Raw genomic sequence first — 56,068 nt, 5'->3', positions numbered from 1 at the left:
GCGCCCGCTTCGCCGGCGATCCAGGCGTACAGACCCGGGTCGCTGCTCTCTTCGGGGACTTCCCAGAGGATCTCGTGGTCGACGTCGATGTCGCTGACGTCGACTCCGCGGTGGTGGGCGGTGAGGAAGCGGGTCGCCCAGGTGCGGACGGCGTCGCCGAGCGCTGCGCCGGGGGCCTCTGCCTCCGGGCGGATGATCCACGTCACGCGCATGCCGGCGGGGTGGTGGAGCGGGAGTCGGTCGAGTGCTGTGGGAACTTCGAGGAAAGCGGCTCCGGTGGCGGCGTCGTCGAGGCTCTCGAGGATCGCGGCGATGGCGGGGACGGCTGTCTCGTCTCCGGCCAGTAGGAGGGAGGTGGCGGCACCGGGGTGGAATTCGACTCCACCGCCGGGCAGGTCGGAGCGGCTGTCGGGCGCGATAATAACGATCTGGTCGCCGGCGCGGGCGGATTCCACCCAGGCCGAGGCGGGTCCGGTGTCGCCGTGCGCGGCGAAGTCAACGTCGACCTCGGCGAGGTCGGGGCGGACGGCACGGATCGTGTAGGTGCGGAGTGGGTTCCTGAGCTCGTCGGGGAGGGAACGCCAGCGGCCGTACCAGTCGGGGTCGAGCCTGTCGGGTCCGTCCGGGTCCGAGACGGAGGCGAGGAAGGCGGGGGCGTCGGATGCGGCGGTGGGGACGACAAGCTTGATCCGCTGGTCGGGGCCGGTGCAGCCGACCCGGTCGAGGTCGGCTCCGGTGAGGGTCACTCTGATGAAGTGCGGGGCGATCCGGGTCGCCGCGGCGACGGTCGCGAGGTACGGCCGGTAGGCCGGGCGGGTGGGGGCTGCGGTCGTCGGAGGCACCGCCTCAGTCTCGCACAGAAGGTAAGCCTTGCCTCACCCAGGAACGGACCCGGCGATTGATGATCACTGTCTGGCGTGCTCGGAGGAGGACTGCAGGCGCGCCTCAACGTCGGTCGCGAGCTGGGTGAGGACCGGGCCGTTCCCGCCGATCCAGGCGCAGAAGTCGTGCCGGTCGTCGGCCCAGGGGTAGTCGCCGTCGATGACCGACATCTCGCCGACCCACGCCCGCACCGCGCGGTCGAGTGCGACTCCGCGGCGACAGCGCTCACCCGTGCCGGGGGCGCCCGAGCGCTCGGAGCGGCCGAGCCAGGTCACGCAGACCCGACCGGGGGCCGAGAGCGGTGGCAGCCCGCGTGCATCATCGACCTCCACGAAGACCTGGCCGCGGGCGGTGGCGGGGAGCGTATCGAGAATTCTCTGAATCCACGGCACGACGGTCTCGTCACCCGCGATCAGGAACTGCTTCACGTCGACCGGCGCGGAGCCGTCGCGGTCCTCGAACATGCACATCGCCGTCAAGTATAGGCAAGGCTTACCTCAGCGACCAGAGCTGGATCCTGACCATCCGTCGGGAGCGGGAACTGCCGCGTCACCACTGCGGCGGGTGCCGCCGCTGCCAGCGCGCCTGCCGCTCAAGCTGCGCGCCGATCGCGAGCAGCGTCGACTCGCCGCCCGGCCGCCCGATCAGCTGGATTCCCAGTGGCAGCCCCTCCTCCGTCGCGCTCAGCGGCAGCGTGATCGCAGGGAGACCGCTCACATTCACGAACGACGTGTACGGCGTGTAGAGGCACTGCTGCTCGAAGTTGCGCTTGGGGTCCTCGAGGTCGTACCAGCCGACGGGGCGCGGGGTCATCGCCATCGACGGAGTCAGGACGGCATCGAACCCCGAGAACGCGGCGATCACCGCGCGCTCGTAGCCCGAGAGCCAGGAGGCGGCCTCGACGATGTCACGGGCGGAGCGGCGCCGCCCCTCCTCCACCAGCCAGCGGGTCAACGGCTCCAGGAGATCGAGGTCAGCACCCTCGACAGGCAGGGTCGCGGCTCCGCTCTGCCACAGCATCCGGAAGGCGGCCGGGTACTCGGCGCTCGGAGGCAGCGACGCCTCCTCGAGCCCGTGGCCGAGGGCGGCCAGCGCGGCGATCCCCTCGTCCAGAGCCGCGCGCGCCTCCGGGGCCAGGCGGATCTCGTAGGCGTCGTCCCACGGCGAATCGGTCAGCACGCCGATTTGGAAGCGGCCCTCCCCGCGCACCGCGGCGCCGAGGAAGGAGCCCTCGCCGTCCCCGGGAGCGCTGAGCGACCAGCGCTGCGGGAGGCGGCCGTTCTGCCGCTCCAGCATCCCCTCCAGCAGGAGGCCCGCGTCGGCGACGGAGCGAGTGATCGGCCCGGCGACGCTCAGACCGCCGACCCCGCCGATCCCCGAGAGCGCGGCGACGCGGCCCCGGGAGGGCTTCAGGCCCACGAGGCCGCACGCCGCGGCGGGAATGCGGATCGACCCGCCGCCGTCCGAGGCCGGAGCGAACGGGAGCAGCCCCGCCGCGACGGCGACCGCCGCGCCTCCGCTGGATCCGCCGGCACCCAGCCGCGTGTCCCACGGCGTGACGGCGGGCGGCCCGATCCGCGTCTCGGTGTAGGCAGGCATCCCGAACTCGGGCGCCGCGGTCTTACCGAGGCTGACCGCTCCCGCCGCGTCGAGCACCTCGACGATCTCGTCGGAGACGGTGGGGACGTGGTGCTCACGCAGGCGGGATCCGAAGGCCGTCCGCACTCCCGCGCGCCGCCAGAGGTCCTTATCGCCACTCGGGAGTCCCCAGAGCGGAGCCGTGCCGGGCGATGAGCCGAGCGCCGCGGCTCGCTCCCGGGCCCGGTCGGCGGTCACCGTGGCGAAAGCGCCGAGCTCGCCGTTCCAGCGCTCGATGCGGCCGAGATAGTGTTCGGCAAGCTCGACGGGAGTGATCTCGCCGCGCTGAAGCCAGTCCCACTGCTCCTGGGCGCTGAGGTGGTGGAGTTCGACCATGGAACGACCCTATTCCGCCGCTCCGGGGAGCCAGCGGAAGAGGGTCGTGGGGTCAGGCCGCGCGGCTGCCGCTCTCGCGCGCCTCCTCGAGGCCCTTGCGGGCGCCGTCGGGCACCACGGTGTCGCGATCCACGCGGGCGCCGGTCGCGATCACGGCCGAGCGTCCGATCCGGGAGTAGCTCCCGATCCGCGCCCCGGGTCCGATGATCGCCTCGGGTCCGACGTGCACGTTCGCACCGATGAAGGCGCTGTGCCCGATCATTGCGTCGCGGTCGACCCAGCTGCCTGCACCGATCCAGGCGCGCTCGCCCACGGTCGCACCGGGTTCCACGTAGGCGCCGGTCTCCACGTACGCGGTCGCCGAGACGCGCGAGCCGGGAGCGACCATGCCGCGTCCGTTCGCGTGGCGGCGGTAGACAATCTCCTCGTCGCTGCCGCGCCCCCCTCGACCCTTGTTCATCCCTGTTCCTGCCATCTGCCTTCGGCCCCTCCGAGCTGTTCGGTGGACGGGGCGCCGAGCCCCGTCCCGTCTTCGGGAGATAACAGCTGCGGGCATCGCCGCATTCCCCGTTCGGGGGGGGGCGCTGGCATGCGGAGGAGCGCGGCCGGCGGCCGCAGCACGCTGCTGGCAACGAGACGGGCCGGCCCGAGCGTGCGCGAGGTGTCACTCCACCGCGTCGGCGACCGCCGTGACGACCGCGCGGAACCGCTCCGGCGCCTCCCGGATGCGCCGCCGCAGAAGCACTCCGGTGAGCGCCGACGAGGCCGCCCCCGCGGCCAGCTCGCACTCGACCCGCGACCCCTCCTCGTCGGCGAGCACCCGCCACTGCTCGACCCCGAGCACGGGGAGGCGGCGCTCGAGCCCGCTCCCCCGGCGCTCGTACGCGCCATCGACGGCGAGGACGTCGGCGAGCGCGGCGAGCACCGGCGCTGGCTCGGCATGGAGGACGGAGGCGAGGGCGAGGAGGCTGCGCACGGCGGCAGTCTCGCACGCCCGGGCATCACGACCGGGCGTCGAGGACCCGCCGCAGCCAGTCGAACGACGCCTTCGGGACCCGGTCACGGCTGCGCGCGTCGACGGCGACGAGCCCGTGCGGCCGGCTGTACCCGTGCTGCCACTCGAACGCGTCGACCAGGGTCCACAGCTGCACGGCCTCCACCGGCAGTCCGTCGTGGACCGCCTCGGCCAGCGCCGCGAGGTGCGCACCCAGCCACCGGATCCGCTCCGTGTCGATGATCGCGCCCTCGCGGTCGGGCTCGTCCGGATAGCTCGCTCCCAGCGCGGTGACGACCAGCGGAGGGAGCGCCTCGCCGTGACGCTCGACGAGCGACCGCAGCACCGAGACCACTGCCCACGGCGCGACCGGCGAGCCGTCGCCCGTGCGGTCCAGCTCGGGCCAGGGCGCCGTGTGGAACGGCAGGGCGGGCGCTGCGCCGACTCCGGTCGGCAGTGCCGGATCGCGGCCCGCCACGATCCGCTGCGGCGGCAACGGCGCGACCGCGTAGAAATCGAGGGGAGCCGAGATACGGGCGAGGTCGAGCGGGTCGGCCTGGGCGAGGGCGCCGAGGAACGGCGGCAGCTCCTCCGGCCCGATGGGATAGGCGCCGGTCAGGACGGCGCCGCCGACCAGGCGATTCCGCAGAACGTCCGCGAGAGCCGCGAACGCGCGGTCTCGGTCGTCGTCGGAGGCGGCCTCCACCCGCGCGAGCGCGTCGACGAGGCCGATCCGCCCCGTCACCTCCGCAGCCCGCAGCGCCTCGAGGGCCACGCCGTGCCCGAGCAGCTGGTGGTGCAGCGCAGGGAGGGCGCTGAACAGCCGGCCGGCACCCGGAGCCTGGCGCGTGAGCGCGTAGCCCTCGAGCATCACGGTCGAGGGCTGATCGAGGGTGATCCAGTCGGCGACCCGATCGCCGAACCGTCCGCCCAGCTCGAAGGCCAGGTCGCCGAAGCGGAACGCGGTGTCGCGGTTCATCCAGCCGCCGCTGAGCGCCGAGGGAGTATCGCGGTGGTGCAGGGTGAGTGCGACCCGGATTCCCGCCCCGGCGAGCGCGTCGAGCAGGCGGTCGTAGAAGCCGAGCCCGCCGCGGTCGATGGGACCGCGTCCGTCGGGCTGCAGCCGCGGCCAGGAGACCGAGAGCCGCAGCTCGTCGACGCCGAGATCGACCAGCAGCGCGACATCCTCGCGCCAGCGCAGGAGGAAGTCGGTCGCGATCTCGGGAGTCGCCTCCTCGGCGATCGTCCCGCGCCGCAGGGCGAAGTCATCCCAGACCGAGCGGCCCCGACCACCGGTCTCGAGCGAGCCCTCCGTCTGGAAAGCGCTCTGCGCCACTCCGATCCGCAGACCCGGCGGCAGGAGCCGACCGAGTTCGCGCGGGTCGTCGAAGCGCACCGCCTCGGCGCGGACCTGCCGCCGATCGCGCCCGCGGGCCTCGTCTTCGCGCATTCCACTGTCCTCCGGATCTGGTCGCCGGGTATATTCTCGCGGAAGCGCTCTCCCCCGATTGCCCACACTCCCTCGTCCGGAGGAAAGGCCTCCTCCGAATGATGTACATCAGGGAACAGTGGTGCGGCGAGCTTGACAGCGCCGTCCCGCCCCCGTGCAATGGACGCATCGTGAAATCGGGCGTCGACAGGGCAGTACCGGGGGATTCACCGGTTGTGCCGGTACCCCGAGTCCGCCGATCCCCGTTGCGCACGGCCGCCCTCCTGCTGATCCTGCTCGCCTCCGTCTCCGGCCTCGCCGCGCCCACCGCGCAGGCGGCCGCTCTCGCGATCACGGCGCCCGCCTCGGGCGCAGTGCTGACCACGGGCAGCACCACCGTCACCGGTACGGCGACCGCGGGCAATCAGGTGCAGATCGGCCTCCGGGGCGGCGGCGACCCGCTGTGCATCACCACCGCAGGCTCCGACGGCACATGGAGCTGCACCGTGACCCTGAAGGACGGGCCGGCGACCCTCGTCGCGGTCGAGCTCCTGGCCGGTGGTGGAACCACCTCGGCCTCCGTCCCGATCGCTGTCCTCAGCGCCCCGGTTATCGAGTCGGTCGACGGCTCGGCAACCTCTGCGGGCTCTGTCCGTGGCACGGCGTACCCCGGCGCGAAAGTCGCGGCCGTCTCGAACGGCGGCGCCGCATGCCTGGCCACCGCCGACTCCAGCGGCGCATGGTTCTGCCAGCTCGCCCCCACCCCCGCGCCGGGCAGTTACCGCGTCACCGCGACGCAGACCGCCTCCTTCGCTGGCAGCGCCGCCTCTCCGGCAAGCGCGCCGGTGACCCTCGTCGTCGACACCGCGGCTCCTGTCGCTCCCACTCTGACCTCGCCGTCCAATGGCACCGTCCTGCCGCTCAGCGGTGCCTCCTACTCCGGGACCGGCGTCGACGGTACCCGCGCGTACGTGTACGTCGACCGGGTCAACACCTGCGACGCAGCGGTCAGCGCAGGCGCGTGGAGATGCACCGGAGGCACTATTGCCGCCGGCGCGCACCGCGTCTCGGTCATCGCGGGCGACAAAGCCGGCAACTACAGCCCGCCGAGCCCCTGGATCGACGTGACCTTCGCGGCCACGACGACGACCCCGACCCCGACGCCGACCGCGACGCCACCGGCCACGCCCGGGGCCTCGCCCGCAGCTCCCCCCGCGACCGCCGCTCCCGCGCCTGCTCCCGCTCCCGCGCCCAACAACGCCTCGCCGGACACTGCCCCCACTCCGACACGCCCCGGCGAAGCCGCACCCGCGCCGCAGAGCGAGCCCAGCAACCAGCCCACTCCCGCGCCGGCGCCCGCCCCCGACCAGGGCGACGGGACACCGCCCCGGGCGCCTGCGCCCGAGGTGGAGTCGGCTCCGGGTGGCTGGAGCTCCGCGACCGGGATGACCACCGCGCTGACCGCAGGCTCACCCGTCGTCACGATGGCCGACTGGATGCGCTCGCTTGCCCTCGCGCTGCTCTCGCTCGCGCTGGTCGTCGTGCCGGCCCGGCTCGCCGCCGCCGGACGCGCACCCCGCGCGAGACTCGGCTGGCAGCTCACCGGCCGCAACCGCGCTGCCGTCGAGTACGACGACAAGCCGGACGCCGCTCCGCTCTCGCCACGTCTGAAGGTCGTCGGGATGATCGGCTGCGCGGCCGGGCTCGTCCTGCTCTCGGGCCGGGTCGACGGCCAGCCCGCCTATCTGCGGCTGCTGATCGCCGTCATCGTCGCGGTCGCCGTCGTCAACGCGGTCGCCGGCGCGGTCCCGGCCCTGGTTGGCCGGCGACTCGGGCTGAACGAGGCTGGCGTCGTCGCCGCTCCGCGCTCCCTGCTGCTGGTCGCGGCGGCCGCCCTCGTCTCACGCTTCGCCGGGCTCGACCCCGCGTTCCTCTTCGGAGTGGTGATCGGACTCGTCCTCCCCGAGGGCGCGTCCGCTGTCGACCGGGCGAAGCTCTCCACTGTCCGCATCGTCTCGCTCCTGGGGCTCGCCGGGATCGCGTGGGGCGCCTCGGCCGTCGTCCCGCCCGATGGGTCCTTCGGCTCCGTGTTGGCAGCTGAGATTCTGAGCGCGACCACGCTGCTCTCGGTCGGCTCGGGCGTAGTGCTGCTGTTCCCGGTTGGGCGACCGGCCGGACGCAGCATCCTGCAGTGGTCGCCGCTGCTCTGGCTCGGTCTGACCCTTCTGGCGACGACCGTGCTGTTCGTGCTCCTCACCCCGACGATCGCGTCCTGGTCGACCGACGGCGGTGCTGGCCCGGTGCTCTTCGCCGTGGTCGCGTTCACCGCGGTGTGCACGTCGATCTGGGCCTGGCGGCGCTTCATCGAACCGGAGTAGCCGAGCGGCGCTTCGAGGCGGGCGGCGCGATCAACCGATCGCGACCGGCTGATCCAGATCGTCGTCGGGCAGCACGTCGGCCACGGCGCTGACGGTGATGTCGCGGAGAGTAGCGATGCCGCCGTACACGCCGAGGAACGCGGTATCGGCCGCGTCGCGCCCCGTCGCGATCCGGACCAGACTCGACCGCGGCGCGAGCGTCGTCGCATCCACCGCGCGCCACTGCCCGTCGACCCAGGCCTCGGCGACCGCATGGAAGTCCATCGGCTGCAACCCCGGCGCATACACGGCCGCGAGCCGGGCGGGCACGTCGAGCGCCCGCAGGAGCGCGACGACCAGGTGAGCGAAGTCGCGGCAGACTCCGCGGCGCGCGAGCAGCGTCCGCTCAGCACCGTCGGTCGGGAGGCTGGACCCCGGCACGTAGGCCAGCCGGGTGCCGACCCAGGAGCTCACCGCGTGCAGCAGGCCGGGTCCGGTGAGACCGGCGAACTCCGCTCGCGCCGTCGCCCACAGCACGTCCGACTCCGCGTATCGGCTCGGCCGCAGATAGCGCAGCCGATCCACCTCGTCACCCTCCAGTGGAGGGAGACGACCGCTGATCCGCGCGGAGTAGCCGACGATGAGATGCCCGACGGGAGCCTCGAGCACGTGCAACCGCGTTCCGTGCTGGTCGACGACCTCGCGCGCAGCGAGCGGCCGGCCGTCGACGCTCAGCGCCAGCGACTCCTGGGCGCCGTAGGCCTCGGCTACCGCGATCGAGAGGACGAGAGCGGCGGGCGCCGCGACGTCGAGGGTGAGGTGGGCCGAGACGTCGCGCTGCATGGGGGCTCTTCTCCGAGGGCGGGCGGATGGGGTGTCAGGCGCCCTGAGGCGGCGGGGTGGGCGCGGCGTCCGGCTCCTGCATGAGCTGCAGCCCGCCGGAGGAGTTCGCCGAAACGGTCAGCAGGTCGATCCAGGTGCGGTTGATCGAGGGGACGCGGCCGCCGAAGTACGTGAAGTAGAGGGGCACGGAGGGGTCGAGCCAAATGCTCGAACGGCCCTCACCGACCGCGGGGTCGTCGCGCCAGGAGAAGAAGAAGCTTTCGCGGCGGCGCAGTTTGTTGGCGATGACGATCTGGACGTGCGTGAGCGTACGGTCGTCGAACTCGATCTCGACTCCCGAGGCTCCGTAGAGCAGCTTCCCCATAGAGGCCTCCCGTCCGCCCGTCGCCGGGCGGCGCATAACGGTGCCCGCGGGCACGAGAAGCGGGGCTTTTCCTGGCGCCCGCCGTGGACCGGGCGAATCGTGGTCCGGACCCGCGTCCGAACGTGCAACTGCCTGGCGATGACTCTATGCGACGGGGGCGCGGGCGAACGACACACGGTTTCCGACGGCGTCTTCGGGCCGGCGGACGCGCCGGAACGATCCCGGCGCTGTCGGAGGTCGGACGTACGGTACCCGCATGATCGAATGTCTATTCTGCGGAGCCGACGCCACCGTTCTCGACCGTTCCGGCGGCCACGACATCGAGGAGGCGCTCGTTGTGCTCTGCGCCGACTGCACCCCGGATGAGATCACCGCGTCCCTCGAGGCCGCCCTGCTCGAGCCCGCCCGCCGCAGCACTCACGCCCGCGCCGCATGAAGGGGTCACGCACCCGGAGGCGTCACACAGAGTGCCCCCACTGGGACTCGAACCCAGACTGAGACGATTTTAAGTCGTCTGCCTCTGCCGATTGGGCTATGGGGGCGACCACCGGGAGGAGCGATCCTCCCGGCGGCGGTGTCAGGACTTTGCGGGCTCTCCGCCGACCGGCACCGGAGCGCCGACCTGGCCGGGGATCTGCGCCGGAGCCTGCGCGGCCGACACCTCGGCGGCGGGGGCCGCCGGGCGCGGACGCGACGCGTAGGTCTCGAAGGAGCCGCGAGGGTACTCCCGGGCCTCGATCGAGGCGATGTCGCGGCCCAGCCAGAGGTTGTTCCACCAGCCCCAGACCACGCGGAACTTGCGCTCCCAGGAGGGCATCGCGAGGCCGTGGTAGCCGCGGTGCATGACCCAGGCGGGGAAGCCCTTGATCGCGATCTTGCCGGACTGGAAGACGCCGATCCCGATGCCCAGGCCCGCGACGGCTCCCGCGTTCTTGTGGATGTAGTCGACCGGCTCCTCGCCGCGGAGCACCGCGGTGATGTTCTTCGCCATGAGCTTGCCCTGGCGGACGGCGTGCTGCGCGTTGGGCACGCAGAAGCCGCCGACGCCGCCGCCGGTGAGGTCGGGGACGGCTGTCGCGTCGCCGGCTCCCCAGGCACCCTCGACGAGCACGTCGTCGTGACCGACGCGGAGGTCGGCGCGCACGCGGAGGCGGCCGCGCTCCTCGATCGGCAGGTCGGAGTTCTTGATCGACGGGTTCGCCATCACGCCCGCGGTCCAGATGATCAGGTCCGACTCGAAGCTCTCGCCGGTCGAGAGCTGGATGACGCCGTTCTCGGCCGACTTCAGCTGCGTGTCCAGGTGCACCGTAGCACCGCGCTCGTCGAGGTTCTTCAGCACCCAGTGGCTGGTCTCGAGGGCGACCTCGGGCATGATCCGTCCCATCGCCTCGATGAGGTGGAACTGGGTCTCCTCGAAGTCGATCTCGGGGTAGCGCTTGAGCAGCGCACTCGCGAAGGAGCGCAGCTCGGCGAAGACCTCGATGCCCGCGAAACCTCCGCCGACGACCGTGACGGTCAGCAGGCGCGAGCGCTCCGGGCCGGCCGGCAGCGACGCGGCCTTATCGAAGTTGGTGAGCATACGATCGCGGATCGCTGTCGCCTCCTCGATCGTCTTCAGTCCGATCGCGGTGTCGGCGACGCCCGGAATCGGGAAGGTGCGCGAGACGGAGCCGGCGGTGACGACGATCTGGTCGTACTCGAACTCGTAGGGCTCGCCGACCGTCGGAGTGATGGTCGCGGTGCGGTTCGCGTGGTCGATCTTCGTCACCTTGGCGGCGAGGATCGCGGTCTTCTTGAGGTGACGGCGCAGAGAGACGATCGCGTGTCGGGGCTCGATGGACCCCGCGGCGACCTCGGGGAGGAAGGGCAGGTACGCCATGTACGGCAGCGGGTCGACGATCGTGACCTCTGCCTCGTGCGGGCGGAGCTGCTTCTCGAGCTTCCACGCGGTGTAGAAGCCGGCGTAGCCGCCTCCGACGATCAGGATTTTGGGCACGGTTGACTCTCCAAGAGGGATGGACAATGCGAACACCCTCACGCAACGCGAAGTGCCCGCTCTCGATGCGGTGGGCAGCACTGACCCCGACGGGGGATCAGCTTAGCGAAGAGCGCGCCGGTGGTGCGCCTCCGCGGCTCCGACAGGAGCGGCTACCTGTCGAGCGGTCTGCAGGAGCAGCGCTCGGGAGACCAGTCAGCGCGGGCCAGGGCCAGGTCGCCGATCGGATTGACGCCGGGCCCGGCCGCGAGGGCGTGCGCCGTGAGGGCATGGAGGCACTTCACCCGCGAGGGCATGCCGCCGGAGGAGATGCCCGCGATCTCGGGTACGGAACCCACGCTCTCGCGGTCGGCCAGGAACGCCCGGTGCGCGGCGGCGTAGGCCTCGCGCAGCTCCTCGTCCTCGGCCAGCATCGCGGTGTATTCGACCATCACCTGCGTCGCCTCGAGCTGCGAGATCGCGGCCGTCGCGGCCGGGTGCGTCAGGTAGTAGAAGGTGGGGAACGGGGTGCCGTCGGACAGGCGCGGGCTCGTGGAGACCACCGTCGGGTCGCCGCAGACGCACCGGGCGCTGATCCCGACCACGTCGCGAGCCGGGCGGCCCAGCTGGGCGGAGACGACCGCGATATCGCGCTCGGACGGAGGATCGAAGGGGGGCGTGGTCACGGGGGCTCCAGAGGACGGACGGCCGGGAGGACGCTCCAGTGTACGCGGGGGCGGGCGGCGGCATCGGGGCTGCAAGCCCCGCGCTACGGAGCCGGGGCCAGCTCGTCGGCGGTCGGCTCGCCCAGGCCCGAGACCGCGATCGAGGAGAGCAGGGAGCCCGCCCAGTCGCTCGGCGTCTCCTGCACAGTGTCGCTCGCGGGCTGCTGCGCCTGCTGGGCGAGCGTCACGTCATCCAGCACGAGGTAGCTGACCTCGCCGGGCATAACGAAGTAGAGCCGCTCGCTGGCCTGGGCGCGGATGAAGGCCGGGTCGGACCAGCGGGTGCGCTGCTCGTCGAGGTTCTGCGCCTGCGTCTTGGCTGCGTCGACCGAGCGCTGCAGCTCGGCGATCTCGGCGCGCTGCTCGACGAAGTTCTTGATGCTCGGAGCGAGCACCACCACCGCGAGGATCATGATCCCCATCACCAGCAGGGTGAAGCCGGAGCCGCGGACGCCGGCGATCCACGCCGACGAGGGCGGAGCGGGCGGCTGCTTCGGGCGCGGAGCCCGCGAAGGCCGCGGAGCCCGCGGAGCGGAGGCGGTGCGCGGCTTCCCCGCCGCCGTCGTCCTGCCTGCCGGGCGCGCCGCTGCGGCGGGATCCGTCCGGGCGGCGGGCGCAGGAGCCGGCCGCCGCGGCGCGCTGCCGGGGGCCGAGGGGCGGCGGGGCTGACGGGCCATGTGCAGGTGCCTCCTCGGTCGGGGGGGGGGAAGTGGAGCGGCCCCGGCGTCCGCACCGAGGTGGGAGGCTCCGGGGCCGCTCCGGCGTGCCGAGACTACGCGGAGAAGCGCGGGAACGCGGAGCGACCCGCGTAGGTCGCCGCGCCTCCCAGGATCTCCTCGATGCGCAGCAGCTGGTTGTACTTCGCGACGCGGTCCGAGCGGGCCGGGGCGCCGGTCTTGATCTGGCCGCCGTCCACCGCGACTGCGAGGTCGGCGATGGTGGTGTCCTCGGTCTCACCGGAGCGGTGCGAGAGGATCGCGGTCATGCCGTTGCGCTGCGCGAGGGCCACGGCGTCGAGCGTCTCGGTGAGCGTGCCGATCTGGTTCACCTTGACCAGGATCGAGTTACCCGCCTTCTCGGCGATGCCGCGGGCCAGACGCACCGGGTTAGTGACGTAGAGGTCATCGCCGACGAGCTGCACCTTGTCGCCGATGGACGCGGTGAGGTGGGTCCAGCCGGCCCAGTCGTCCTCGTCCAGCGGGTCCTCGATCGAGACCAGCGGGTAATTGGCGACGAGGTCGGCGTAGTAGGCGGAGAGCTCCTCGGCCGAGAGCTTCTTGCCCTCGAACGTGTAGGCGCCGTCCTCGTAGAACTCCGAGGAGGCGACGTCGAGCGCGAGTCCGATGTCCTTCCCGGGGGTGAACCCGGCGGCCTCGACGGCCTTGAGGATGAAGTCGAGCGCCTCGCGGTTGGTGGGCAGGTCGGGGGCGAAGCCGCCCTCGTCGCCGAGGCCGGTGGCGAAGCCGGCCTTCTTCAGCTGCGCCTTGAGAGCGTGATAGATCTCGACGCCCCAGCGCAGGCCCTCCGAGAAGGACTCGGCGCCCAGCGGGACGGCCATGAACTCCTGGATATCGACGCCGGTGTCGGCGTGTGCGCCTCCGTTGATGATGTTCATCAGCGGCACGGGCAGGGTGTGCGCATTCGGGCCGCCGACGTAGCGGAACAGGTCGAGATCCGATGACTGCGCGGCGGCCTTGGCCACGGCGAGGCTGACGCCGAGGATCGCGTTCGCACCCAGGCGGGACTTGTTCTCGGTGCCGTCGAGCTCGATCAGCTCGGCGTCGACGAGGCGCTGATCCGTGGCGTCGAAGCCCTCGATGGCCGGGCCGATCTCGTCGATCACGGCGTCGACGGCCTTCTGCACGCCCTTGCCGAGGTAGCGGTCGGAGTCGCCGTCGCGCAGCTCGTACGCCTCGAACGCACCGGTGGAGGCGCCGGACGGGACGGCCGCTCGCGAGGACGCGCCGTCCTCGAGCAGGACCTCGACCTCGACCGTGGGATTGCCACGGGAGTCCAGAATTTCTCGGGCGACGACTGCCTCGATAAGGGCCACAACTATCTCCTCTTGACGGGTGGGCTCCCGGAGACGGGAGCGGTCGGAAAGGAGTCTACTGACCGCCTTCGAACCGCAGGAGACCGGTGCCGGTCATAGACTCCCAGGGCCCGATCGCCGGACGGCCCGGGCGCACCCGCCGACCCGGAGGTTCCCTGTGACCACGACCGCCGCCGACCACGTCGACCGTCTCACCGCCGTCGTCCCGGACTTCCCCAGCCCGGGCATCCTGTTCCGCGACCTGACCCCGGTCTTCGGCGACGGAGAGGCTCTGCGGTCCGTGGCCGATGCGCTGATCGCGCCCTACCGGGGCCGGATCGACGCGATCGCCGGAGTGGAGGCGCGCGGCTTCCTCCTCGCCGCGGCGGCCGCCTACTCCGCGGGGCTCGGCGTCGTGACCATCCGCAAGCCCGGCAAGCTGCCGCGTGCGGTGCTGCGGGAGCAGGCGACGCTCGAGTACGGCGAGACGGTGCTCGAAGTGCACGAGGACGCGGCGCCCCGGGGCTCGCGCCTGCTGCTCGTCGATGACGTGCTGGCCACCGGAGGCACGCTCGACGCGAGCCGCCGCCTGATCGAGCGTGCCGGCTGGAGCCTCGAGGGGATCGCGGTGGTGATGGAGCTCGACGGGCTCGGCGGCCGCGAGGTGCTGGCCGGCCACCGCATCGACGCGATCGTCACCGTCTGACCCGACCCCGTCCCTCCGCTCCCCCTCCCCCTCAGTTCAGGGCGAGGGACATCCGGGAGAGGACGAAGCTCTCGAGCACCTGCACGATCATGTAGAGCACGAGCGAGACGCCGGTCACGAGCACGACCGCCGACCAGACGTCCGCGAAGCGGGCCTGCGCCGACCAGGCGTTGATCGCCCCGCCGATGCCCGAGCCGGTCGAGAGCCACTCGGCCAGGAGCGCCCCGGTGATCGCGCCGGGCACCGAGATGCGGATCGCGGCGAAGAGTGAGGGCAGCGAGCCGGGGATCGCGACCTTGCGGATCGCGGTGAGGGTGCTGCCGCCGTAGACCGCGACCACGTCGAGCATCTGCGGTGAGGCGTTGTTCAGGCCGAAGGCGATGGTCACCAGCGCGGGGAACAGCACGACGATGCCACCGATGACGGCCACGGAGGCGAGGGAGCCGGTCCCGAAGACCAGGATGATCAAGGGCGCCATCGCGATCAGCGGCACCGAGCGCAGCAGCATCGCGAACGGCATCAGTGCGTGCTCGATGCCCTTGGACAGGCGGAACAGGATCGCGCCGAGGATCGCCACGACCAGGCCCGCGGTGAAGCCGATCAGCGCGTCTCCCATCGTGACAGCGAAGAGGCCGCCGAGCTCGGCGCGGTGCTCGGCCGCCTTCACGTCGGTGACCACGTGCTTCCAGACGTCCCACGGGCCCTTCACCACATAGGGCGAGACCCCACTGAAGAGGACAACGGCGATCCAGATCGCGAGCACGATCACAAGCGTCGACAGGGCCACCAGCAGGCTTCTGCGCAGGCGCTTCAGCGTCGCGCCGAGGGCGGCCGCGCGCAGCTGCCGCCGCAACTCGTCGACCGCGAGGATCGACGCCGCCGTGGGCTGCTCGGTGCGGTCGGGGACGGTGGTGGTCATGGTCATGCCCGCTTTCCGGAGGACCAGGGCGCGACGAGGCGCCCGATCCCGCCGACGATGCCGTAGCCCAGGAGCGCGACGCCCGCGCAGAGGAGGAAGAGCGCCCAGACGCGCGGCGAGTTCAGCGAGACCTGCGCCGCGACCAGGATCGGGCCCACACCCGTCTCGATCTTGCCGAAGTACTCGCCGAGGATCGCACCGAGGAAGGCCGCAGGCACCGCGATCTGCAGCGCCGACAGAATGGCGGGCAGGGCCGCGATCAGGCGGACCTTGCGCAGCTGGGTGAAGCGCGAGCCTCCGTAGACCGTGACGACGTCCAGCGCCGCCCTGTCGGCCGCCTTGAGACCGAGCAAGCTGCCGACGACCGTGGTGAAGAACACGGAGAGACCGGCCAGGAAGATCGCGGTCGGGCTGGCCTTGCCGGGAGCGTCCGCCCCGCCGAGGATCAGCAGCACGATCGCGCCGATGGCCACGATCGGCACGCAGTAGGTGATGACCGCGAGCTGCGAGACGACCCCCTCCAGCCAGGGCAGGACCAGGACGAGCGCCGAGAGCACGAGCGCGATCAGGTTGCCCCAGACGTAGCCGACGGCGGCCTCGCCGATCGTGACAGAGAAGTTGCGCCAGTAGAAGCCGGCGCCGTCCTCGATCGCGGTCTGCACGACCTGCACAGGAGTGGGCACGGGCGCGTAGGTCGCGGTGCCGGTGGGCGCGGTGACGAGCGCCACGATCCACCAGACGGCGACGATTACAGCCACGCCGATCAGCCCGGTGAGCCACGGAGGGAGGGACAGAGTGCGCCGCGAGGCGGCGGGGAGCATGGTGGCCACGGTGGTCCTACTGGTCGTCCGCGGCCGCGCCGCCGTCGCCGAACAGCAGCTCCGACGCCTGGTCCACGTAGGCGTGGAACTCGGGGGTGCGCTGCATCTCTGGCGTGCGCGGGCGGGGCAGGTCGATGTCGATGATCTCCTTCACCCGGCCGGGGCGAGGGCTCATCACGGCGACGCGGTCGGAGAGGAAGATCGCCTCCGAGATGCCGTGCGTGACGAGGAGCGTCGTCGCCGGCTTCTCGGTCCAGATCCGCAGCAGCTCGAGGTTGAGCTTTTGCCGCGTCATGTCGTCGAGCGCGCCGAACGGCTCGTCGAGCAGCAGGACCTCGGGCTTGAGGATGAGGCAGCGCGCGATCGACACGCGCTGGCGCATGCCTCCCGAGAGCTGCGCAGGCTTGGCCTTCTCGAAGCCGCGCAGACCCACGAGGTCAATGAGTTCGTCGATGTACGCCTGATCGACCGGCTTACCCGCGATCTCGAACGGCAGCCGGATGTTCGCCGTCACGCTGCGCCACGGCAGGAGCGCGTGGTCCTGGAAGGCGATACCCAGCTTGTTGGCGCGGCGCAACTCCTGCGGGGTGCGGCCATCGACCCGGATGGTCCCGGACGTCGGCTCCTCCAAACCCGCCAGGATGCGCAGGATCGTCGACTTGCCACAGCCCGAGGGGCCCAGGAGGGCGAGGAAGCTGCCCTGGTCGGTGTGCAGATCCGTGTCCTGCAGCGCCGCGACGCTGCGCGAGCCCATCCGGAACGTCTTCGACAGGCCGTGGATCTGGATGCCGGTGCCGCCAATACCCTGATCGCGCAGGGTGCCGGTGTCGGTCGTGTCGGTCACGAATGGTGCCCTTCGGGGATCAGGGTCACGCTGCATACTTCAGCAGGTCGGGGTTCGCCTCGTAGACCTCGGCGAGGAGGGTCAGGTCGAAGAGTGCCTCGGCTGTGACGTCGATCCCGGCACCCGCCAGGGACGCGATGGTCTCGGACTGGAGCGTCTCGGAGATGGTGAACAGGCCGTTCGAGGCCGTCTCGTCCGAGACGACCAGCTGCTGTGCCTGAATGGTGGCGCCCTTCTTGGAGGACTCCGCCGTGAGGCCGAGGTCCTTGCCGTAGGTGTCGACGGCGAGCATCGCGCCCGCCTCCGGGTCGTTCACCGCGTCGGTCCACCCTTTGATCTCGGCGACAAGAAACGCCTTGAGAGCATTGCGCTTCTCGGCAATCGCCTGCTCCGACACCGAGAAGGTCTCGGCGACGAAGGGGAGGCCGTTGTCGGCGAAGGGCAGGTTGACGACCTCGTAGCCCTCGGCCGCGACGGTGATCGCTTCGTTGGTCAGGTAGGCGATGAAGCCGTCGACCGTGCCGTTGATGAGGACCGAGGGGTCGTACTCGACGGGGACGACCGTGAGGTCGGACTCGGCGAGGCCGTTCGCGGCGAGCAACGCCTGGAACAGCGAGGTGTTCGAGGCCTGCACGCCGATCTTCTTCCCGGCCAGATCGGCCGGAGTGGCGATGTTGCCGGCAGTCGTGATCGAGAGGACCGTGAAGGGATTCTTCTGATACGTCGCGCCGATGATCTTCAGCGGTGCCTCCTGCTGCGCGATCGCGGTGCCGATCGAGACCGCGTCGCTCAGCGCGACGTCGGCTCGGCCCGAGAGCAGTTCGGCGACGCCGGTCGAGGGACCGGGCGTGAGCGTCACTCCCGAGAGGCCGGCCTCGGTGAAGTAGCCCTTCGAGTCGGCGAAGAATTCGCCCGCGAACTCCTCGTTCTTGATCCAGGACAGCTGGACCTTGAGGGTGCCGAGATCGCCTCCGGTGGCGGCCGAAGCACCGGAAGCGTCGGAAGCGCAGGACGCGAGGACGGACGCACCGCTGATCGCGAGGCCGGCGACGCCCGCCATCCGGAGGACGCTGCGACGGTCGACAGGGCGGTGGGAGCGGAGGGGCGACAGGGTCAAGGGGACTCCTCGGGTGGGGATCGTCAGGGCTGCTGCGGTGCGGTGCGCGGGATCGCTGCGGGGTGCCGGTGCAGGCGCGCCAAGCCGCGCCGATCGGGTGCCTCGACGCTATCCTCGGGAGATTTCTCAGGTGTATCCGCAGATTTCGCGGGTATTAAGGCTCTCACGAATCGGACAACGATCCGACCATTCCGGGCGCACGCGCCAGCAGATCCTCCGAGGCGCGTCCTCGCTCAGCCGAGGTGCTTGAAGGAGAGGTCGGCGGCGGATGCGGCGTCCCGCGGGACGACGGCGAAGCGGGTGAAGCCCGCGGCAGCGGCCCGGTCGAGCAGCGGAGTCAGATTCTTGGCTCGGCGTTCGAGGCGCACACGTGAGCCCTGGGCGATCAGCTCCTGCTTGAGCGCGAGCAGCAGCTCAGGCGCGGCGTCGCGCTCGTGCACCAAGACGACGGCGTCAACGCGCTCGGACTCGGTCCCGCCGATCAGCTCGACGATCCGCTCGAAACCGATCGAGAAGCCGCACGCCGGCACCTCCTGCCCGAGGAAACGGCCGATCATCCCGTCGTATCGCCCGCCGCCGCCCACGGAGGAACCCGAGGACGGGTGCGCGATCTCGAAGATCGTGCCCGTGTAGTAGCCCATCCCGCGCACGAGGGTCGGATCGAAGCGGAGCGAGACGCCGGAGGGCAGCGAACGCAGTGACCGAGCCAGCGTCTCGAGCGCGAGCACCGCCTCCGGATCGATGCCCTCGGGCAGAACGTCGAGGATCGCGGACTGCTCGAGCGCCACTCCCCCGGAGGCGACCGCCTCCTCGATCCGCGCGAGGTAGCCGCCGAGCACTGCGGCGGCGTCGGGGCCGTCGGCCTCGAGCTCGGCGACGACTCCCGAGGCGCCGATCTTGTCGAGCTTGTCGATCGAGATCAACGCCGGACCGAAGCGCTCGGGAGCGAAACCACAGTGCTCCAGGATGCCGGTGAGGATGCGGCGGTCGTTGATCCGGATGGTGCACTCGCGCAGGCCCAGGGCGTCCAGCGCCGCCGCGGTCGCGGTGATCAGTTCGACTTCGGCCAGCTGCCCGGGCTCGCCGATGATGTCGATATCGCACTGGACGAACTGGCGGTAGCGGCCCTTCTGCGGACGCTCGGCCCGCCAGACCGGGGCGATCTGGACCGAGCGGAAGACGGTCGGCAGCTCGGCGCGGTGCGAGGCGTAGAAGCGGGCGAGCGGCACGGTGAGGTCGAAGCGCAGGCCGAGGTCGGCGAGGGCAGAAGCGTCGTCGGCGGCCGCGAGGTCGTCGCGGGTGAGCCCCCGGCGCAGCACGCTGAAGGCGAGCTTCTCGTTGTCGCCGCCGAGTCCGGAGTGCAGGCGGTCGAAGTCCTCGACCACGGGCGTCTCGATCTCATCGAACCCGTGGGCGGCGTACACGCGGCGGATGATGCCGAGCGCGTGCTCGCGCTTCGCTTTGTCTGCCGGGAGGAAGTCGCGCATGCCGCGGGGCGGGGTGATCGGGGAGGCCATGACGGCGATTCTCCCAGATCGGCCGGGGTGGGCCGGGGTGGGCCGACGACACAACGTCAGCTGAGAGTAGGTCTCATCCACCATCGTGGATGAGGTGCCCTCTCAGCTGACGTTGCGTCGCGTCACTCCCCGCGACGCTCCTGCTCGACCGCGCGGATCTCGTCCTGCAGGTCGCGAGTGGCCGTGCGGAGCGCGCGTTCCGCGTCGAGTCCCCGCGCTCGGGCGGAGGCGACAATGGCGAGCAAGAGCGGGCCGAGGTCGTCCTCCGATTCGATGGGCAGCGGGCCCTGGCCGGCGTCCACGACACCGAGGCTGGTCGCCTTGCCGATCACCTTGTCGGCGAGCGCGAGGGCGGGCATCCCCTGCGGGATCCCGTCGAGCACGCTGGTGCGGTGCGGCTTCTCTGTGCGCTTGAGGTCGTCCCAGACGGCGATCACGTCGTCGGCGGTCTCGGCCGTGGCGTCACCGAAGACGTGCGGGTGGCGACCGATCATCTTGGCATTCATCTGCGCCGCGACGTCCTCGATGGTGAAGGGCTCGGCGCTCTCGGCGGCGAGATCGGCGTGAAAGAGCACCTGGTAGAGCACGTCGCCGAGCTCCTCGATCAGATCGGCCCGGTCCCCCGCCTCGATGGCATCGACGAGTTCGTGCGACTCCTCGATCAGGTAGCGCACGAGGGACTCATGGGTCTGCTCGGCGTCCCACGGGCAACCGCCCGGGGCGCGGAGAACATGGACGGTGCGGATGAGCTCATCGAGCCGGGGGTGCGCGGTCACCCGGCCATCCTCGCATCCACTCCGGCCGCTCGGCCTCCGTGGCCGTCTCGTCGGGGGAGCAGTCCGGACGCGAGACCCCTCAGGCGCGCGCCAGGCACCGCCGCGCGACGAGGAGGCAGCCTGCGGCGACGAGCGGCACCGCGCCAAGGAGTGCGGGCGACGCCGCGACGGCCGCCGCGGTCGAGGCGCTGACCAGCGCGCCGGGCAGGTTCCAGAGCACCACCACGGCTCCTGCACCGTCGCCGATCGGGAGCGGCACTGGGCCGAGCAGCGTCGGCGGCAAGCGTGGTCTTCCCGGTGCCGTTGCGGCCGGTGACAGCGACGCGCTCCCCCGCTTCCGCCGTGAGCGAGCAGGGAGCGAAGAGTTCGACACCTGACGCGCGCACCGCGACTGCCCGGACGGCGACCAGCGGGCCGGCGAGCGGCTTCGGCTCTCGGGGGCGGCGGGCAGCGGCATGCCCTCCATCCTGCCAGCGGCCGTTCCCGCCGCGGAGCCGCTCATGACGGCGGAACCGCGAGCGGCGCACATCGGCGGAACGCCGCCCGGGCCCGCTCAGACGGAGACCGGCTCCGGGAACAGCGCGTCCAGGAGCGACGCCACCCACTGGATCAGCGCCCGGTCGCCCAGCGGGACGCCGTCGAGCACGGGCATCGGCACCACGACGGCATCGGCCTGCTGCAGGTACTTCGCACTCGGGTACATCCGGCGCAGGCGCACCTGGATCGAGTCGGGCAGGTGCGCGGGAGCGACGCGCACGTTCGAGCCCATCGCGACCACGTCGCTGAGCCCCGCCCTCTGCGCGCGCATCCGGAGCCGGGATACCAGGATGAGGTTCTCCACTGCCTCCGGCAGCTCGCCGTAGCGGTCGGTCAGCTCCTCGACGACCAGGTCGATGCTGCCCTCCTTCGCGGTCAGCGAGGAGGCGGCCGAGAGCTTCTGGTATGCCTCCAGCCGCAGCCGCTCGCTGTCGACGTACTCCTCCGGGATCCGCGCGTCGACGGGAAGTTCGAGCCGCAGCTCCGTCTGACCCTCGGCGACCTCGCCACGGAAGGTGTCGACGGCCTCGCCGATCATCCGCAGGTACAGGTCGAACCCCACACCCTGGATGTGCCCGGACTGCTCCCCGCCGAGCAGGTTGCCCGCGCCGCGGATCTCGAGATCCTTCAGCGCGATCTGCATGCCGCCGCCGAGGTCGGAGTTGGCAGCGAGCGTCTGCAGTCGGTCGTGCGCCGTCTCGCTCAGCGGCTTCATCTCGTCGTAGAGGAGGTAGGCGTAGGCGCGCTCGCGGCCACGGCCCACCCGTCCGCGCAACTGGTGCAGCTGAGAGAGTCCGTATTTGTCGGCGCGGTCGACGATCAGCGTGTTCGCGTTCGGGATGTCGAGGCCGGTCTCGACAATGGTCGTCGAGACGAGCACGTCGAACTTGCGCTCCCAGAAGTCGACGATGATCCGCTCGAGCTGGGCTTCGCTGAGCTTGCCGTGGGCGACGGCGATGCGCGCCTCCGGCACCAGTTCGGCGATCTGGGAGGCAGCACGGTTGATCGTCGAGACCCGGTTGTGCACGAAGAACACCTGGCCCTCGCGCAGCAGTTCACGGCGGATGGCGGCCGAGATCTGCTTCTCGGAGTAGGGGCCGACGAAAGTCAGAATGGGATGGCGCTCCTCCGGCGGAGTAGCGAGAGTGGACATTTCGCGAATACCGGTCACCGCCATCTCAAGCGTGCGCGGGATGGGCGTGGCGCTCATCGAGAGGATGTCGACGTTCTTCTTCAGCGCCTTCAGCTTGTCCTTGTGCTCCACGCCGAAGCGCTGTTCCTCGTCGATCACGAGCAGGCCCAAGTCCTTGAAGGCGATGCTGTCGCTGAGGAGCCGGTGGGTCGCGATGACCATGTCGACGGTGCCGTCCGCGAGGCCATCGATCGTCTCCTTCGACTCCTTCGCGCTCTGGAACCGGCTGAGCGCCCGCAGGTGCACGGGGAAGCCGGCGAAGCGCTCCTGGAACGTCTCGAGGTGCTGGCGCACGAGCAGCGTGGTCGGCACGAGCATCGCGACCTGCTTGCCGTCCTGGATGGCCTTGAACGCGGCGCGTACAGCGACCTCGGTCTTGCCGAAGCCGACGTCGCCCGAAAGCAGACGGTCCATCGGGATCGGCCGCTCCATGTCGGCCTTGACCTCGTCGATCACCGTGAGTTGATCGGGGGTCTCGGCGAACGGGAACGCCTCCTCCAGCTCGCGCTGCCACGGGGTGTCCGGCGGGAAGGCGTGCCCGCGGGAGGCCATCCGGGCGGAGTAGAGCTTCACCAGCTCGACCGCGATGTCGCGGACCGCTCGCCGTGCCTTGCTCTTGGCCTGCGCCCAGTCGCTCCCGCCCATCTTGCTCAGCGCCGGAGCCTCGCCGCCGACGTAACGGGAGAGCAGGTCGAGCTGGTCAGTGGGGACGAGCAGCTTGTCGCCCGGGAAGCCGCGCTTGCTGGGCGCGTACTCGAGCACCAGGTACTCGCGGCGAGTCTTCACCGCGTTGCGGCCTCCGCTGGAGACCTCGCGCTGCGAGAGCTCGACGAAGCGGCCGATGCCGTGTGTGGCGTGCACCACATGGTCGCCGGGGCTGAGCTGAAGCGGATCGACAACGTTCTTGCGGCGCGACGCGAGCTTCTTGACCGCGCGGGAGTCGTAGCCGACGGAGCGACCGTAGAACTCGGTGTCGGTGAGCAGGGCGAGCTTCGCCTCCGCCACCTCGAAGCCGTGATCGACGGAGGCCTGCACCACGTAGGCGAGGCCGGTCTCGAGCCCGGCGGGCAGGTCGGCGACGATGCGGGCGGCGACCTCGTGCTCGGCGAGGACCTGGTCGGTGCGCTCGACCGTGCCGGTGCCGGGGGCGGTCAGGACGACGGTCCAGCCGTCGGCGAGGCGCGCGCGGACATGCGCGAGGGCACCCTCGACACTCGCACCGAAACCGGGGACCGGCTCGCCCTCGACGCGGACGGCGAGGATCTCGTCAATGCCGAGTTCCTCCGGCAGCACCTCGGCCTCACCCGCGGCGGGGCCCTGGCGGAACGTGCTCATCGTCCACCACGGGTGATCGGGAGCATCGGCGCCCGGAGTGCTCAGTGCGACGGAGTCGCGCAGCGCGCCGAGCGAGATGAATTCGCCGGAGGCGAGGTCGATCGGAGCCTCGGCGCCGGCGGTCGCCGCACTCCACGCCGCCTGCAGGAACTCGCGGTTCGTCTCGGCGAGGCTGATCGCCCGCGTCGCGACGCGCTCGGGGGCGAGAACGGCGACGGCCGCGCCGTCGGGGAGGTAGTGCGAGATCGGGACCAGTCGCTCCAGCAGCGCGGGGGCCAACGACTCCATGCCCTCGACCGGGATGCCCTCGGCGATCTTCGCGAGCATCGCGGACAGGCTGGGGAACTCGTGCAGCATCTCGCGGGCCCGCTGCCGCACCGCCGGCACGAGCAGCAGCTCGCGGCTCGGCGGCAAAAGAACGGAGTCGATCTCGCCCGGGAGCGAGCGCTGATCGGCCACGGAGAAGGCGCGGATGGAGTCGACCTCGTCGCCGAAAAAGTCCACCCGGCTCGGGTGCTCGGCCACCGCCGGGAAGACGTCGAGGATGCCGCCGCGCACCGCGAACTCGCCGCGGCGGGTGACCATGTCGACGCGCGCGTAAGCCAGATCGACCAGCTCGGCCGAGATGCGGCCCAGGTCGTAGCCGCGCGTACCCTTCACGAGCCGGATGGGCTCGATGTCGGCGAGGTTGTCCGCGACCGGCTGCAGCGCCGCACGCACCGAGGCGACGACCACGAGCGGCCGCTCCCCCGACCACTGCTTCATCCGCCGCAGCGCGTCGAGCCGCCGCCCGACGATCTCGGCACTCGGGCTCAGACGTTCGTGCGGCAGCGTCTCCCACGCGGGGAACTCGACGACGTCCGCGTCCGGCAGCACGCAGCCGAGCGAGGCGCGCACGTTCTCGGAGTCGCGCCCCGTGGCCGTGACCACCAGCGCAGCCTGCGGACGCCCCGCCTCCGCCCGCCGCTGGATCAACCCCGCGAGCAGAGGGACCCGAAGGCCGTCCGGCACCGAGAAATCAGCGTCCCGCACCGCGTACGCCAGAGCATCGTCGAACGTGGAGGCGCGCGACAGCGCCGAGATGATCTCGTTGAGGGCCACGATCCCAGTTTACGGCCGCCCCGCCGGCCCGCCCGCCCGCCCGCCGAGGGAACCCCGGACCGTCGAGGGAACCCGGAGTTCCGGGCTCCCTCGACTGTGAAGTCTCGGGACATGGGTGACGGTTCTGTCTCAGGACATCGGTGACGGTTTGGCGGATTTGGTGGTGACGGTTCTTTCGGTCGTGATCGTGGGATGGCTGCTGTCACCCCGATCTCCTCGTCCGTTCGTCTCGCTATCGTTCAGTGGCCACAGGACGCTCCGCGGGGCGCGGTGACAGCGTTCTGCGCGGAGTGCGGGATCAGCCGGAAATCGTTTTACGCGATCCGCGCGCATGCTCGGGACGAGGGCCCGGTCCAGGCGCTCGCCCCGCGCTCGCGTCGACCCCGGACATCGCCCACGAGAACAGGGGAAGCTGTGATCGAGCAAGCGATTCGCGTGCGGGCATCGCTGGAGCAGTCAGGGCTGGACCACGGTCCGATCAGCGTCCACGACCGGATGGTGCAGCTGGGTCTTGCAGCGCCGTCGCGGGCAGCCCTCGCGCGAGCGTTCCAGGCGGCCGGAGTGATCGTGCCCGAGCCGAAGAAGAAGCCCCGATCCGCGTATCGCCGATTCGTGTATCCGGCGCCGAACTGCCTCTGGCAACTCGACGCCACCCAATACGCGCTCACGGGCGGCCGGACGTGTGTGATCTTCCAACTCATCGATGACCACTCTCGCGTCGCTGTCGCCTCCCACGTCGCGTCCGGTGAAACCACGGAAGGCGCGCTGGCCGTGGTCCGCAAAGGGATCGCTGCGCGCGGAGTACCCCGGAAACTCCTCTCCGATAACGGTGCCGCGCTGAACCCGACCCGGCGCGGCGTCCGCGGCCAACTCGTCGACTACGTCACCGCGCTGGGCGTCGAAGCGATCACCGGGAAACCCGGGAAACCAACCACGCAGGGCAAGAACGAACGCTTCCACCAGACCCTGTTCCGTTGGCTCGACAAACAGCCCCTCGCCGCAACCCTCGACCAGCTACAGACGCAGGTCGATGAGTTCGATGACATCTACAACACCCAGCGCGGACACCAAGCCCTTCCCGGCCGGATCACCCCGCAACAGGCATGGAACGCGACCGACCCCATCGAACCGCCCCGACCCGCTCCCGCCCCCGACCTTCCCCAGCCGCTCACGAACACCTCGGGAACCGCGACCAGAACCGTCACCGCGAACGGCGTCATCGGAGTGGCCAGCACCCACGTCAAAATCGGCAAAGCCCACGCCAGAACGACCGTCCACGTCACCTGGAACCTCGACGCCATCACCGTCACCGACGCCCACGGCACCCACCTCGGGACCTTCCCCCGACCCCCCAAAGGCACCCGCTACATCGGCAACGGCAAACCCCGCGGCTTCATGGCCACCCACACACCGTCACCGATGTCCCGAGACACCAACCGTCACCCATGTCCCGAGACACAACCGTCACCCATGTCCTGAGACATCACACCGGGCTCCCTCGACGGTTCAGGGTTCCCTCAGTGGTGGGGTGGGCGCGGGTGGGTCAGGAGAGGGTGTGGTATTTGAGCTGGGCGGCCGTGAGGCCGGAGGTGGCGATGAGTTCGACGGCGTCCGCGGCGTCGGACACCAGGATCGGGAGAGCCTCGCGCTCGGGTGCGGCGAAGTCCCGAAGCACGAAGTCGGCGGCCTGCTGGCGGCCCGGCGGGCGGCCGATGCCGACCCGCACGCGCAAGAACTCGGCTCCCCCGGTCGCGGCGAGGATGTCGCGGATACCGTTGTGCCCCCCGTGTCCGCCGCCCTGCTTCAGCCGCAGGGTGTCGAACGGGATGTCGAGCTCGTCGTGCACGACGATCAGGTTCGACGAGTCGATCGAGAAGAAGTCGAGCAGCTGCGCCGTCGGCCCGCCCGAAAGGTTCATGAAACTGTTGGGCTTACCGAGCACGAGCTTCGGTCCCCCGGGGCGGAGAAAGCCTTCGGCGACGACGGCATTCGCGCGGTTGTGCCGGCGGAACGACCCGCCGATCCGCGTCGCGAGCTCATCGAGCACCATCTGGCCGACATTGTGCCGGTTGCGTGCGTACTGCGCGCCCGGGTTGCCCAGTCCGACGACCAGCCAGGTGTCACCCATGTCGTTCCTCTTTCTCGGGCGGAGGCATCCCCCGCCGGACGCGGAACGGGCCCGCCGCGGCTGCGAGCGGGCCCGTTCCCGGGATAGTGCGGACTACTCCGCGTTCTCGGCGACGACGTCGCCCGAGGCCGGAGTCTCGTCGTCTTCACCCAGGTCCTGCTCGACCTCGGCGGTGACGTTGACGATGAGGATCTCGGCATCGGTGACCAGCGTCGCGCCCTCGGGGAGCGTGACGTCGGCGGCGGTGATCTGCGTGCCGGCCTCGAGGCCCTCGACGGAGACGACGACGCTCTGCGGGATGCGCGTGGCGTCGACCTCGAGCGAGAGGGTGTTCGACTCGATCGAGACGAGGGTGCCGGGGGCGGCGTCGCCCTCGATGTGCACGGGGATGTCGACCTCGACCTTCTCGCCCTTGTTGATGACGACGAGGTCGATGTGCTCGATGATCTGGCGCACCGGGTCGCGCTGGATGTCCTTCACCAGCGTGGTCTGCGCGGCGCCCTCGATGTCGAGCTCGAGGATCGCGTTCGCCTTGCGGGTGAGCAGGAGCACCTGGTGACCCGGGAGGGTGAGGTGCTGGGGCTCGGTGCCGTGGCCGTAGAGGACCGCGGGGATCTTGTCCTGCGCGCGGATCTTCCGGGCGGCGCCCTTGCCGAACGAGGTGCGGACCTCGACGACGACCTTGTTGGTCAGTTCAGCCATGATGTTCTCCTTGGGCGGCGCCCAGCGCCACCGGATCGGGTCGTGACCTGCGGCCACGGACGGTTTGTCGACTCGAACGCAGGTCAGCGTGAGGAGAAGTCCGTGGCGCCCCGTGGGGGCCTCGCCTGCTTCCACCGCGTCGATCACGGATGCGCGTGCATCCCTCGCCGAAGTTCAGCTGCCGATCCTACCCGGCACGGCGCCTGCCCGCCAGCACGGGGGCCCTCGCCGGGCTCGAGACCTGAAGTTCAGGCGGACTGGCTAGCGTGCGGGTATGACGAGCGACGACTTCGGCTCCTACGTCGAGAAGAACGGCTTCCACCGCGACACGAACTACATCCCGACCCGGATTACCGCCGACGGCCGTGACGGGTATCCGGTGGAGGCAGGGCGCTACCGCCTCGTCGTCTCCCGGGCCTGCCCGTGGGCGAACCGCGCCGTGATCGTGCGCCGTCTGCTCCGACTCGAGGACGCTCTCTCGATGGGCATCTGCGGGCCGACGCACGACAAGCGCAGCTGGACCTTCGACCTCGATCCGGGTGGTGTGGACCCCGTGCTGGGCATCCCGCGGCTGCAGGACGCCTTCTTCGCCCGCTTCCCCGACTACCCGCGCGGGATCACCGTGCCGGCCCTCGTGGACATCCCGAGCGGCCAGGTCGTCACGAACGACTACCCGGTGATGACGCTCGATTTCTCGACCGAGTGGACGGCGTTCCACCGCGACGGCGCCCCCGATCTCTATCCGGCGGAGCACCGTGACGAGATCGATGAGGTCGCGGAGCTGGTTTTCCACGACGTCAACAACGGCGTCTACAAGTGCGGCTTCGCGGGTTCGCAACGCTCCTACGAGCGGGCCTACGACCGCCTCTGGGCGCGCCTCGACTGGCTGGAGGAGCGGCTGAGCACCCGGCGCTACCTCGTCGGGGACACGATCACGGAGGCCGACGTCCGCCTTTTCACGACCCTCGCCCGCTTCGACGCCGTCTACTACAGCCACTTCAAGGCGAACCGGAACCTCCTCTCGGCGATGCCTGCGCTCTGGGGGTACGCCCGCGACCTGTTCGCGACTCCGGGCTTCGGCGACACGATCGACTTCGTGCACATCAAATCGCACTACTACGAGGTGCAGCGCGACATCAATCCGACCGGCGTCGTGCCCAAGGGGCCTGACCTGTCCGGCTGGCTGGTCCCCTCCGGCCGCGAGGAGTTGGGCGGGCGTCCGTTCGGCGACGGCACTCCCCCGCCCCCGCCGATCCCGAGCGAGCGCGTGCCGAGGGGGCACGGAGCTTGACCGGTCCGAATCCTCGAACGCCGTCCCCGGAATCCCGCGGGCGCGCAAGAGCGTGCGCGCGCGTGACGACCGATGTGCAGACGAGGGACGGCTCCGACCCCGTTTCCCGGCGGGCCCCCGGAGCTAGCCTGGGAACGACCCTGAACGCGAACGTCGAGGAGAACCGTGTCTGAGAAGCCCACCGCCACAGCCAACATCGGAGTCGTCGGTCTGGCGGTGATGGGCTCGAACCTCGCGCGCAACCTCGCCAGCCGCGAGGGCAACACCGTCGCGGTCTTCAACCGCTCCTACGGCCGCACCGAGACCCTCATCACCGAGCACCCGGAGGCGGGCTTCGTCGCCTCCGAGACCATCGAGGACTTCGCCGCCTCGCTCGCCACTCCGCGCACCGCGATCATCATGGTGCAGGCCGGCCGCGGCACCGACGCCGTGATCGAGCAGCTGACCCGGGTCTTCGAGCCCGGCGACATCATCGTCGACGGCGGCAACGCGCTCTTCACGGACACCATCCGCCGCGAGAAGGCCGTGCGCGAGAGCGGCATCCACTTCGTCGGCACCGGCATCTCGGGCGGCGAGGAGGGCGCGCTGAAGGGCCCGTCGATCATGCCCGGCGGCTCGGTGGAGTCGTACCGGACGCTCGGCCCGATCCTCTCCTCGATCGCCGCGGTCGCCGAGGGCGAGCCGTGCGTCACGCACATCGGCACGGACGGCGCCGGCCACTTCGTCAAGATGATCCACAACGGCATCGAGTACGCGGACATGCAGCTCATTGCCGAGGCGTACGACCTGCTGCGCACCGTCGGCGGTCACGAGCCCGCCGCCATCGCCGACGTCTTCGACGCCTGGAACAGGGGCGACCTCGAGTCGTACCTCATCGAGATCACCGCCGAGGTGCTTCGCCAGGTCGACGCCGACACCGGGAAGCCCTTCCTCGACATCGTCCTCGACCAGGCCGGCTCCAAGGGCACTGGCGTCTGGACCGTGCAGAACGCGCTCGACCTCGGCGTCCCCGTCGGCGGCATCGCCGAAGCCGTCTTCGCCCGCGCCGTCTCCTCGCACCCGGAGCAGCGCGAGGCCGTCCAGGCCCGCATCACGTCGCGCCCGACCCCGGTCGAGAAGTACGACGGCTTCGAGGACGACGTGCGTGCCGCGCTCTACGCCTCCAAGGTTGTGGCCTACTCGCAGGGCTTCGACGCGATCATCGCGGGGGCCCAGAAGTACGGCTGGGACATCGATAAGGGCGCGGTCGCCAAGATCTGGCGCGCGGGCTGCATCATCCGCGCGCAGTTCCTCAACCGGATCGTGGACGCCTACGACGAGAACGCCGGCATCACGACCCTCCTCGAGGATCCCTACTTCGCCGAGGCCGTCGCGAACGGCGAGGCCGCCTGGCGCCGGATCGTCTCGACCGCTGCCCTCTCGGGCGTGCCGATCCCTGGCTTCGGCGCCGCGCTGTCCTACTACGACTCGCTCGCCTCGAAGCGGCTCCCGGCCGCTCTCGTGCAGGGTCAGCGCGACTTCTTCGGCGCGCACACTTACCAGCGGGTCGACAAGGAGGGCACCTTCCACACGCTGTGGTCGGGCGATCGCACCGAGGTCGAGCAGGACCCCTCCACGCACTGACCTCGCCCGTCCGGGGATCGGCCAGCCGGAACGGTCCCCGGTGGTGTCACTCCGCGGCCACCCGACCGGCAGGAGGCGTCAGGCGTCGCCGTCGAACATCGACGTGACGGACCCGTCGTCGAAGACCTCGTGGATGGCGCGGGCGAGCAGCGGCGCGATCGGCAGGACCGTCAGACGGTCCCACTTCTTCTCCTCGGGCAGCGGCAGCGTGTCGGTGACGACGACCGAGTCGATGAACCCGGAGCTCAGCAGCTCGACCGCCGGGTCCGAGAAGACGGCGTGGGTCGCCGCGACGACGACGCCGATTGCGCCCGCCTTCTTCAGGGCCTCCGCCGCCTTCGCGATGGTGCGCCCGGTGTCGATGAGGTCGTCGACGAGCAGGCAGACGCGGCCCCGCACTTCTCCGACGATCTCGTGCACCGAGACCTGGTTGGCGACCTTGGGGTCACGGCGCTTATGGATGATCGCGAGCGGGACACCGAGCTTGTCGCTCCAGATGTCGGCAACCCGGACGCGACCCATATCCGGCGAGACGATGGTGAGGGTCGAGGGGTCGAGCTTTTCGCGGAAGTGCTCGAGCAGCACGGGCATCGCGAAGAGGTGGTCGACCGGGCCATCGAAGAAGCCCTGGATCTGCGCGGCGTGCAGGTCGACCGACATGATCCGGTCGGCCCCCGCTGCCTTGAACAGGTCGGCCACGAGGCGGGCCGAGATCGGCTCGCGGCCGCGGCCCTTCTTGTCCTGGCGCGCGTAGGGGTAGAACGGGGCGACCACGGTGATCCGCTTGGCGGAGGCACGCTTGAGAGCGTCGACCATGATCAGCTGCTCCATCAGCCACTCGTTGATCGGGGAGGTGTGCGACTGGAGGACGAACACGTCGCCTCCACGCACCGACTCGCCGTAGCGGACATAGAGCTCGCCGTTGGCAAAGGTGCGCCCCTCGGTCGTGACGAGCTCGGTCCCGAGTTCGGCGGCGACCGCCTCCGCCAGTGCCGGATGCGCCCTCCCCGAGACGAGGACCAGGCTTTTCTTGTTGCTGGCGGTAATGCCGCTCACTGTGCTCCGCTTCCTGGGGTGCTCGCCTGGTCGGATCCGAGGAGGTCCGACGCCAGGGCCGCCTCGGCGGCCTCAGCCGCTGCGGTTCCCGGACGGTGGGTCTGCACCCACCCGGGCATGTTGCGCTGCGGAGCGACGGTGATCCCGAGGGCTCCGGCGGGGATGTCCTTGCGGATGACCGTTCCGGCGCCCGTGTACGCTCCGTCACCGATTGTAACGGGGGCGACGAAGACGTTGTGCGACCCCGCCCGCACATGCGAACCGACCACCGAGGACGCCTTCGTCACGCCGTCGTAGTTCGCGAAGATCGAGCCGGCGCCGATGTTCGACTCCTCTCCGATCACGGCGTCGCCGACGTAGGAGAGATGCGGGACCTTCGATCCCTCGCCGATCGTGGCGTTCTTGGTCTCGACGTAGGTGCCGATCTTGCCGCGGGCGCCGAGCACGGTGCCGGGCCGCAGGAACGAGAACGGGCCGACCTGGGCCTGCGCGCCGATCACGGCGAGCGTCGCGTCGGAACGCTTGACGACCGCGTCCTCCCCCACTTCGCAGGAGTCGAGTGTCGTGTCCGGGCCGATGACCGCGCCGGTCGCGATCACCGTCGGGCCCTTGATCTGGGTGCCGGGAAGGATCTCGACGTCGGGAGCGAGCACCGCGTCCACGTCGATCCAGGTCGTCGCCGGGTCCTGGATCGTGACGCCCTCGAGCTGCCAGCGGCGCACGATGCGCGCGTTCAGCTCTAGCGCCGCGTCCGCGAGCTGGGCGCGGTCGTTGATGCCCGCCACGAGCCAGCGGTCCTGCACGGCGACGGTCTCGATCGAGCGGCCGGCGGCCTTGAGCGCGGCGGCGGCGTCGGTGAGGTACTTCTCGCCCTGCGCGTTCTCCGTACCGATCGCGCTGATCACCGAGCGGAGCGCGGCGGCCTCGAAGGCGTAGACGCCCGCGTTGATCTCGGTGAGGGCCAGCTCGTCGACGCTCGCGTCCTTCTGCTCCACAATCGAGGCGAAGGCTCCGTCGCCGCCGCGGACGATCCGACCGAAGCCGGTCGGGTCCTCGAGCACGCAGGAGAGCATCGTCAGCGCGTTCGCGGCGGCCAGGTGCTCGTCGACGAGGCGGCGCAGCGTCAACGCGTCGAGCAGCGGGACGTCGGCGCTGAGCACGACGACAGTGCCGGCGAAGGACTCCGGGAGCGCTGCGAGCCCCTGCTCGACCGCGCGGCCGGTGCCGGGCGTCGCATCCTGATCCACCACCAGCGCGGCGGGCGTGTGCTCGAGGACTGCCTCGGCGACCCGGTCGCGCTCGTGGCGCACAACGGTCACCACATGCGCCGCGTCGAGCGAGGCAGCGGTGTCGAGCACGTGCCCGAGCAGCGGCCGCCCGGCGAGTCGGTGCAGGACCTTCGGGGTGCGGGACTTCATGCGGGTGCCCTGGCCTGCCGCCAGGATCACGACGGCGAGCGTGCTGTCTGACATGTTCTTCGCGTTCTCCTCACGTGAGCGCACCGTCCGGTGCCGCTCCGCCACCAGGATTCGAACCTGGACCGGACAGCTCCAAAGGCTGCCGTGCTGCCGTTACACCATGGCGGACCGCGCTCACGCGCGCCGTCCATCCTGCCATCCCCGAGGCCCGGGCTCCGCCTCAGGGCGCCCGCCTCGCCCTCCCCGGCGTCCCCCGAGCAGCTCAACCACCAGAATGGACGCGTGAGTGCGAATGACGAGGTCGACGGGATCGTCGATGCGTGGGTGCGGGAGCGGCCCGACCTCGACTTCACGCCGCTCCAGGTCTTCTCGCGGATGCGCCGACTGGCCAAGCAGCTCGAGCGCGCGCGCGGCATCGCCTTCGGCCGCTCGGAGTTGGAGACGTGGGAGTTCGACGTGCTCTCGGCGCTGCGCCGTGCCGGCGCCCCCTACCGGATGAGCCCGAAGCAGCTCCTCCAGGCGACGATGGTCACCAGCGGCACCATGACCAACCGCATCGACCGGCTGGTCGAGCGTGACCTGGTCGAGCGCCTCGACGACCCGAACGACGGGCGGGGCGTGCTGGTGCAGATGACGCCGTCCGGGCTCGCCCGCGTCGATGCGGCGATCACCCGCCTGGTCGACGCGGAGCAGGAGCTGCTCGGCGCACTCACCCACGCACAGCAGGAGCGGCTGGCGCAGCTGCTCCGCAAGCTCTCGCTCGACTTCGGCTGAACTCCCCCGCCAAGAACTCCGCGGTCATCCGCCGCGAGTACCGCGACTTCTGAGTCTTCGAGCGGACGGGCGGCCCGGGCTCAGCCCTCCAGCTGCTCCGAGAGCTCCAGCCAGCGCAGCTCGAGTTCGGCCGTCTCGTCCTCGTAGGCGCGGAGGGTCGCGTTCAATGCCAGGATGCCGTCGTAGTCGTCCTGGTCGTGAGTCGCCATCGTCTCGTGCACCGTCGCCGTCAGCTGGGTCAGCTTGTGCAGGCGCCGGTCGATGGCCGCCACCTCCTTCTCGGCGGTGCGGCGTTCGGCTCCCGCCAGGCCGCTCGGCGCGGGCGTGGCGGAGCCGGAGGAGCCGGAGGACGCGGGCGCCCCCTTCTGGAGCGCACGGCGCAGGTCGAGGTACTGCTCGACCCCGCCGGGCAGGTGCCGGAACGCGCCATCCATCACGGCGTACTGCTGATCGGTGACGCGCTCGAGCAGGTACCGGTCGTGCGAGACGACGAGCAGCGTGCCCGGCCAGGAGTCGAGCAGGTCCTCGATGGCGGCGAGCATGTCGGTGTCGAGGTCGTTGGTCGGCTCGTCGAGGATCAGCACGTTCGGCTCGCTGAGCAGGATGAGCAGGAGTTGGAGCCGCCGCCGCTGCCCGCCCGAGAGGTCCTTCACCGGCGTCGAGAGTTGCGCGCTCGAGAAGCCGAGCCGCTCGAGCAGCTGGCCCGGCGTCATCTCCTTGCCGCCGATGGAGTAGCTGGTGCGCTGCTCCGCGATGATCTCGCGGACGGGCTGGTGCTGCACCTCCGTCAGCTCGCGCAGCTGCTGATCGAGGATCGCGACGCGCACGGTGGTGCCGCGCTTCACTCGGCCGCTCGTCGGCTCCACGCTGCCCGCAACAAGGCCCAGGAGGGTGGACTTCCCGGCTCCGTTGACGCCCAGGACGCCGGTGCGCTCGCCCGGCGCGATCCGCCACTCGATGCGGTTGAGGACGGTGCGCTCGCCGTAGCGGACGGTGACGTCGAGCAGGTCGACGACGTCTTTGCCCAGGCGCGAGACGGCGAGCTGCGAGAGCGAGACCGAGTCGCGCACGGGAGGCTCGTCCTCGATCAGCTGGTTCGCGGCGTCGATCCGGAACTTGGGCTTCGCGGTGCGCGCGGGAGCACCGCGGCGAAGCCAGGCCAGCTCCTTTTTCATCAGGTTCTGGCGCTTGGCCTCCATCGTCGAGGCCATCCGGTCGCGCTCGACGCGCTGCAGAATGTAGGCCGCGTAGCCGCCCTCGAAGGGCTCGACGATCCGATCGTGCACCTCCCAGGTGGCGGTGCAGATCTCGTCGAGGAACCACCGGTCGTGAGTGACGACCGCCAGCCCGCCCGACGACACCGCCCAGCGGCGTTTGAGGTGCTCGGCGAGCCAGGCGATGCCCTCGACGTCGAGGTGGTTGGTGGGCTCATCGAGGAAGACGACATCCCAGTCACCGACGAGCAGCTTCGCCAGGGCGACGCGGCGACGCTGGCCACCCGAGAGGGAACCGACGACGCCGTCCCAGGGGACGTCGCGGAGCAGACCGGCGATCACGTCGCGGGTACGCGCGTCGCCCGCCCACTCGTGCTCCTGCAACCCACCGACGACGGCCTGGGCGACGGTGAACTCCTCATCGACCGTGTCGGCCTGGTCGAGCATCCCGAGCGTGACGCCGCGGCGGTGCGTGACGCGGCCGCTGTCCGGCTCGATGCGCTGCGCGAGCAGGCGCAGGAGAGTCGACTTGCCGTCGCCGTTGCGGCCGACGATCCCGATGCGGTCGCCCTCCTCGATCCCCAGGGAGACGTCGTCGAAGATCACGCGCGTGGGGTACTCGAGTCGCAGCGCCTCGGCGCCCAGCAGATGTGCCATAGGGATCCAGCCTAGGCGGTGCCACCCGTGCGGCCGGGCACAGTGGGCGCGCCGCAGAGGGGTGGCACCCGCGGAGGTGACGGGTCTCAGTCCGCGGGGTCGGGTTCGGGGGCCGGCTTCGACACCGCGACCGAGCGGCGGTGCAGGCCCGTCGCGCCGTCGGGCGCGGGCGGGCGCTCGACTGTAGTCTGCACCGTGCCGTCGGCATCGGTCGCGCGCACCGTGACGACGTGGTCGCCGGCCGTCGCGTCCCACTCCAGCACCCACTGAATCCATGTGTCGGCCGTCACTTGCTCGGCGAGCCGCGCCTCCTGCCACGCGCCGCCATCGATCTGCACCTCGACCTTCGCGATCCCGGTGTGCGGTGCCCACGCGACTCCCGCTACGGCGACCATGCCCTCCTCGACCAGCTGTCCCTTCCGCGGAACATCGATCCGCGACTCGATTTTGATCGGGCCGCGCTCGGTCCAGCCGCGGGTCGACCAGTAGGCGAGGTCCTCCGCGAAGGTGGTCACCGTGAGCTCGACGACCCACTTCGTCGCCGATACGTACCCGTAGAGGCCGGGGACCACCATGCGCACAGGGAAGCCGTGCTCGACCGGCAGCGGTTCGCCGTTCATCCCCACGGCCAGCAAGCTCGCGCGGTTCTCGTCCTGCAGCACGTCGAGCGGGCTGGAGGCGGTGAACCCGTCGATGCTGCGCGAGAGCACCATGTCGGCGCCGGCGGTCGGCCGCGCCCGGGCCAGGAGCTGCCGAATCGGGTAGCCCAGCCAGAGGGCGGTGCCGATCAGATCGCCGCCGACCTCGTTGGACACGCAGGACAGGGTGACCAGGTGCTCCTCGAGCGGCAGCGCGAGCAGCTCGTCCCAGGTGATCTCGATCTCCTCCTCGACCATGCCGGTGATCTTCAGCGACCAGTCGGCAGGCTCGACCGAGGGCACGGAGAGCGCGGTGTCGATCCGGTAGAACGAGGCGTTGGGAGTGACGTACGGGCTGATGCCTGTGATGTGGTCGAGCACGGCACCGGCGGGGACGGCCGAAGCCGCGGAGGCGGGAGCGGGTAGCGACACGGCCTCGCGCACAGCGGTGACGGCGGCGGAAGCGGAAGTGAGGAAGCGCGCGCCGACGCCGGCCGCGACCGCCGTGACTCCGGCGATGCCGACCAGGCGCAGGAACGACCGCCGACCGGGAGCCCCGCTCCCCGACTCCTCCTGCCAGCCGCGGAGGCGGACGGAGGCGGAGCGGAGCACGCCGGCTCCGGCCACCATGCCGACGATGCTCGGCACGGCATCGATGCCGGACGAACCCTCCCGGCTCACCGCAGCGAACGCACCGGCGCCGGCGACAACGGCCAGCAGCAGCAGCCCGAACGGCGGAAGTCGATACTCCAGCAGCCCCGCCCCGACCGCCAGGACTGCAATAGCGATGCCGATCGAGACCAGGAGCACGAGTTTGTCGCCGGTTCCGAAGAGGGCGATAACGGTGTCCTTCACGCCGGGCGGAACGATGTCGATGACGAAGCCGCCGACCGCGATCAGCGGACTGCCCCCCGCGCCGGTGAACACTGCGACGACCTCCGCGACCGCCAGGGAGACGACAGCGGCCACGATCCCGGAGAGGATAGCGAAGAGGGTGGTACGTCGGCGCGACATGAGCGGCACTCTAAGCCACGCGGGCGGGACTTCTCTGCGGGCTGCCTGCGCGTCGGGTTCGGCGGCGCATGGCTGGGCGGGCGATTCGCAGGGGGAGGTGCGATTCGCAGGGGGAGGTGCGATTCGCAGGGGGAGGTGCGATTCGCAGGGGATCTGTGCGCAGACGCCGATCCTGCCGCGGAACGGGCGCCGGAGGAGTCGGATCCCCTGCACATCGGACGGAGTCCTGCACATCCGACGGAGTCCTGCACATCGGACGGAGTCCTGCACACCGGACAGCGGAGCCAGGCCCCGGCGCGCCTAGGACGAGAGCACGCGCGCTCCGTGCACGGGCCCCGAGACCCGCACAGCGTTCAGGCGCGCGGAGCTCAGCTCCAGCTGCAGGTCGAGGGCGGCGTCGGCGTCCGACGCGAGGAACGCCACGGTCGGGCCCGAGCCTGAGACGAGGCCGCCGAGCGCGCCACGTCCCTCGCCGAGCTCGAGGATGCGGGCGAGCCCGGGCTGCAGGTGCAGCGCCGGCGCCTGAAGGTCGTTGTGCATCGCGTCGGCGAGCATTGCGGCGTCACCGGCACGGAGTGCTTGCAGCACGTTGGGATCGATGGTCGGAGTCACCGAGATGGGGCGGAAGTCGTGCAGATGGCGCTCGCGGTGCCGGTCGAGCTCGCTGTAGACCTCCGGGGTCGACAGGCCCTCGTCCGAGAGCACCAGCACCCACTCGAAGCGGCCCTTGGCCAGCGCGGGGCTCAGCTCGTCTCCGCGTCCGACTCCGATCGCGGTACCGCCGGTGAAGGAGAAGGGGACGTCAGCGCCCAGGCTCGCCGCGATGCCGAGCAGCTGCTCCCGCGTGCAGGCCGTGCCCCAGAGCGCGTCGCATGCCAGGAGGGTTGCGGCGGCGTCGGCCGACCCGCCCCCCATGCCGCCGGCGATCGGGACGTGCTTCTCGATCTCGAGGTGCACACCGCCGCGGTACCCGGTGGCCCTGGCCAGCGCACGCGCCGCCTTGATGGCGAGGTTGGAGCCGTCCACAGCGAGAGCGGAGGTGTCGATCGAGCCTGAGAAGGAGACCGAGAAGTCGGACGCGTCCGACGCGAAAACGTCCTCATAGAGCGAAAGCGACTGGTACGCGGTCGCCAGCTCGTGGTAGCCGTCGTCGCGCACAGCGCCGACCTTGAGGAACACGTTGATCTTGCCGGGGGCCCGCGCATGGACCCGGTTCGACGTCACGCGATGGGCCATGCTCTCACGCTACAGGGTGGCGGAGGCGCCCTCGTCCGCGCCGGAGGAGGCCTCCCCGTCGCCATCCACGCCGTCCCCGTCGGTCCCCGCCAGCGACCCGTCCGCCCGCGACGCGCCGCGCACCGGCACTCGCGTCGGATCGAGCTCCCGCCCCAGCCGGACGAAGGCGGCGACGTCCAACTCCTCGCCCCGCGCTGTCTGCGGGACACCGGCCGACTCGAGGGCGGTGATCGCGGCGGCGCTGTCGCCGAAGAGCGTCGCGAGGGACTGGCGGAGCATCTTCCTCCGCTGGGCGAACGCGGCATCGACTACGGCGAAGACCGCGCGGCGAAGGGTCTCGTCGCCCGGCTCCTCCCCGCGCTCGAAGGCGACCAGCACGCTGTCGACGTTCGGCACCGGCCAGAAGATCTGGCGCGAAACCGTGCCGCCGGTCGACCAGGAGCCGAACCACGCGGCCTTCACACTCGGGCCGCCGTAGACCTTCGATCCCGGCCCGGCCGCGAGCCGGTGCCCGACCTCGGACTGGACCATCACGACTCCGGACCGGATGCTCGCGAAGTTCTCGAGGAAGTGCAGCAGCACGGGCACCGAGATGTTGTACGGGAGGTTGGCGACGAGGCGCGCGGGGTCGCCCGGCAGATCGAGCACCTTCATCGCATCGGCGTGCACCACCGCGAGGTCGGCGCCCGGCATCATCAGCTCGACCGTGCGCGGCAGCTGCTCGGCGAGGCGACCGTCGATCTCGACGGCTGCGACCCGGGCGCCCGCCTCAAGCAGACCGAGCGTCAGCGAACCCAGACCCGGACCGATCTCGACGACGGTCTCCCCCGGCTGCACACCTGCCAGCTTGACGATGCGGCGGACGGTGTTCGCGTCGTGGACGAAGTTCTGGCCGAGCTTCTTGGTCGGCATGACATCGAGCAGGCCCGCGAGGTCGCGGATCTCGGCCGGGCCCAGCAGACGCGGGATGCTCGCGGCCGTCGGCACCGCTGCGTGACGGCCGCTCATGCGAGGGGGCCGACCGGCTCCGTCGGCCCGGAGCCGACCTCGCCGCCCCACTCGCCGTACACGGCCTCAGTGTTCGAGGCGATCGTCGCGGCCAGGTGGCCGACGTCCGTCTCGAGGGTCGCGGCCATCGAGCGCAGGGTATGCGGAAGGAGGTAGGGCGCGTTCGGGCGGCCGCGGAAGGGCACGGGAGTGAGGTAGGGCGCGTCGGTCTCGACGAGGATCAAGTGCCGCGGAGTCACGACGAGCGCCTCGCGTAGCGGCGCGGCGTTCGAGAAGGTTACGGTCCCCGCGAAGGAGAGGTACCAGCCCTCGTCGGTGCACATTCTCGCCATGTCGGCGTCGCCGGAGAAGCAGTGGAAGACGGTGCGCTCGGGGGCACCGACGCGGCGGAGGGTGTCGATGACCTCGCGATGCGCGTCGCGGTCGTGGATCTGCAACGCCAGGTCGTGCTCCTTGGCGATCCGGATGTGCTCCTCGAAGGAGCGGAACTGGGCGGCGCGACCGCTCTCGCCTGTGCGGAAGAAATCGAGTCCGGTCTCGCCGATCGCGCGCACCCGCGGCTGCTCGGCCAGCTCGGCGATGACGGCGAGCGCGGCGTCGAGCTCACCGCGCTGCTCCAGCTCGGGGGCCTCGTTGGGGTGGATCGCGACGGCCGCCAGCATGCGCGGCTCGCTCGCCGCCTGCTCCGCCGACCAGCGGCTGGTCTCGACGTCAGTGCCGACCTGGACGACGCCGCGGACGCCGACAGTGGACGCGCGATCGAGCTGCTCGCGGTGGTCGAGCGGCTCGAGCCCGTCGGCGATCTCGAGGTGGGTGTGGTTGTCGTAGACGGGCACGACGAGAGCCTCGGGCAGCGGCGGATACGTCAGGTCGCGGCCCGAGGAGGCCTCGCGGGAGCGGACGTGCTGGCTGTCGGTCATGCGCTCCAGGCTACCGGGAGGGCCGCGAGCGGCCGGATCACTCCATTATTCGTGCATTCAGCACCTCGAGCGCCCTCACCGCCCGATCGAGGCTGTCGGACCGCTCGCGCGCCGATTCAGGGTCCCAAACCTTGAGAACGAACGTTTCAAGGATCAAATTGTATTCAACCCCTTGTCGCAGCCGGTTTCGCTCGACCCTCGTGAATCGCTGCTTGAAGGAACGTCCGGCATGTGCAGCAGCGTTCAGCAACCACTCCTTCGGGTCCTGGATATCATCAGCCTGAGCTGGCACGACTAGATTTGGGCGGCCCAAGAGTGCCGCGATTCCAGCCGTATCGGCGATCATCCAGGCCTCAGCCTCCTGCGCAGCGACGCGGATTAAAAGAGGCTTATGCAAAATTCGGGTAGGGCTTCACAAAAGCCCTGGTCAGAGGCTCGTTCGCTGGGTGTGCGAGGGGATTTTGCATAAGCCTCAAAGGTTGGGCGCATCGAAAGATAGACCCTGGCGCCACTCTCCAACAAGCGACGGAGCACACTCCTTCCTATCGAGGTCGGTGAAGACGATAACTGGCGCACGTTGCGAAACCTTCGCAAAGTTGCCGATTTTTGCTCTCAGAGCGTTATTCATAAGGTCTGATTCGGGCGTGTCGTTCCGAGGCATCGGCTTCCCATTCGGGAGAATAGAAGTTCCAAAGCTCGCTATTTTCGGAACGGGAAGCCGATGCGGTACGACTCTACTACAGGCCTGGATGCGGAGCAATTGACGGAGCTGATCTGTCGGATATGGCAGATTGTCACGGGGAGGGGTGAGATTTCGGGACGCCCGGTGCTGCTGAACATTCGCGAGCAGGTCGTTATGACTCTGATCTTATTGCGGCAGAACGTGAACCAAACGACTATCGCGGATATGTTCGGTGTGTCGCAGCCCACGATTTCTCGCGCATATCGGCGGATCGTCCCGCTGATCGAGCAGGCCTGCTGTTTGTCGGGGGTGTGTTTAAAGACGGCTATCCAGGGCCGAGTGGTCCTGGTCGACGGCACCGATGTTCCCACCGGGAACCGCGCCGTGACGGGGAGAGCGAACTACTCCGGGAAGCGACACCGTCAAGGGCTGAACGTGCAAGTTGCCTCGGACGTGAACGGTAACTTGCTTTGCGTGTCCGATCCGACCCCCGGCGCTCGGCACGACCGAGCGACCATCAGCCTGTGTGGATGGGAACCGATTCTCGGTAATGCCGAGTGGATAGCGGACCCAGCGTACGTCGGAACCACCGCAGTCACTCCCCGGAAAAAATTTCACCACGGACAACATGATGACAACACACGTACAGCCAACCGATACATCTCCTCCATCCGTTCGGCGGTCGAAAGATGCATCGCGCACTGGAAGAACTGGAAAATCCTCAAGACCGGCTATCGCGGACGTCTTACAGAACTTCCCAGCCTCATTCGCACCGTCACCCGCCTCGAACTTTACCGACTCGGCTGGTAAATGCTTATGAATAACGCTCAGAGATGTCCACGGCGCGAAAATTACGCCAATTCTTAAGCCTTAGCCGAGTGATGTACACGATCGACAATCTCCCTCATTGGTGGTGTCCCGTCCGTGTAGCGGGCGAATGTGCAAACGCCCGTCAGGACGCCGGCGCCTCGATGCGCGGGAAGAGCGCCGCAAGGGTGCCGACGGTGGTGCCGACCGGGAGGACGCCCCAGCGGCCCGCCTCACGGATCGGCTGAGCGGTCAGGGCGCCCAGCGACTCCGTCACGCCCAGCGCCTCCCAGAGCGCCGTCGTCGCGCGCGGCACGACCGGCGAGAGCAGCACGGCCAGGGCGCGCAGCCCCTCCGTCGCGGTGTAGAGCACTGTGCCGAGGCGCTCGCGCTCCTCGCGCTTGACCAGCGCCCACGGCTCCTGCTCGGTGATGTACCCGTTGAGCTCCTCGACGATGCTCCAGACGGCGGTGATCGCGTCGTGGATCGCGAGAGCGTCGATCGAGCGGTCCGCGGAGGAGGCGGCGTCGGCGACGGTGCGCTGGATGCGCTCCTCCGCCTCGGTGAACTCCCCGGGCTCGGGTACGACGCCGTCGTAGTAGCGGTGCAGCATCGCGATGACCCGCGAGGCCAGGTTGCCGAAGCCGTTCGCGAGCTCGGACTGGTACCGCGCCGACAGGTCCTCCCAGGAGAACGAGCCGTCCTGACCGAAGGTGATGGCGCGCAGGAAGTAGTAGCGGAACGCGTCGGAGCCGAAGGTGTCGGTGATCTGCTCTGGCGCGATCCCGGTGAGCTTCGACTTCGACATCTTCTCGCCGCCGACGAGCAGCCAGCCGTGACCGAAGACCTGCTTCGGCACCTCGAGTCCGGCGGCCATGAGCATGGCGGGCCAGATCACCGCGTGGAAGCGCAGGATGTCCTTGCCGACGATGTGGGTCGCCGGCCACCGGCGCTGGAACTCTGCCTCGTCCTGGCCGTAGCCGACCGCGGTGATGTAGTTGAGTAGCGCGTCGAACCACACGTAGACGACGTGGGAGTCGTCCCACGGGACCTTGACGCCCCAGTCGAAGCTGGAGCGCGAGATCGACAGGTCGGCCAGGCCCTGGCGGACGAAGCTCACGACCTCGTTGCGCGCCGACTCGGGCTGCACGAAGTCGGGCCGCTCCTCATAGAGCGCGAGCAACTTCTCGGTGTACTCGCTCATCGAGAAGAAGTAGTTCTTCTCCTTCAACAGCTCGACCGGCTTCGAGTGGATCTTGCAGACGTACTGCCCGGTGTACTCGCCGGTGCCCTCCTCGAGGTCGGACAGCTGCTTGTACTCTTCGCAGCCGACGCAGTAGTAGCCCTCGTACTCGCCGGTGTAGATCGCGCCCGCGTCGTAGAGCTTCTGCAAGAACTTCTGAACGTTGACCTCGTGCCGCGCCTCCGTGGTGCGAATGAAGTCGTCATTCGCGATGTCGATGGTCTCGAGCAGCGGCTGCCACGCGGACCTGACGAGTCGGTCGGCCCACTCCTGGGGAGTGGTCCCGTTGGCGGTGGCCGTCCGGAGGATCTTCTGGCCGTGCTCGTCGGTGCCGGTCAGCAGCCAGGTGTCATCTCCCGCCTGGCGGTGCCAGCGGGTGAGCACGTCGGCAGCGACCTCGGTGTACGCGTGCCCGATGTGCGGGACGTCGTTCACGTAGAAGATCGGGGTCGTGAGATAGAAGGAGGCGCCGTCGGACATGGCGACCATCCTATTCACCGCGCGGGGCGGCTCCTCCCGTGTGACGGAGCCAGTGGACAACGGGCTACCAGCGCCGCTGTGGAGGAGCTCACCTCAGGCGCGGCGAGAGGCGAGCGCCGCCTCGTAGAGGGCGCGGCGGGAGAGTCCGGTGATCTCGGCCACCTCGGCCGACGCCTCCTTGAGGCGCGATCCGGCCGCGACGCGGGCCAGCACGTCGGCCAGCGCGTCCTGGAGGGACGCCTCGCGGACGGGAGCGCCCTCGACCACCAGGCAGATCTCGCCGCGCAGCCCGCCGGCCGCCCACTCGGCGAGCTCGGCCGCCGTGCCGCGCCGGACCTCCTCGAACATCTTGGTGAGCTCGCGGCAGACGACCACGCGCCGATCCGAGCCCATCACCTCGACTAGGTCGGCGAGCGCGTCACCGATACGGTGCGGCGACTCGAAGAAGACCATCGTGCGCCGCTCGTCGACGAGCGCGCGGAAGGTCGAAACCCGCTCGCCGTGCCGGCGCGGGAGGAAGCCCTCGAAGCTGAAGCGGTCGGTCGGGAGTCCGGAGACAGCGAGCGCCATCAGCACCGCGGAGGGTCCGGGCAGGGCGGTCACCGCGACTCCTGCCGCCGCGGCCGCCTCGACCAGGTGGTAGCCCGGGTCCGACACCGTGGGCATGCCCGCGTCGCTGAGCACGAGAAGATCCTCCGCGCGAGCGAGCTCGACCAGCTCGGCCGCGCGCTCGCGCTCGTTGTGGTCGTGCAACGCGTAGAGGGCGGGCCGGTTCTCGACCCCGAGCGCCCGGAGCAGCTGGATCGTCACGCGGGTGTCCTCGGCGGCGATGTGACGGGCGGAGGACAGCGCTTCCACGAGACGCCGCGAGGCATCGCCGAGGTTTCCGATGGGAGTGCCGGCGAGGATGATCATCCGGCCAGTCTCCCAGGTCGCCTGTTCGTCTCCGCTTGTCGCACTGTGCCACCACCCGTGCGGGGGTCCCCGACTAGCATGGCCGGGTGACGGACCGACCGCAGCGCGACTTCGACGACCTGCTTCTGGACGCGGCGGGACCGACGAAGACGGTGCCGGTCGAGCCCGCCGAGCCCCGCGACCGCACCCCGCTCCCGGGGGTGGCCCGCGGCTCCTGGTTCGACGATCTGCACGGACGCCTGGTTGCCTCCCCCGGGCGGCGCCGGCTCTACGAGTTCGGCCTGCCGCTGCTCGTCATCACGCTGGCCGCCGTCCTGCGGCTGTGGAACCTGGGTCGTCCGCGCTCGCTGGTGTTCGATGAGACGTTCTACGTGAAGGACGCCTGGACCCTCTGGAACCTCGGCTTCGAGGGCGCCTGGCCCGCGAACGCCGATCCCGGCTTCGCCGCGGGCGACGTCGACGCCTTCACAGGGGCACCGTCCTTCGTCGTGCACCCGCCGCTAGGTAAATGGATCATCGGGCTGGGCATGGGCGCGTTCGGCGCCGACGACAGCGTCGGTTGGCGTATCTCGACCGCCGTCGCCGGGATCCTCGCCGTGGCGCTGGTGATCCTGATCGGCCGCCTTCTCTTCCGCTCCACGTTCCTCTCCTCCTTCGCGGGGCTGATGCTCGCGCTCGACGGCCACGCGATCGTGATGTCGCGGGTCTCGCTGCTGGACGGGATCCTGATGTTCGTCGCGCTCTGCGGGGTCGGGGCTGTGCTGCTCGACCGGCGCTGGGCGGAGCTACAGCTCGCGCGCAAGGTGGCTGCGGGAGCACTGTCGAGCTGGGGGCCGGTGCTGTGGTGGCGGCCGTGGCTTCTGAGCGCCGGCGTGCTCTTCGGGCTGGCCGCGGGAGTGAAGTGGACGGGCGCCTACTTCCTTGCGGCGTACGGCGTCTATGCGGTAGTCGCTGATGCTCTGCTCCGGCGCCGGGCGGGGGTGCTGTTCTGGGGCAGCGGCGCGCTCCTCACACAGGGGCCGGTCACCTTCCTCCTGGTCGTGCCGATCGCCCTCGTCGCCTACGTCGGCACGTGGACCGGGTGGCTCCGCACCTCCGGCGGCTGGGGGCGGCAGTGGGCGACGGAGTCGCCCGGCAACGCGTGGACCGGCGCGCTCGCCTGGGTGCCGGACTGGGCGCAGAGCCTCTGGCACTACCACGCGCAGATGTACAACTACTCAATCAATCTGCGCGCCGCACACCCCTACGAGGCGGACCCGCTGACGTGGCTCCTGATGCTGCGGCCGACCAGCATGTATTTCGCCGATCAGGCCACCGGGGTCGACGGCTGCACCGCCGTGCGGTGCGCCGAGGCGATCACCTCGGTCGCTAATCCGCTCATCTGGTACGTCGGCGTGCTGGCGCTGCTCTACCTCGTCTACCGCCTGGCCCGGTACCGGGAGTGGCGCGCCGGCTTCGTGCTGATGGGGATCGTCGCGGGGTACCTGCCGTGGCTGCTCTACCTCGACCGCACGGTGTTCCAGTTTTACTGCGTCGTCTTCGAGCCCTACATGATGCTGGCACTGGCCCTGACGGCGGGGATCGTGATCGGGTCGCCGGGCGATGAGCGGACGAGGCGCACTCGCGGGATCCTGGTGGTGCTGGTCTTCGGGGTGGCCGCGGCCGCCGTGACGGGCTACTTCCTCCCGCTCTGGACCGGCGCGCAGACGTCCTTCATCTTCTGGCAGGCTCATATGTGGCTGCACTCGTGGGTCTGATCCGGCGGCGGGGTCCCGGAGTAGCAGCCTGCGCGGTCGCGGCCGTGCTCGCGGCGCTGCTGCACGCGGCCGTTCCCGCGGTGCCGATGCTGACCGCGGCGGTCGCGCTCGGGATCCTCGTCGCTCAGCTGCCATCGGCGCGGCGGATGCTGGGCGGAGCCTTGGCGCCGGGCCTGGCGTTTTCGTCGCGCTCGCTGATGCGCACCGGGATCGTGCTGCTGGGGCTGAAGCTCTCGCTGATCGACATTGCGGCGCTGGGCTGGGGCGCAATCCTGGTCGTCGTCGGGATCGTCCTCGCCACCTTCGGCCTGACCTGGGCGCTGGGGCGGGCGCTGCGGCTGCCCGGGCAGGAGCCGCTGCTCCTCGCTGCGGGGTTCTCGATCTGCGGCGCTTCGGCGATCGGGGCGATGGCCGGGGCGACTCGGGCGAAGCAGCAGGAGCAGGCGACACCGGTCGCGCTGGTCACGCTCTGCGGCACGCTCGCGATCGCGGTGCTCCCCGCCCTGGCGCAGCCGCTGGGGCTCTCGGACGTGCAGTTCGGGCACTGGGTCGGCGCGTCGGTGCACGACGTCGGCCAGGTGGTGGCGACCGCTCAGGTGGCGGGAGCGTCGGCACTGGCCGTGGCGGTGGTGGTCAAGCTGACGCGTGTGCTGATGCTCGCTCCGATGGTCGCCGTGGCGGCGGCGGTCACCCGGCGCGGCAACGAGCCGGGCGGGACCCGGCCGGCGATCGTGCCGCTGTTCGTGCTCGGGTTCCTCGCGGCGGTGCTGCTGAGGACTCTCCTGCCGCTGCCGGAGGAGGTGCTCGCCACCGCGGACACGACGCAGACCTGGCTCCTCGCCGCCGCGCTCTTCGCCCTGGGCAGTGCGGTGCGGGTGCGCGCGCTCGTGACGACAGGGTGGCGGGCGCTGGTCGTGGCGCTCGTGTCCTGGGCCGCGATCGCGGCGATGGGGCTGGCAGCGGTGCAGCTGGCGCTCTGATCGGCTGTATTACGCGATGCGTCGCGCACGAGCGCGGGATGTCGGCGCCTCCCGCTAGCGTCGATCGCATGGCAGATCGCGAATACGGCTTCAAGACGCGTGCGATCCACGCGGGCAACATCCCCGACGCGGTGACGGGCGCCCGCGCCCTGCCGATCTACCAGACGAGCGCGTTCGTCTTCGACGACACCGCCGACGCGGCCGCACGCTTCGCGCTGCAGAAGTACGGCAATGTCTACTCGCGCCTGTCGAACCCCACCGTCGCCTCCTTCGAGGAGCGGGTCGCGAGCCTCGAGGGCGGCCTTGGCGCCGTCGCGACCGCCTCCGGACTCTCGGCACAGTTCATCACCTTCGCGGCGCTGGTGGGCGCGGGCGACCACGTCGTCTCCTCCGCCAACCTCTACGGCGGCTCGATCACCCAGCTCGACGTGACGCTGCGGCGCTTCGGAGTGGACACGACCTTCGTGCGCTCCAGCGAGCCGGCCGACTACGCGGCGGCGATCACCGAGAAGACGAAGGTGCTCTATGCCGAGACGATCGCCAACCCCTCCGGGGAGATCGCCGACATCGAGGGCCTCGCCGCGGTCGCGCACGCCGCCGGCATTCCGCTGATCATCGACTCGACGGTCGCCACGCCCTACCTCGTCCGACCGATCGAGTGGGGCGCCGACATCGTCATCCATTCGGCCACCAAGTTCCTCGGCGGACACGGCACCACGCTCGGCGGCGTCGTTGTCGAATCGGGGCGCTTCCACTACTCCCGGGAGAAGTTCCCGCTGCTGCACGATCCGGTCGCGTCCTACGGCGACCTGTCCTGGGACGGCAACTTCGGCGAGTACGGCTTCCTCACGCGCCTCCGGGCCGAGCAACTGCGTGACATCGGCCCGGTGCTCGCCCCGCACTCCGCGTTTCTGCTCGCACAGGGCGTCGAGACGCTGCCGTACCGGATCCAGGCGCACGTCGACAACACGCGCCGCGTCGCCGAGTGGCTCGACGCCGACCCGCGGATCGACGCCGTCTACTGGGCTGGCCTCCCCGCGCACCCGCATTACGGCCGTGCGCAGAAGTACCTGCCGAAGGGTCCGGGCTCGGTCTTCAGCTTCGTGGTGAAGGGCGGTCGCGCCGTCGGCCAGACCTTCATCGAGTCGGTCGACCTCGCCAGCCACCTCGCGAACATCGGCGACGCGAAGACGCTGGTCATTCACCCCGCCTCGACGACGCACGCGCAGCTCACCGAGGAGCAGCTGCTGCACGCGGGCGTCCTCCCCGGCCTCGTCCGTCTCTCCGTGGGTATCGAGGACGCGGACGACATCGTCTACGACCTCGACCAGGCGCTGACCCGCGCCGTCGAGAAGCACGGCACCCCCGATGCTCCGACGGAGCTGCCGGAGGACACCACCACGACCCTGCACACCCCGGCCGTGGAGGTCTGAGCATGAGCACCACCGACACCGTCGTCCAGCTGTCCAACGGGCTCAGCTGCTCCGTCCCACCCGATTCACCTCTCGCGACGATGCTGCATTCGCAGCGCACCTGGATCGGCCCCGACGCGCGCACCCGCCTCGACATCCTCCGCCGCGCGAAGACCGTGGCCATCGTGGGCGCCTCACCGAACCCGGCCCGCTCCTCCTTCTTCGTGGCGACCTACCTGCAGCAGTCGAGCGACTACGAGCTGTACTTCGTGAACCCGAACGCCACCGAGATCCTCGGGCAGCCGGTCTACCGCAGCCTGGCCGAGCTCCCGGTCGTCCCCGACATCGTCGACGTGTTCCGCAGGGCGAGCGACATCCCGGCGGTGATTGACGACGTACTGGCCGTCGGCGCTCCCACGGTCTGGGTACAGCTGGGCATCTGGAACCAGGAGGCGGCCGAGTACGGCGAGTCGAAGGGCCTGACCGTCGTGATGGACCGCTGCATCAAGGTCGAACACGCCCGCTTCCACGGCGGACTGCACCTGCTCGGCTTCGACACCGGGCAGATCTCGGCGCGCAAGACGCTGCGCTGAGCCGGTCCTGCGCGAGATGCCACTTACGCGCGCCTTTCGCGGCGTGTCGTCCGCACAAGTGGCATCTCGCGGCGGGGATGTTGCCCTCCACGGTGACGAGCTGGCGGAGGGTGTGGCGGATCTCCACGAGGCCGGCCGCTCGGGCATCACCCGGTCGATCGCTGCGGGCGGGTCGCGCGTCGCCTCCCCTGCAGAGGGGCCCGAGTGGCGAGGGCCCTGGAACGGTCGTCGTCCGGGTGCCCTCGGCTGGAGTTCCGCCAGCCAGCACGTCTGAGCGACGCGCCGACAACCCGGGCGTGTCGCCCTTGTGCGCAGTGTCGCTCGGTTCGGACCCGGCCGCCTCCCCCGCGCGACGGATCCCCCTCCGCGTTCCGTGGAGGCTCTCTGGACACTGGATCCCAAGCGGGCCCGGCGGCGCCGGAGCAGGAGTAGGCCTGAAGGACACGGGAGACCCACTCCCCGATCGCGACAACGACGTCCGGCCGCTCGCGGCCATGAAGAGGTGTACGAAACGATGAGACAGTTCACCACCACCGCATCCACCACCGCACCCACCACCGCACCCGGCCCGCGATGGCCCCGGGGCCGCCTCCTGGTCGCCGGAGTCGCCTGTGGCGCTCTCGCCTTCGGGTCGCTGGCCACGGCGCCACTCGCCGTCGCAGCCCCCGCGCAGATCTCGGCGGTGTCCGTCACGGCCGCCGCCTGGCCCGTCGTCGCCCAGGGCGAGAACAGCGCCAACGTCCGTACCATCCAGCACCTGCTGAACGCCGCAGGCCAGTCGGTCGACGCGGACGGCGTGTTCGGCTCCGGTACCGCCGCCGCGGTCACAGCGTTCCAGAGTGCCCGGGGGCTCTCGGCCGATGGCATCGTCGGTCAGCAGACCTGGTCGGCGCTGATCACGACCGTCTCCTCCGGCGACTCCGGCGAAACCGTCACCGCTCTGCAGGTGCAGCTGAACAAGACCGGCGCTGGGCTCAGCGTCGACGGCGAGTTCGGAGCTGCGACGCTGGCCGCGGTGAAGGGCTTCCAATCCGCGGCCGGCCTCACGGTCGACGGGGTCGTCGGCCCGCAGACATGGCAGTCGCTCGTCGGCTCCGGTTCCGGCTCGACGCCCGACCCGGGCCAGCCCGGCGAGACGTTCGCCACCCTGAGCGACGAGCAGCTCTCCAACGTGCGCACGATCATCGCCGAGGGCAAGACCGCTGGCGTCCCCGAATACGGCTGGGTTATCGCGATCGCAACGGCGATGCAGGAGTCGCGCCTGCGCAACCTCTCCGGCGGCGATCGCGACTCCGTCGGACTGTTCCAGCAGCGTCCCTCCTCCGGCTGGGGCACCGCCGCCGAGCTGATCGACCCCGTCTCCGCGTCGCGCGCCTTCTACGGAGCCGCGAACAGCCCCACCAGCAACTCCGGCCTGCTCGACGTGCCCGGCTGGGAGTCGCTGTCGGTCACCGTTGCGGCGCAGGCCGTGCAGAAATCCGGCGTGCCGGACGCCTACGCGCAGTGGGAGACCCTGGCCCGCGAGGCCGTCGAGAGCGAGGGATGAGGATCATGACCACCGACACCGAGACCACCACCATCGAGACCGAGGGCAGCGCCCGGCCGCAGACAGCCCGCTCCCGCATCCTCGCGGTCATCACCGCCGTCCTGCTCGCCGTCGGCGTCACCGTCGGCGGGGCCACCAGTGCCCAGGCAGCCGACTGGCCCGTGCTCTCCTCCGGATCCAGCGGTGAGGACGTGACCACGGCGCAGTACCTCCTCCGCGGCTCCGGCCAGTCGCTCGCCGTAGACGGGGCCTTCGGCTCCGGCACGGCGGGGGCCGTCACCGCCTTCCAGTCGGCCAAGGGCCTTGCCGCCGACGGTGTGATCGGCGAGGCGACCTGGGGTGCGCTCACCGTCACCGTCCGCAGCGGCTCCACCGGCGACGCGGTCAGCGCGGTGCAGACCCAGCTGAACGCGAACGGCGCCTCCCTCGCGGTCGACGGCGTCTTCGGCGCCGGGACCGACTCTGCGGTGACCGGCTTCCAGAGCGGAGCCGGTCTGACGGCGGACGGCATCGTCGGACCCGCCACCTGGAAGGCTCTGATCGCCGGGACCGGCGGCGGAGGGGGCACCACTCCCCCGCCCAGCGGCGACTCCGCAGCCACAGCGCAGGCCATCCTCGACAATCCGGGCATCGAGCTCTACGAGCTGGGCGCCGACTCCGGCGCAGACGCGGCCTCGACCTCGCTCGTCAACATCCGTGACACCGCCGAGGGGAAGCCGGCCAAGACCAGCTCCGGCGGTGATGCGGGAGTCACCGAGGTGGCTCTGGACCCGGCCATGCTGAACGGGCTGCTCCGCCTGAACACGGAGTACGGCTTCGACCTCCGCGTCACCTCGATCGCGGGTGAGGATCACAGCAGCACCTCCCGCCACTACACCGGCCACGCGGTCGACATCGACCGGATCAACGGCGTGACCGTGCTGAATGGCGCCGACCACCAGGCAGTGCAGGACGCCTGCGCCGCCCTGGGTGCGACACTTACGCTCGGCCCGGGCGACCCCGACCACGACAACCACGTGCACTGCGAGTGGTGACCGCGGCGACACGCTGAGGAGGGCGGGCATCCGAGAGGGTGCCCGCCCGTCCGCCGTCCCGGGACGGGCGTACGCTCGGTGGATGAGCGCCTACGTCTCCGTCCTCGACCTGTTCAGCGTGGGGATCGGCCCGTCCAGCTCGCACACCGTCGGGCCGATGCGCGCGGCCCTCGCCCTCGCTGAGCGGATCCGTGACGCCGGCCTCCTCGGCCGCGTGAGCCGCGTGGTCTGCACCCTCTACGGCTCCCTCGGTTCCACGGGGATCGGCCACGGCACTCCGGACGCCGTGGTCGCCGGGCTCGCCGGCTTGGACCCCGAGACGTGCGATCCGGCGCTGGTGCGCGGTGCCTGGCAGCGCCTCGACGCCGAAGGAGCGATCCTCCTGGCCGGCCAGCAGCGCCTCGCGATGACGCGGGACGACGTCGCCTTCGAGCCCCGCACTCGACTGCCGGAGCACCCGAACGCGCTGACGTTCAGCGTCTGGGTCGGCGAGGACGCCCTGCCGGTGTGGGAGCAGACCTACTACTCGATCGGCGGTGGCTTCATCCGCCGAGCGGGCGAGCACGCCGAGCTGGCGGCCCTGGCTCCGCACCCCTACCCCTTCGTCTCGGGGCTCGACCTGCTTGCGATCTGCGACCGGACCCGCTCGAGCATCGCCGAGATCGCCGCCGCGAACGAGCGCGCACTGCACCCCGGGGTCGACGTCGACGCCCGCCTCGACGCGATCTGGGACGCGATGGCCGCCTGCGTCGAGCACGGCCTGGCGACCGACGGCGTCCTGCCCGGTGGCCTCGGGGTGCGCCGCCGCGCATCGGTCCTCCGCGAGCGGCTCGAGGCCTTCGAGGAGGACCCGCTCGACCGCGCCCGCGCGACCTCGGTGGAGTGGCTGCACGCCTTCGCGCTCGCGGTGAACGAGGAGAACGCCGCGGGCGGGCGCGTGGTGACGGCTCCGACGAACGGAGCCGCGGGGATCATCCCCGCCGTCGCCCACTACTACCTGCGGTTTGTGCCGGGCGCCGATCGCGCGGGCCTGCGCCGCTTCCTCCTCACCGCCACCGCGATCGGCTCGCTCTGCAAGACGAACGCGTCGATCTCGGGTGCGGAGGCGGGCTGCCAGGGCGAGGTCGGCTCGGCCTGTGCGATGGCCGCCGGGGCACTCTGCGCGGTGCTCGGCGGCACTCCTGGGCAGGTCGAGAACGCGGCCGAGATCGCGATGGAGCATCACCTCGGCCTCACCTGCGATCCGGTCGGCGGACTCGTGCAGATCCCCTGCATCGAGCGGAACGCGATCGCCTCCTCCACCGCGGTGAGCGCCGCCCGCCTTGCGCTGCACGGCGACGGCGATCACCGCGTCTCGCTCGACGCCGTGATCGAGACAATGCGTCAGACCGGCATCGACATGTCCTCGAAATACAAGGAGACGAGCGAGGGCGGTCTCGCGGTGAACGTCATCGAGTGCTGAGGCGCGCGGGCGGCGGTACCTCGACGCGAGACGGCGCGAACATGAACCCGCATGACGCGCAGGGGCACGCATGTCGGTGGTGCCGCCTAGCGTGGACGGCGTGAGCACCTCCTCCGCCCCGTATCTCGCCCGGCCGATCGTTTCGACCCAGTGGCTCGCCGACCAGCTCGGCCGTGAGCACCTCGTCGTGGTCGATGCGAGCGTCCTGCTCGTGCCCGGCTTCGACGGCCGCCTCGGCTACCTCAGCGGCGATGAGCAGTACCTCCTCGAGGGGCACGTCCCCGGCGCCGTCTTCGGCGACGTGCTCGCGCAGCTGTCCGACTCCGAGGCATCCCTCCCCTTCACGCGCCTCGACCCCGAGCGGTTCGCGGCCGCCACCGCAGCCCTCGGCATCGACGACGACTCGGTGGTCGTCGTCTACGACTCCGCGGTGGGCCAGTGGGCCTCGCGCCTGTGGTGGCTGCTGCGCGCGGCCGGGCACGATGCGGTCGCGGTGCTCGACGGGGGCCTCTCGGCCTGGCGTCGCGAGGAGCGCCCGATCGAGACCGGGCATGTCGAGCCCGCAGCGAGCGGCGGGATCACGGTCCGTGAGGAGCGCCCGCTGTGGATCGATAAGGCCGGCGTCGAGCGCGTCGTCCGCGGCGAGGCACCGGGGGCCCTGGTCTGCGCACTGCCGCCGAAGGAGTTCACCGGCGAGGAGGGGCGGCGCCCGCGCCTCGGGCACCTGCCGGGTTCGCGCAACGTCCCAGCCGGGCGCCTGGTCAATCGCGCGGACAACACTCTCCTGCCGCCGGAGCGGCTGCGGTCGCTCTTCGGCGAGAGCCTCCAGGCCGAGCGGATCGTTCTCTACTGCGCGGGCGGGATCGCGGCCACCGCCGACGCTCTCGCGCTCGCGGTGCTCGGGGTCGACACGGCGGTGGTCTACGACGGCTCGCTCAACGAGTGGGCGGCCGATCCCGAGGCGCCGCTCGTGGTCACGGCCGCGTGATGAGCTCCTCCGGGAGCCGAGTGGTCGGCAGGGCGCAGACGAAGGCCTCGCAGGAGTAAGCGGTCGGCAGGTCCTCCCGGGAGGTCCTCCCCTCGAACAGTCCGAAGCCCGCGTGCGCCCACTCCCGCGCGCCCTCGTCCGAGACGCCGACGAGGACCCCGAAACCGGCCGACCGCGCCCCGCGTACCGCCTCCGCGGCTCCGGGACCGACGACCACCAGCTGCCGCACCGGACGCGCGAGCCGCGACGCCAGCGCGAGTACGGCACCGAAACCCATCGGTTGCCGGAGTGCACCGGGCGCGATCGCGGCGACCACCGCCTCCGCCGCCTCCCGGTAGCGCTGGAACCCGGTGAGAAGGTACAGCTCGTGCGCCGCGTCCGCGGTCGCCGAGAGCCCGGAGGGGTAAGCGCCCTCCGAGGGATCCGCCGCGAGCTGCAGACCGCGCGCAGTCAGCACCGGGTCGCCTCCGCCCGGGAGCGCAAACGGCAGCGGGCCCTCCGCCGCGTCGAGCGCGCCGTCGATCAGGGTGCGCGCGGCGACCGCGAAACGCGGCCGACCCTCGGCGAGCGCGAGCTCGAGGAAACCGCCGGCGAGCATCCCCACGTCCTCCAGCGCTGGGCGGGCGGCCGAGACCGTGCCGTCGAGGGACGCGCGAGCCACGACGCGCCTGTCGGCCATGTGCCGCTGCACCACGGCGTGGGCGGCACGGCGGGCCGCCTCGATCCACTCCTCGCGCCCCACCATCCGCCCGGCGCGGGCGAGCGCCCGGATCGCCAGGCCGTTCCAGCCGGTAACGATCTTCTCGTCGAGGGCCGGAGGCGCGAGCCGCGAGCGCTCCTCGGCCAGGTAGTAGCCGCCCTCCGAGCGCTGCCCGTCGACGACGCTCTCCGAGTCCTGGGCCGACGCGAATCCGCCGCCCGGCCGCTCGAGGGTGTTCAGGAGGAAGGCGGCGATCCCTTCCGCGATCGTGGTCAGCTCGTCGACCCGGGCGTCGGATCGCCCGAGCAGAACCGCCGCGACGTCGAGCAGCTGCGCATTGTCGTAGAGCATCCGCTCGTAGTGCGGGTCGCTCCAGTCGGCCCGAGTCGCGTAGCGGAAGAAGCCGCCGTCGCGATCGCGGAGCGCCGACGCGGCGAGCGCGAGCAGCGTGCGTTCGGCGAGCGCCGCTCCCGAGGCTCGCGAGGCCAAAAAGGCGAGCACCGGGGCGACCGGGAACTTCGGGGCGCCGCCGAAGCCGCCGTGCACGAGGTCCTCCTCCGCCGCGAGCGCATCCACTGCGGCGTCCAGCGCGGCGTCGTCTGGAAGGCCGGAGTCGCTCGGCAACGCCGCGGTCGCCTCGCGCAGTGCCGCGGCGAGTCCGCCAGCTGTCGCTTGCACCTCCTCGCGCCGCAGCCGCCACGCCTCCGAGACCGCCTCGAGCACATCGGAGAAGGCGGGCACGCCGCCGACGGCCCTCGGAGGGAAGTAGGTCCCGGCGAAGAAGGTCTCGCCGGCCGGGGTCGCGAAAACGGTCAGCGGCCAGCCCAGCTGGCGGGTGAAGGCGCTCGCGGCAGTCAGGTAGGCGGTGTCGACGTCGGGATGCTCCTCCCGGTCGACCTTCACCGCGACGACGTCGGCGTTCAGGCGCGCGGCGAGCACCGGATCCGAGAACGACTCCCGCGCCATCACATGGCACCAGTGGCAGGTGGAGTAACCGATCGAGATCAGCACCGGGACGTCTCGGCGGACCGCCTCGGCGAACGCCTCCTCGCCCCAGGGGAACCAGTCGACCGGATTGTCCGCGTGCGAGCGGAGGTAGGGGCTGACACTGGAGCGCAGACGTTCGGCCATGCGTTCCACGCTAGACGTGGGGTATGCCACAGGTCAGGGGCTTGCCGGGACCAACGGTCGCCGCGGGCTCTCGTCGCTCAGCGCTCGAAGAACCAGCCCGTCGGCCGCTCCGTGCCGCGGACGACGGTGCCGCCTCCGCCGCCTCCGCCGCTCCCGCCGCGACGGCCGAGGGCCAGGTAGGCGAGGCTTCCGACGAACGGGGCGATCACGATGAACGCC

At 70.7% G+C, this 56,068-nt stretch carries 51 protein-coding genes and 2 tRNA genes (2 of these 53 running past the window's edge); 17 read left to right on the top strand and 36 right to left on the bottom strand.

Going from position 1 to position 56,068, the window contains the following annotated elements; genetic code table 11:
- From A6122_RS04290 to A6122_RS04265, 6 genes are all read right to left on the bottom strand, one after another.
- Positions 1 to 842 carry the 5' portion of a siderophore-interacting protein gene (locus A6122_RS04290; RefSeq protein WP_068251993.1) on the bottom strand. Its footprint begins 100 nt before the window's first position, so 842 of the gene's 942 nt are visible here — the first part of the coding sequence; its start codon is at positions 840 to 842; its stop codon lies off the left edge, out of view.
- 63 nt (positions 843 to 905) lie between these two features.
- On the bottom strand, positions 906 to 1,346 hold the full coding sequence (locus tag A6122_RS04285) for an SIP domain-containing protein (RefSeq protein ID WP_068251989.1): 441 nt from the start codon (positions 1,344 to 1,346) through the stop codon (positions 906 to 908).
- Positions 1,347 to 1,431: 85 nt separating this feature from the next.
- Positions 1,432 to 2,856, bottom strand: a complete 1,425-nt coding sequence (locus A6122_RS04280; RefSeq protein ID WP_068251986.1) for an amidase — start codon at positions 2,854 to 2,856, stop codon at positions 1,432 to 1,434.
- A 52-nt stretch (positions 2,857 to 2,908) separates the two neighbouring features.
- Positions 2,909 to 3,316 carry a hypothetical protein gene (locus tag A6122_RS04275; RefSeq protein WP_068251984.1) on the bottom strand — a complete coding sequence of 136 codons (408 nt, stop codon included), beginning with the start codon at positions 3,314 to 3,316 and terminating at the stop codon, positions 2,909 to 2,911.
- Positions 3,317 to 3,520: 204 nt separating this feature from the next.
- Positions 3,521 to 3,832 carry a hypothetical protein gene (locus tag A6122_RS04270; protein WP_068251979.1) on the bottom strand — a complete coding sequence of 104 codons (312 nt, stop codon included), beginning with the start codon at positions 3,830 to 3,832 and terminating at the stop codon, positions 3,521 to 3,523.
- A gap of 25 nt (positions 3,833 to 3,857) precedes the next feature.
- On the bottom strand, positions 3,858 to 5,300 hold the full coding sequence (locus A6122_RS04265; protein ID WP_084415815.1) for a glycoside hydrolase family 1 protein: 1,443 nt from the start codon (positions 5,298 to 5,300) through the stop codon (positions 3,858 to 3,860).
- A gap of 215 nt (positions 5,301 to 5,515) precedes the next feature.
- Here A6122_RS04265 and A6122_RS04260 point away from each other — a divergent pair, with 215 nt between their 5' ends.
- Positions 5,516 to 7,657, top strand: coding sequence for an Ig-like domain-containing protein (locus A6122_RS04260; RefSeq protein WP_146085097.1), 2,142 nt, complete (start codon positions 5,516 to 5,518; stop codon positions 7,655 to 7,657).
- Positions 7,658 to 7,687: 30 nt separating this feature from the next.
- Here the strand turns inward: A6122_RS04260 and A6122_RS04255 are convergent, their stop codons facing one another.
- Both A6122_RS04255 and A6122_RS04250 read right to left on the bottom strand, forming a co-directional pair.
- A complete protein-coding gene (locus A6122_RS04255) occupies positions 7,688 to 8,479 on the bottom strand; it encodes a transglutaminase-like domain-containing protein (protein WP_068251977.1) in 792 nt (263 codons plus the stop codon).
- A 34-nt stretch (positions 8,480 to 8,513) separates the two neighbouring features.
- A complete protein-coding gene (locus tag A6122_RS04250) occupies positions 8,514 to 8,843 on the bottom strand; it encodes a DUF7882 family protein (RefSeq protein ID WP_068251976.1) in 330 nt (109 codons plus the stop codon).
- A gap of 256 nt (positions 8,844 to 9,099) precedes the next feature.
- On the opposite strand from A6122_RS04250, the gene A6122_RS04245 reads away from it, so the two are divergent.
- Positions 9,100 to 9,279, top strand: a complete 180-nt coding sequence (locus A6122_RS04245; RefSeq protein WP_068251972.1) for a hypothetical protein — start codon at positions 9,100 to 9,102, stop codon at positions 9,277 to 9,279.
- 32 nt (positions 9,280 to 9,311) lie between these two features.
- Here A6122_RS04245 and A6122_RS04240 read toward each other — a convergent pair.
- From A6122_RS04240 to A6122_RS16950, 4 genes are all read right to left on the bottom strand, one after another.
- Positions 9,312 to 9,385 (bottom strand) — tRNA-Leu (locus tag A6122_RS04240).
- Positions 9,386 to 9,420: 35 nt separating this feature from the next.
- Positions 9,421 to 10,839 (bottom strand): NAD(P)/FAD-dependent oxidoreductase, encoded by a 1,419-nt coding sequence (locus A6122_RS04235; RefSeq protein WP_068251969.1) that lies wholly within the window; start codon positions 10,837 to 10,839, stop codon positions 9,421 to 9,423.
- A 152-nt stretch (positions 10,840 to 10,991) separates the two neighbouring features.
- Complete coding sequence (locus tag A6122_RS04230; protein ID WP_068251966.1) at positions 10,992 to 11,504, bottom strand: DUF501 domain-containing protein; 513 nt, start codon at positions 11,502 to 11,504, stop codon at positions 10,992 to 10,994.
- Positions 11,505 to 11,587: 83 nt separating this feature from the next.
- Positions 11,588 to 11,965 (bottom strand): FtsB family cell division protein, encoded by a 378-nt coding sequence (locus A6122_RS16950; protein WP_068257011.1) that lies wholly within the window; start codon positions 11,963 to 11,965, stop codon positions 11,588 to 11,590.
- Here A6122_RS16950 and A6122_RS16945 point away from each other — a divergent pair.
- Entirely contained in the window at positions 11,955 to 12,212 is a 258-nt protein-coding gene (locus tag A6122_RS16945; protein ID WP_167542343.1) for a hypothetical protein, read from the top strand. The two genes, A6122_RS16950 and A6122_RS16945, sit on opposite strands and share 11 nt — an antisense overlap.
- Before the next feature lie 103 nt (positions 12,213 to 12,315).
- Here the strand turns inward: A6122_RS16945 and eno are convergent, their stop codons facing one another.
- A complete protein-coding gene (eno, locus tag A6122_RS04215) occupies positions 12,316 to 13,596 on the bottom strand; it encodes a phosphopyruvate hydratase (protein ID WP_068251959.1) in 1,281 nt (426 codons plus the stop codon).
- A 157-nt stretch (positions 13,597 to 13,753) separates the two neighbouring features.
- Here eno and A6122_RS04210 point away from each other — a divergent pair, with 157 nt between their 5' ends.
- A complete protein-coding gene (locus A6122_RS04210; protein ID WP_068251956.1) occupies positions 13,754 to 14,281 on the top strand; it encodes an adenine phosphoribosyltransferase in 528 nt (175 codons plus the stop codon).
- A 31-nt stretch (positions 14,282 to 14,312) separates the two neighbouring features.
- Here A6122_RS04210 and A6122_RS04205 read toward each other — a convergent pair whose 3' ends face one another.
- The 8 genes from A6122_RS04205 to mfd form a co-directional block, all read right to left on the bottom strand.
- Entirely contained in the window at positions 14,313 to 15,200 is an 888-nt protein-coding gene (locus tag A6122_RS04205) for an ABC transporter permease (RefSeq protein WP_208855048.1), read from the bottom strand.
- Between the two features lie 2 nt (positions 15,201 to 15,202).
- Positions 15,203 to 16,021, bottom strand: a complete 819-nt coding sequence (locus A6122_RS04200; RefSeq protein WP_068257008.1) for an ABC transporter permease — start codon at positions 16,019 to 16,021, stop codon at positions 15,203 to 15,205.
- A 16-nt stretch (positions 16,022 to 16,037) separates the two neighbouring features.
- Positions 16,038 to 16,775 (bottom strand): ABC transporter ATP-binding protein, encoded by a 738-nt coding sequence (locus tag A6122_RS04195; RefSeq protein ID WP_237358260.1) that lies wholly within the window; start codon positions 16,773 to 16,775, stop codon positions 16,038 to 16,040.
- 115 nt (positions 16,776 to 16,890) lie between these two features.
- A complete protein-coding gene (locus A6122_RS04190) occupies positions 16,891 to 17,982 on the bottom strand; it encodes an ABC transporter substrate-binding protein (RefSeq protein ID WP_208855047.1) in 1,092 nt (363 codons plus the stop codon).
- Positions 17,983 to 18,215: 233 nt separating this feature from the next.
- On the bottom strand, positions 18,216 to 19,499 hold the full coding sequence (hisS, locus tag A6122_RS04185) for a histidine--tRNA ligase (RefSeq protein ID WP_068251950.1): 1,284 nt from the start codon (positions 19,497 to 19,499) through the stop codon (positions 18,216 to 18,218).
- Between the two features lie 122 nt (positions 19,500 to 19,621).
- Positions 19,622 to 20,275, bottom strand: coding sequence for a nucleoside triphosphate pyrophosphohydrolase (locus A6122_RS04180; protein ID WP_068251948.1), 654 nt, complete (start codon positions 20,273 to 20,275; stop codon positions 19,622 to 19,624).
- A 79-nt stretch (positions 20,276 to 20,354) separates the two neighbouring features.
- Complete coding sequence (locus tag A6122_RS04175; protein ID WP_068251947.1) at positions 20,355 to 20,534, bottom strand: hypothetical protein; 180 nt, start codon at positions 20,532 to 20,534, stop codon at positions 20,355 to 20,357.
- Positions 20,535 to 20,828: 294 nt separating this feature from the next.
- Positions 20,829 to 24,440, bottom strand: coding sequence for a transcription-repair coupling factor (gene mfd, locus A6122_RS04170; RefSeq protein ID WP_068251944.1), 3,612 nt, complete (start codon positions 24,438 to 24,440; stop codon positions 20,829 to 20,831).
- A 192-nt stretch (positions 24,441 to 24,632) separates the two neighbouring features.
- Here mfd and A6122_RS04165 point away from each other — a divergent pair, with 192 nt between their 5' ends.
- Complete coding sequence (locus tag A6122_RS04165) at positions 24,633 to 25,919, top strand: integrase core domain-containing protein (protein WP_068251942.1); 1,287 nt, start codon at positions 24,633 to 24,635, stop codon at positions 25,917 to 25,919.
- A 64-nt stretch (positions 25,920 to 25,983) separates the two neighbouring features.
- On the opposite strand, the gene pth is transcribed toward A6122_RS04165, so the two are convergent.
- Positions 25,984 to 26,568, bottom strand: a complete 585-nt coding sequence (gene pth, locus A6122_RS04160) for an aminoacyl-tRNA hydrolase (protein WP_068251940.1) — start codon at positions 26,566 to 26,568, stop codon at positions 25,984 to 25,986.
- A 93-nt stretch (positions 26,569 to 26,661) separates the two neighbouring features.
- Positions 26,662 to 27,270, bottom strand: coding sequence for a 50S ribosomal protein L25/general stress protein Ctc (locus A6122_RS04155; RefSeq protein ID WP_104259583.1), 609 nt, complete (start codon positions 27,268 to 27,270; stop codon positions 26,662 to 26,664).
- A 274-nt stretch (positions 27,271 to 27,544) separates the two neighbouring features.
- Between A6122_RS04155 and A6122_RS04150 the strand changes: the two genes are divergently transcribed.
- Both A6122_RS04150 and gndA read left to right on the top strand, forming a co-directional pair.
- Entirely contained in the window at positions 27,545 to 28,561 is a 1,017-nt protein-coding gene (locus tag A6122_RS04150) for a glutathione S-transferase family protein (protein WP_068251938.1), read from the top strand.
- Positions 28,562 to 28,780: 219 nt separating this feature from the next.
- Positions 28,781 to 30,184: an NADP-dependent phosphogluconate dehydrogenase gene (gene gndA / locus A6122_RS04145; protein ID WP_068256998.1), complete on the top strand. Its 1,404-nt coding sequence runs from the start codon at positions 28,781 to 28,783 to the stop codon at positions 30,182 to 30,184.
- A gap of 78 nt (positions 30,185 to 30,262) precedes the next feature.
- Here the strand turns inward: gndA and A6122_RS04140 are convergent, their stop codons facing one another.
- The 3 genes from A6122_RS04140 to A6122_RS04130 all read right to left on the bottom strand — a co-directional run bounded on the left by A6122_RS04140 (position 30,263) and on the right by A6122_RS04130 (position 32,826).
- Entirely contained in the window at positions 30,263 to 31,240 is a 978-nt protein-coding gene (locus tag A6122_RS04140) for a ribose-phosphate diphosphokinase (RefSeq protein ID WP_068251935.1), read from the bottom strand.
- Positions 31,237 to 32,712, bottom strand: a complete 1,476-nt coding sequence (gene glmU, locus A6122_RS04135; RefSeq protein ID WP_068251933.1) for a bifunctional UDP-N-acetylglucosamine diphosphorylase/glucosamine-1-phosphate N-acetyltransferase GlmU — start codon at positions 32,710 to 32,712, stop codon at positions 31,237 to 31,239. The genes A6122_RS04140 and glmU overlap by 4 nt, the downstream gene beginning before the upstream one ends.
- Positions 32,713 to 32,754: 42 nt before the next feature.
- Positions 32,755 to 32,826, bottom strand: a tRNA-Gln gene (locus A6122_RS04130).
- Between the two features lie 114 nt (positions 32,827 to 32,940).
- Here A6122_RS04130 and A6122_RS04125 point away from each other — a divergent pair.
- Entirely contained in the window at positions 32,941 to 33,432 is a 492-nt protein-coding gene (locus A6122_RS04125) for a MarR family winged helix-turn-helix transcriptional regulator (protein WP_068251926.1), read from the top strand.
- An 80-nt stretch (positions 33,433 to 33,512) separates the two neighbouring features.
- On the opposite strand, the gene A6122_RS04120 is transcribed toward A6122_RS04125, so the two are convergent.
- The 6 genes from A6122_RS04120 to A6122_RS16400 all read right to left on the bottom strand — a co-directional run bounded on the left by A6122_RS04120 (position 33,513) and on the right by A6122_RS16400 (position 40,465).
- Complete coding sequence (locus A6122_RS04120; RefSeq protein WP_068251925.1) at positions 33,513 to 35,303, bottom strand: ABC-F family ATP-binding cassette domain-containing protein; 1,791 nt, start codon at positions 35,301 to 35,303, stop codon at positions 33,513 to 33,515.
- Positions 35,304 to 35,389: 86 nt separating this feature from the next.
- A complete protein-coding gene (locus A6122_RS04115) occupies positions 35,390 to 36,955 on the bottom strand; it encodes a molybdopterin-dependent oxidoreductase (RefSeq protein WP_068251922.1) in 1,566 nt (521 codons plus the stop codon).
- A gap of 300 nt (positions 36,956 to 37,255) precedes the next feature.
- On the bottom strand, positions 37,256 to 38,191 hold the full coding sequence (locus A6122_RS04110) for a 4-(cytidine 5'-diphospho)-2-C-methyl-D-erythritol kinase (protein ID WP_068251921.1): 936 nt from the start codon (positions 38,189 to 38,191) through the stop codon (positions 37,256 to 37,258).
- Positions 38,192 to 38,200: 9 nt separating this feature from the next.
- Positions 38,201 to 39,199: a 16S rRNA (adenine(1518)-N(6)/adenine(1519)-N(6))-dimethyltransferase RsmA gene (gene rsmA, locus A6122_RS04105; protein WP_084415811.1), complete on the bottom strand. Its 999-nt coding sequence runs from the start codon at positions 39,197 to 39,199 to the stop codon at positions 38,201 to 38,203.
- Positions 39,196 to 40,119: a TatD family hydrolase gene (locus tag A6122_RS04100; RefSeq protein ID WP_068251920.1), complete on the bottom strand. Its 924-nt coding sequence runs from the start codon at positions 40,117 to 40,119 to the stop codon at positions 39,196 to 39,198. The genes rsmA and A6122_RS04100 overlap by 4 nt, the downstream gene beginning before the upstream one ends.
- Before the next feature lie 37 nt (positions 40,120 to 40,156).
- Positions 40,157 to 40,465 carry a hypothetical protein gene (locus A6122_RS16400; RefSeq protein WP_146085098.1) on the bottom strand — a complete coding sequence of 103 codons (309 nt, stop codon included), beginning with the start codon at positions 40,463 to 40,465 and terminating at the stop codon, positions 40,157 to 40,159.
- Positions 40,466 to 40,840: 375 nt separating this feature from the next.
- Here A6122_RS16400 and A6122_RS15665 point away from each other — a divergent pair, with 375 nt between their 5' ends.
- Complete coding sequence (locus A6122_RS15665; protein WP_084415810.1) at positions 40,841 to 41,611, top strand: transposase family protein; 771 nt, start codon at positions 40,841 to 40,843, stop codon at positions 41,609 to 41,611.
- A 142-nt stretch (positions 41,612 to 41,753) separates the two neighbouring features.
- On the opposite strand, the gene metG is transcribed toward A6122_RS15665, so the two are convergent.
- The gene (metG, locus tag A6122_RS04095) at positions 41,754 to 43,331 is read right to left on the bottom strand and encodes a methionine--tRNA ligase (protein WP_068256995.1); all 1,578 of its coding nucleotides are present in this window, start codon (positions 43,329 to 43,331) and stop codon (positions 41,754 to 41,756) included.
- Positions 43,332 to 43,424: 93 nt separating this feature from the next.
- On the bottom strand, positions 43,425 to 44,246 hold the full coding sequence (rsmI, locus tag A6122_RS04090; RefSeq protein ID WP_068251919.1) for a 16S rRNA (cytidine(1402)-2'-O)-methyltransferase: 822 nt from the start codon (positions 44,244 to 44,246) through the stop codon (positions 43,425 to 43,427).
- Positions 44,247 to 44,332: 86 nt separating this feature from the next.
- Here rsmI and A6122_RS04085 point away from each other — a divergent pair, with 86 nt between their 5' ends.
- The 8 genes from A6122_RS04085 to A6122_RS04050 all read left to right on the top strand — a co-directional run bounded on the left by A6122_RS04085 (position 44,333) and on the right by A6122_RS04050 (position 54,018).
- Positions 44,333 to 46,003: a dolichyl-phosphate-mannose--protein mannosyltransferase gene (locus A6122_RS04085; protein ID WP_237358231.1), complete on the top strand. Its 1,671-nt coding sequence runs from the start codon at positions 44,333 to 44,335 to the stop codon at positions 46,001 to 46,003.
- On the top strand, positions 45,982 to 46,983 hold the full coding sequence (locus A6122_RS04080; RefSeq protein ID WP_068251916.1) for a YeiH family protein: 1,002 nt from the start codon (positions 45,982 to 45,984) through the stop codon (positions 46,981 to 46,983). The genes A6122_RS04085 and A6122_RS04080 overlap by 22 nt, the downstream gene beginning before the upstream one ends.
- A gap of 68 nt (positions 46,984 to 47,051) precedes the next feature.
- Positions 47,052 to 48,416, top strand: coding sequence for an O-acetylhomoserine aminocarboxypropyltransferase/cysteine synthase family protein (locus A6122_RS04075; RefSeq protein ID WP_084416154.1), 1,365 nt, complete (start codon positions 47,052 to 47,054; stop codon positions 48,414 to 48,416).
- A gap of 2 nt (positions 48,417 to 48,418) precedes the next feature.
- Positions 48,419 to 48,988: a CoA-binding protein gene (locus A6122_RS04070; protein ID WP_068251914.1), complete on the top strand. Its 570-nt coding sequence runs from the start codon at positions 48,419 to 48,421 to the stop codon at positions 48,986 to 48,988.
- A 514-nt stretch (positions 48,989 to 49,502) separates the two neighbouring features.
- Positions 49,503 to 50,534: a peptidoglycan-binding domain-containing protein gene (locus tag A6122_RS17105; RefSeq protein ID WP_084415809.1), complete on the top strand. Its 1,032-nt coding sequence runs from the start codon at positions 49,503 to 49,505 to the stop codon at positions 50,532 to 50,534.
- Positions 50,535 to 50,539: 5 nt separating this feature from the next.
- Positions 50,540 to 51,568 carry a peptidoglycan-binding protein gene (locus tag A6122_RS04060; protein ID WP_104259580.1) on the top strand — a complete coding sequence of 343 codons (1,029 nt, stop codon included), beginning with the start codon at positions 50,540 to 50,542 and terminating at the stop codon, positions 51,566 to 51,568.
- Positions 51,569 to 51,650: 82 nt separating this feature from the next.
- Positions 51,651 to 53,030: an L-serine ammonia-lyase gene (locus A6122_RS04055; protein ID WP_068251911.1), complete on the top strand. Its 1,380-nt coding sequence runs from the start codon at positions 51,651 to 51,653 to the stop codon at positions 53,028 to 53,030.
- 100 nt (positions 53,031 to 53,130) lie between these two features.
- Positions 53,131 to 54,018, top strand: coding sequence for a sulfurtransferase (locus tag A6122_RS04050; RefSeq protein WP_167542342.1), 888 nt, complete (start codon positions 53,131 to 53,133; stop codon positions 54,016 to 54,018).
- Here A6122_RS04050 and A6122_RS04045 read toward each other — a convergent pair.
- Both A6122_RS04045 and A6122_RS16925 read right to left on the bottom strand, forming a co-directional pair.
- Complete coding sequence (locus tag A6122_RS04045) at positions 54,005 to 55,849, bottom strand: thioredoxin domain-containing protein (protein WP_068251906.1); 1,845 nt, start codon at positions 55,847 to 55,849, stop codon at positions 54,005 to 54,007. The genes A6122_RS04050 and A6122_RS04045 overlap by 14 nt on opposite strands.
- 77 nt (positions 55,850 to 55,926) lie before the next feature.
- A protein-coding gene (locus A6122_RS16925; protein WP_068251902.1) for a PLDc N-terminal domain-containing protein crosses the window boundary here: on the bottom strand, positions 55,927 to 56,068 show its 3' portion. It continues 110 nt past the right edge of the window; only the last 142 of its 252 coding nucleotides appear in the window; its start codon lies beyond the right edge, outside the window; its stop codon occupies positions 55,927 to 55,929.

Origin of the sequence: Rathayibacter tritici (assembly GCF_001641005.1) — a bacterium.
Classification (GTDB): Bacteria; Actinomycetota; Actinomycetes; order Actinomycetales; family Microbacteriaceae; genus Rathayibacter; species Rathayibacter tritici.
Note: the sequence above shows the minus strand (reverse complement) of the source record. Positions and strands in the feature narration are given on the sequence as shown.

What these genes read in the sequence shown, in the direction of transcription:
- A6122_RS04285 (WP_068251989.1), bottom strand. Translation starts at nt 1,346, where the DNA reads ATGTTCGAGGACCGCGACGGCTCCGCGCCGGTCGACGTGAAGCAGTTC.
- A6122_RS04280 (WP_068251986.1), bottom strand. Translation starts at nt 2,856, where the DNA reads ATGGTCGAACTCCACCACCTCAGCGCCCAGGAGCAGTGGGACTGGCTT.
- A6122_RS04275 (WP_068251984.1), bottom strand. Translation starts at nt 3,316, where the DNA reads ATGAACAAGGGTCGAGGGGGGCGCGGCAGCGACGAGGAGATTGTCTAC.
- A6122_RS04265 (WP_084415815.1), bottom strand. Translation starts at nt 5,300, where the DNA reads ATGCGCGAAGACGAGGCCCGCGGGCGCGATCGGCGGCAGGTCCGCGCC.
- A6122_RS04255 (WP_068251977.1), bottom strand. Translation starts at nt 8,479, where the DNA reads ATGCAGCGCGACGTCTCGGCCCACCTCACCCTCGACGTCGCGGCGCCC.
- A6122_RS04250 (WP_068251976.1), bottom strand. Translation starts at nt 8,843, where the DNA reads ATGGGGAAGCTGCTCTACGGAGCCTCGGGAGTCGAGATCGAGTTCGAC.
- A6122_RS04245 (WP_068251972.1), top strand. Translation starts at nt 9,100, where the DNA reads ATGATCGAATGTCTATTCTGCGGAGCCGACGCCACCGTTCTCGACCGT.
- A6122_RS16945 (WP_167542343.1), top strand. Translation starts at nt 11,955, where the DNA reads ATGATCCCCATCACCAGCAGGGTGAAGCCGGAGCCGCGGACGCCGGCG.
- A6122_RS16950 (WP_068257011.1), bottom strand. Translation starts at nt 11,965, where the DNA reads ATGGGGATCATGATCCTCGCGGTGGTGGTGCTCGCTCCGAGCATCAAG.
- A6122_RS04205 (WP_208855048.1), bottom strand. Translation starts at nt 15,200, where the DNA reads ATGACCACCACCGTCCCCGACCGCACCGAGCAGCCCACGGCGGCGTCG.
- A6122_RS04200 (WP_068257008.1), bottom strand. Translation starts at nt 16,021, where the DNA reads ATGCTCCCCGCCGCCTCGCGGCGCACTCTGTCCCTCCCTCCGTGGCTC.
- A6122_RS04195 (WP_237358260.1), bottom strand. Translation starts at nt 16,775, where the DNA reads ATGGGCTCGCGCAGCGTCGCGGCGCTGCAGGACACGGATCTGCACACC.
- hisS (WP_068251950.1), bottom strand. Translation starts at nt 19,499, where the DNA reads ATGGCCTCCCCGATCACCCCGCCCCGCGGCATGCGCGACTTCCTCCCG.
- A6122_RS04165 (WP_068251942.1), top strand. Translation starts at nt 24,633, where the DNA reads ATGGCTGCTGTCACCCCGATCTCCTCGTCCGTTCGTCTCGCTATCGTT.
- pth (WP_068251940.1), bottom strand. Translation starts at nt 26,568, where the DNA reads ATGGGTGACACCTGGCTGGTCGTCGGACTGGGCAACCCGGGCGCGCAG.
- A6122_RS04155 (WP_104259583.1), bottom strand. Translation starts at nt 27,270, where the DNA reads ATGGCTGAACTGACCAACAAGGTCGTCGTCGAGGTCCGCACCTCGTTC.
- A6122_RS04150 (WP_068251938.1), top strand. Translation starts at nt 27,545, where the DNA reads ATGACGAGCGACGACTTCGGCTCCTACGTCGAGAAGAACGGCTTCCAC.
- gndA (WP_068256998.1), top strand. Translation starts at nt 28,781, where the DNA reads ATGGGCTCGAACCTCGCGCGCAACCTCGCCAGCCGCGAGGGCAACACC.
- glmU (WP_068251933.1), bottom strand. Translation starts at nt 32,712, where the DNA reads ATGTCAGACAGCACGCTCGCCGTCGTGATCCTGGCGGCAGGCCAGGGC.
- A6122_RS04120 (WP_068251925.1), bottom strand. Translation starts at nt 35,303, where the DNA reads ATGGCACATCTGCTGGGCGCCGAGGCGCTGCGACTCGAGTACCCCACG.
- A6122_RS04115 (WP_068251922.1), bottom strand. Translation starts at nt 36,955, where the DNA reads ATGTCGCGCCGACGTACCACCCTCTTCGCTATCCTCTCCGGGATCGTG.
- A6122_RS04110 (WP_068251921.1), bottom strand. Translation starts at nt 38,191, where the DNA reads ATGGCCCATCGCGTGACGTCGAACCGGGTCCATGCGCGGGCCCCCGGC.
- rsmA (WP_084415811.1), bottom strand. Translation starts at nt 39,199, where the DNA reads ATGAGCGGCCGTCACGCAGCGGTGCCGACGGCCGCGAGCATCCCGCGT.
- A6122_RS04100 (WP_068251920.1), bottom strand. Translation starts at nt 40,119, where the DNA reads ATGACCGACAGCCAGCACGTCCGCTCCCGCGAGGCCTCCTCGGGCCGC.
- A6122_RS16400 (WP_146085098.1), bottom strand. Translation starts at nt 40,465, where the DNA reads ATGATCGCCGATACGGCTGGAATCGCGGCACTCTTGGGCCGCCCAAAT.
- A6122_RS15665 (WP_084415810.1), top strand. Translation starts at nt 40,841, where the DNA reads ATGCGGTACGACTCTACTACAGGCCTGGATGCGGAGCAATTGACGGAG.
- metG (WP_068256995.1), bottom strand. Translation starts at nt 43,331, where the DNA reads ATGTCCGACGGCGCCTCCTTCTATCTCACGACCCCGATCTTCTACGTG.
- rsmI (WP_068251919.1), bottom strand. Translation starts at nt 44,246, where the DNA reads ATGATCATCCTCGCCGGCACTCCCATCGGAAACCTCGGCGATGCCTCG.
- A6122_RS04075 (WP_084416154.1), top strand. Translation starts at nt 47,052, where the DNA reads ATGGCAGATCGCGAATACGGCTTCAAGACGCGTGCGATCCACGCGGGC.
- A6122_RS04070 (WP_068251914.1), top strand. Translation starts at nt 48,419, where the DNA reads ATGAGCACCACCGACACCGTCGTCCAGCTGTCCAACGGGCTCAGCTGC.
- A6122_RS17105 (WP_084415809.1), top strand. Translation starts at nt 49,503, where the DNA reads ATGAGACAGTTCACCACCACCGCATCCACCACCGCACCCACCACCGCA.
- A6122_RS04060 (WP_104259580.1), top strand. Translation starts at nt 50,540, where the DNA reads ATGACCACCGACACCGAGACCACCACCATCGAGACCGAGGGCAGCGCC.
- A6122_RS04055 (WP_068251911.1), top strand. Translation starts at nt 51,651, where the DNA reads ATGAGCGCCTACGTCTCCGTCCTCGACCTGTTCAGCGTGGGGATCGGC.
- A6122_RS04045 (WP_068251906.1), bottom strand. Translation starts at nt 55,849, where the DNA reads ATGGCCGAACGTCTGCGCTCCAGTGTCAGCCCCTACCTCCGCTCGCAC.